Below are 54,335 nucleotides of genomic sequence, written 5' to 3' on the forward strand. Positions count from 1 at the left end.
GGCCAGCCCGTCATACGCTCCTTGATCGCTTATGACCACTGATCACATCGGAATGACTCGTCTAGGGCGTGTCCGATGGGTCTTCGGGCTGCGGGACGTCGTTGCCGCCTGCGGCGGCGGGCGTCCTGCGGGCGCGTCCTCAAGCGCCGGACGGGCTGATAGCAGCCCGCTGGGGCACCTCCCAGCGGTAGCTGGGGGAGATTGAGGACACCGCCGCACAGCGGTGATGCGTCCCTGTGATCCGCCGGACAGGCCCTGGCGTGGCGCTGAATTCGGCCGCTGAGGGCCCGGCGTGCGCCATGCCGCTCGCACGCGTTTTCGTGGCAGGGTGTTCCGGGCAACGTCACAGTCCGGGCACTTCGCAGGGGGCTACGGAGAAGGGGGAACCGTGATCGTCTGGCTGAACGGTGCGTTCAGTGGGGGAAAGACCAGCACGGCCAGGGAGCTGACCGAGCTGATCCCGGGCAGCACCCTCTTCGACCCCGAGGTGATCGGCGGGGCACTGCACCATCTGCTCCCGCCGAAGCGGCTGGGCGAGGTCAGCGACTTCCAGGACCTCGCGATCTGGCGGCGGTTGGTCGTGGACACGGCGGCGGCACTGCTCGCGGAGGTCGGCGGGGTGCTCGTGGTGCCCATGACGCTGCTGAGGCAGGACTACCGGGACGAGATCTTCGGAGCGCTCGCCTCCCGGCGGATCCGGGTGCGCCATGTGCTGCTCACCGCCGACGAAACGATACTTCGGGCCCGGATAGCGGGCCGCGAGGAGTACGAGGGGGACCCGGAGCGCAGCGAGTCCGTCCGTCAGTGGGCACGGGAGAACATCGCCCCCTACCGCGAGGCGCTGTCCTGGCTGGAAGCCGACGCGTTCGCCGTCGACACGGGCGCACTGACCCCGCGCGAGGTGGCCGAACGGATCGCGGAGGCCGTCCGCACCGGTGCCGCGGCCACCTGCCCGATCGTTCAGACCCCGCGGCCCAAGGCCGAGACGCTGGCCGCCGGGGTGCTGCTCTTCGACGAGGAGGACCGGGTCCTGCTCGTCGACCCCACATACAAGCCCGGCTGGGAGTTCCCCGGCGGGGTCGTCGAACCGGGGGAGGCGCCCGCCCGCGCGGGCATGCGCGAGGTCGCCGAGGAGATCGGCATCGAACTCACCACAGTGCCAGGGCTGCTGGTCGTCGACTGGGAGCCGCCGAAACCGCCCGGCTTCGGCGGGCTGCGGTTCCTCTTCGACGGCGGCCGGCTGACCGGGGCCGACGCCCACCGGCTGCTGCTGCCCGGCGCGGAACTGCGCGGCTGGCGCTTCGTCACCGAGGACGAGGCGGCGTCCCTGCTGCCGCCGGTCCGGCTGAGCCGGCTGCGCTGGGCGCTGCGCGCCCGCGAGCAGGGACGCCCGCTCAACCTCGAAGCGGGTGTCCCTGTCGGGTGACGGTCGCCCGCTGACGGGTGCCCGGTACGGGTGACGGCCGCCGGGCCGCAGCGGTGAACGGCCGGGCCGGGCGGCGCCGGTGAGCCGCCCGCGAAGGGCGGGTGACGGCGTCGACGGGTCTGTGGCCGCCCCGAGGGAACGGGCCGGGACACCTGGACGGACGTCGGCCTCCCGGCGGTTCCCCCCGGCGGAGGCCGTCAGCGCTTGCTGTCGGCGTAGTCGACGAGGAACAGGGCCTCGGCGAGGGAGAGCCGCTCCAACTCCTCGGGCGAGACGCTCTCGTTGACCGCGTGGATCTGGGCCTCCGGCTCGCTCAGACCGATCAGCAGGATCTCCGCCTCCGGGTAGAGGGCGGCCAGGGTGTTGCACAGCGGGATCGAGCCGCCCATGCCGGAGGTCTGCATCTCCTCGCCCGGGTACGCGACGCGCATCGCCGCCGCCATCGAGGTGTAGGCCGGGCTGGTGGTGTCGGCGCGGAACGGCTGTCCCTGGCCGACCTGCTCCACCGAGATCCGGGCGCCCCACGGCGCCGCCGACTCCAGATGGGCGCTCAACAGCTTCGTCGCCTCGGCCGCGTTCGTGCCCGGCGGCACCCGCAGGCTCACCAGGGCACGCGCGCCGGCGTGCACGGACGGGGTGGCGCCCACGACCGGCGGGCAGTCGATGCCGAGCACCGTCACGGCGGGGCGGGCCCAGATGCGGTCGGCCACCGTGCCGGAACCGATCAGGGAGACGCCGTCGAGCACCTTGGCGTCCTTGCGGAACTCCTCCTCCGGGTACTGCAGGCCGTCCCAGCTCGCCGCGGCCTCCGTCTCCAGCCCGGCGACCGTCGTGGACCCGTCCGCCGCGCGCAGTGAGTCGAGCACCCGGATCAGCGCGGCCAGCGCGTCGGGCGCGGCTCCCCCGAACTGGCCGGAGTGCAGATTGCCTTCCAGAGTGTCCACCTGGACGCGGACGAGCGTCATACCGCGCAGCGTCGCGGTCACCGTCGGCAGCCCGACGCGGAAGTTCCCGGTGTCACCGATGACGATGGTGTCGGCGGTGAGCAGCTCCGGGTGCGCCTGCGCGTACTGCTCCAGACCACCGGTGCCCTGCTCCTCCGAGCCCTCGACGATCACCTTCACATGGACCGGTACGCCGCCGTTCGCCTTGAGCGCCCGCAGCGCGGTCAGGTGCATGATCAGACCGCCCTTGCAGTCGGCGGCGCCGCGGCCGTACCAGCGCCCGTTCCGCTCGGTCAGCTCGAACGGCGGCGAGACCCACGAGGCCTCGTCCAGCGGCGGCTGTACGTCGTAGTGGGCGTAGAGCAGCACGGTCGGGGCACCGGCCGGGCCGGGGAGGTAGCCGTAGACGGACTGGGTGCCGTCCGGGGTGTCGAGCAGGGCGACATCCTCGAAGCCGTCGGTCCGCAGCGCCTCGGCCACCCAGTTCGCGGCCGCCTCGCATTCGCTCCTGGGGAACTGCGCCTCGTCCGCGACGGACTTGAAGGCCACCAGCTCGGCCAGCTCGGTCCGGGCGCGGGGCTGCAGCGAGGCGACGGTCGCCGCGAGCGCGGCCTGGGCCTGCTGGCGGGTCGAGGACGATTCCATGGAACGCTCCTTGTGGGCGCGGCGTTAAGTCCGTACATACGGGCGATGGTGATCCTGATCCTCCCATGTCCTACCGGGCCGCCCCCGGGCCCCTTCCCGCAGAGGGTGGGCCGGGCGGCTGCCCGTAGGATGCGGGCGGTAGCGGTAGCCGGTGATCGAGCGGGAGTAGAACCACAGGTGAGCAGCGACAACGCGGCCCAGGAAGCGGGCCGGGACGTACCCGGGGACGGGGAGCCGGTATGGGACGTCGTGGTGGTGGGAGCGGGTCCCGCCGGAGCCTCGGCCGCCTACGCGGCGGCATCGACGGGCCGTAAGGTCCTGCTTCTGGAGAAGGCCGAACTCCCGCGCTACAAGACGTGCGGCGGTGGCATCATCGGCCCCTCGCGCGACGCGCTTCCCCCCGGCTTCGAACTTCCCTTGCGTGACCGGGTGCACGCCGTCACCTTCTCCCTCAACGGGAAGCTGACGCGCACCCGGCGCTCCAAGCGGATGCTCTTCGGTCTCATCAACCGTCCCGAGTTCGACGCGGGTCTCGTCGAGGTCGCCAAGAAGGCGGGCGCCGAGGTGCGCACCGGCGTGACCGTCTCGCGGGTCGAGCAGCACGGCTCGGCCGTGCCCGACCGACGGACCGTCGCCCTGGTGCTCGGCGACGGCCGGACCGTCCTGGCCCGCGCGGTCGTCGGCGCCGACGGCAGCGCCGGCCGGATAGGGGCACACGTCGGGGTGAAGCTCGACCAGGTGGACCTGGGCCTGGAGGCCGAGATCCCGGTGCCCGCGACGGTCGCCGAGGACTGGGCGGGCCGGGTGCTCCTCGACTGGGGCCCCATCCCCGGCAGTTACGGCTGGGTCTTCCCCAAGGGAGACACCCTGACCGTCGGCGTGATCTCGGCGCGCGGCGAGGGCGCCGGCACCAAGCGCTATCTGGAGGACTTCATCGCGCGGCTCGGCCTCGCGGGCTTCGAGCCGAGCGTCTCCTCCGGCCATCTGACCCGCTGCCGGTCCGACGACTCCCCGCTCTCCCGGGGCCGGGTGCTCGTCTGCGGCGACGCGGCGGGACTGCTGGAGCCCTGGACCCGTGAAGGCATCTCCTTCGCCCTGCGCTCGGGGCGCCTGGCGGGGGAGTGGGCCGTCCGGATCGCCGAGGCGCAGGACGCGGTGGACGCCCGCCGCCAGGCCCTGAACTACGCCTTCGCCATCAAGGCCGGACTCGGCGTGGAGATGGGCGTCGGGCGCCGCATGCTGACCCTCTTCGAGCGCCGCCCCGGGCTGATCCACGCAGCGGTCACCGGCTTCCGCCCGGCCTGGCACGCGTTCGCGAGGATCACCCGCGGTACGACGACCCTGGCCGAGATCGTACGGACGCACCCGGTGGCGCGGCGGGTGCTGTCCGCGATGGACAAGCATTAGCCCGTCCGGCGGATCAGGGGGTGGCGCGGCGCGCACCACCGCCGCGCGGCGGTGTCCTCGAGCGCCGGACGGGCTCGACAGCAGCCCGTCCGGCGCTTGAGGACGCGCCCGCAGGGCGCTCGCCGCCGGTCAGAACAGCGCCTCGGGGCCCGCCACTTCCGGCGGGCGTACGGTCGCTGTCGTCTCCGCCTCCGGCGCGGCCGCCGCGAGGGGCCAGCCGGCCAACTGCCGCGTGTCGACCAGCAGCAGGCGCCCGTCCGTCGCGTCGAGGTACAGGTCCGGCCCGGCCACGGCCGTCACCCGGCCCGATATCGTGCGGCCGGGGGAGAGCCCGACAAGGCCGTGGCCCGGGCGGAGCCGGTCGAGATGGAAGGCTTCGTCGTGGTGGACCGGCGCGAAGTCCCGCACGGCCAGCGAGTCGGGCAGCCCGTCGAGCCCCCGGGCCCGTTCGTGCAAGGCGGCGAGTTCGGCGGTCCGCGGCGCCTTGGGCGGCAGCGGGTGCCGGGCGGCGCGCTTGGCCGCGTACGGGAAGCGGTCGGGGACGTCGAGGGCCGCGCCCAGCACGGCCTCCGCGCGGCGTGCCGCCATCAGCGGGCCCCGCCCGAGCAGCGCGTACGACAGCGCGGCCTGCTCGAGCAACCGGACACCCTCGCGCTCCGCGGCCGTGATGCCGACCTTGATCACTCCCGGTCCGAACCAGGCCAGATAGACATCGTAGGGGCGCGGGTCGTCCATGGCGGTGTCGGCGGCCACGGAGTGCGAGCGGTCCAGCCGGGCGCACTCCGGGCACTGGGCGGAGACGGCCGTGCCCGGCACCTCCGCGCCCAGCGGGCACGCGGTGTGCCGACCGCCTCTGCGCACCCCGACGCAAGCCCGCCGTGACCCCGTCGTGAAGGCCAGCGCCCGCCCCAGGGGCAAGGGCGAGGTGCGGGCGCCGTGAACCGGATGCAACCAGGCCAGCGCCGGCCCGGAGGGGCTCCACCGCAGCCCGGCGCACTGCCAGCCGTCACCCGTCAGGCTCACTCGTCCCGTCCTTTCGAACCGTCCTTGCGCGGTCGCTCCCGTCGCGCGCGACCGTCTGGGGCCTGCCCGCCCGGGGCCGCCCCGTCTCACCCGATGGCTGAACGCTCCCGCCACAGCTGTGCGAGTGACGCGTCGCCCGAGCCGACCAACGCGTCGAGGGGCAGCCGGTTCCACAGGGCCAGATACAGGTCGGACACCGGCCCCGCAAGCTCGCAGTCCGCCGGGCCCTCGGCCGTGCGCTCCGTGTGCGGCGGCCCGTCCGACAGACGCACCGTCCATACCGCGCCGGAGTCCGTGGCCCGCACGCGCAGCGTACGGGGGATGTCCGTGCGCACCCGGCTCCGCTCTCCGCCGTGGAACCCCATGAGCAGCTCCTCCACACCGTCGGCGGCGAACGCGGGGTCGAGGGAGGAGAAACGGGTGGAGGAGGAACCACCACCGAGCGCGGACTCGGCGTCGACACGGTGCACCGCGGTCTCGTGGGCCTGGCGGCGGATCCAGAAGGCGAGGGAGGAGGGGGCCGGCAGGAAGGTCCAGCACCGGAGATCCGGCTCCGCGGTGGTCAGCGTCTTGACCAGCAGCTGGTGGCCTTCCCGGAACCATTCGAGGAGCTCCGGCCCGTCCGCCTCGGGGGCCGGCGGTATCCCGGTCGGTTCGGTGAGCGATTCCTTGACCATCCGCGCCGCCCATCGGTGCACGGCGCCGGTATGAGTCACCAGATCGCGCACCCGCCACTCCGGGCAGGCCGGCACGGGGGCGTCGAGCCCGGCCCGCGCGGCGGCATCCGCGAGCAGTCGTCCGTCGCGGTCGAGAGCGGCGAGAAGATCAGAAGTATCCATGCCCCGAAGTGTGGCAGCCACCACTGACAACGCGGCTGAACGGACGACGACTTCGGCCCCGCGCGGGCCGGGGACCGGGCCCGCGTCCAGCGCGCCCCGTCGGCATGATCGGTGAGGCGGGACCCGGGCACCGCCCCGACGCGCGGGTCGTCTCAGTCACCCGAGAGCGCTATGCGGGGCGGTAGCGCGCGACAAGGGGGCGCCGGGATGCGAGCGGATCCGTCAGCGGGGCCGTCATGCCCGCATACGGCCCCCCGCTCGTAGCGGTACGTGACGCCGACCGGGCGGAAGGCGCCGAGGGGCCGTCGGCGACCGGCGCGGCGCCGCGGACCGGCCGGAAGCGGGTACTGTTCCCGGAATTGACCGATCCCGTTTTGTTCAGCATCGGCACAAAGTCAGAATAGGCATGTGACCCAGACTCGGACTACACGCCTGGAGCGGGGCCGGAGCGCCCTCGGCCCGGCCCTGTCGCTCGTACACACCGGCCGCGCCCCCACCCGTGCCGTGCTCACCGCCGAACTCGGGGTGACCCGTGCGACCGCCGGCGCCGTGGCCGCCGAGCTCGAGGCGCTCGGGCTGATCCAGGTCGACGCGCGCCCCGCGGCGCCCGCCGGCTCCCAGGGGCGCCCCTCGCACCGGCTCGCCATCGCCCCCGAAGGCCCCGTCGTCCTCGCCGCGCAGATCCACGCCGACGGATTCCGGGCCGCCCTCGTCGGGCTCGGCGGCCGGATGGTCGCCACCGCGCCCGGCTGCATGACGGTGCCCGCCGACCCCGCCCACATCATCGACGCCGTCGTGGCGGCCGGGGCCGGCCTGCTGCGCGAGACCGGCCGTCGCTGCCTCGGCGCGGGTCTCGCCGTTCCCTCGGCCGTGGCCGAGCCGGACGGTACGGCCCTGAATCCGCTGCACCTGTCCTGGCCCGCGGGCGCGCCGGTCCGCGCGCTCTTCGTCGAAGCCCTCGCCAAGTCGGGTGTCCACGGCCCGGACGGCCGCCCCGTCGGCGGGGTGGCCGGCAACGACGTCAACCTCGCCGCCCTCGCCGAACACCGGCACGGCGCCGGCCGCGGTGCCCAGCACCTGCTCTGCGTCGCCACCGGCCACCGTGGTGTCGGCGGCGCGCTCGTCCTCGACGGCCGGCTGCACACCGGCAGCTCCGGGCTCGCCCTGGAGGTCGGTCATCTCACCGTCAACCCGGCGGGCCTGCCCTGTCACTGCGGCAGCCGCGGCTGCCTGGACGTCGAGACCGATCCGCTCGCCTTCCTCACCGCCGCCGGCCGCGAACCGGGACCGGAGGTCTCCCTCCTTCAGCAGTCCCGGGATCTGCTCCGCTCGGAGTACGCGGATCCGACCGTCCGCGCCGCCGCCGATCTGATCGCGGGCCGGCTCGGCCTCGGCCTCGCCGGCCTGGTCAACATCCTCAATCCGGACCGGGTCGTCCTGGGCGGGCTCCACCGCGAGCTGCTGGACGCCGATCCGGAGCGGCTGCGGGCCGTCGTCGCCGACCGCAGCCTCTGGGGCCGCAGCGGCAGTGTGCCGATCCTGGCCGCGAGCCTCGACCACAACAGCCTCATCGGGGCGGCCGAAGCGGCCTGGCAGCCGGTCCTCGACGACCCGCTGGCCGCACTCGGCTGACCGCCGCGCCCCGCCCGCCGCGTACGCTTCGCGCCGCATTCGGACGCCGCCGGACGGAGGACGCCCTGCGGCGTCGCGACGACGAGGCCCGGTGGCGACCGGCATGCACCGTCACCAGTCACCGTCCTGTGCCGCGCCGTGTGACGCCACGCCGCACCCCGCGTGGCAGGCGCGCGCGGAGCGCGGCGGGCACTCACCGCTGACGCTCGTCGGCCGCCGGTCGCGGCCGGCGAGATCGATGAGGACCCGTACCGGCGGTGCCTGTCCGTCCCGGAGGACGCTCGGCGCCGGCGGCAAGGGCGCGATGACATGACAAGGGGTCACCAGCGGTCGTGACAAGCGGTCGTGGCGAGCGGCCTCCTCAGGCCGGCCGTCCGGCCCGGGGCGGCGGTGCGGGCCGGATATCCGGCACCTCCCGCACCGCCGCACCGTCCCGGGCGCGCCCGGGACGGTCAGCCGAGGACGGCGGACCGGGCCGGGGCGGGCTCGCGCAGCACGGCCGGCCGCCGGGGCAGATGGGATCCGCCGAAGAGGGGGTCCTTCTCCAGCGCCGACAGTTCGAGAACGGACTGTTCGAAGACCGCGGTGGTTTCCGAGGCCTTTACAAGCCGAGGAGGGGCAGCGGGGGCGCACGGGGGCACAGGGAGCGTAAACCAGACGACTTTTCCGCCGTCGTGACGCTCCTCGACGCCCCAGCTCGTGCTGACGGCGGCGACGAGGGCGAGACCGCGCCCGTGGGTGCTGGCGACGTCGGGTTCGAGAACGCGCGGCAGGCGCGGATCGTGGTCCCGCACCGAGACCGTGAGCCGGTCCACCATGAGGTCGATCTCGACGGTGCAGCGTTTGTCGGGTTCCGCGTGTTGATGCACGTTGGTCAGGAGCTCGGTGACGCCGAGCGCCGCGGGATCGATAAGAGGGTCGAGATGCCAGTAGCGCAGTTGCGCAGATACGATTCTGCGGACCTGGCCTATGCGCGGGGGAAGCGCGTGGAGCTCTACGGTGCAGTGCTTGTTCATTCGGCTGATCACGGCTGCGACTCCCTGAAGAAGTAGGGCTAGCCTGATGCAGATACGCGTCTCGATACGCGTCTGTTCCGGTCCAGCGACGGTGGCTGCTCGAGCCGGCCGGCGGATACAGGATCAGTGCGTAACCGCCGATGAACCCTCAGTGAAGCTGGTACGAGTCCAGGGTCGACTCCTGCGGCCGAATGTGCAACTCCTGTACCTTCAGCCCCTTGCGCCGCTGCCGTGCGCGGACCGCACCGCGTCCAGGAAGCGGCGGACGGCGGCTGCTCCCGAGTCCCGGGTGGCGGGGTCGCGCTGGCCCAGGGTGAGCAGATAGCGGGTGCCGTTCACGGTCGCCAGGGCCCGGTCCCGGGCGGCGAACCACGGCTTGCTGGCCTGGACCGAATCGACGGGCGCACTGTCGATCTCCCGGCCGTAGCTGGTCAGCAGCTCGAACCTGCCGTCCTTGATCTTCACCTGGCCGGCCCGGGTGAGCGACCGCAGGAAACGCTCGATCCGCACCCCTGTCGCGTTGAACTCCGGTTCCGCCACGACGCACCGCCTTCCCAGGTCGAATTGTCTGCCTGGTGCGCAGTCTGCCGCTGAGGCGGCCCCGGCACCAGTGCCCATTTATGATCGAAACGTCCGAGTGCTCCGCATCGGCCCGATGGACATCGTGAGGAGCGGCGTGAACAGCACATCGAACACGGGGGCGATGGACGCGGGGGACAGACCGGAGGGGCGGGCAACGCCGGGCGCCGCCGTCCCGACCGTCGACATGGACCGCAGTGACCCGCCCTACCGCGCCTGGCTCAAGGAGGCGGTCCGCAAGGTCCAGGCCGACGCGAACCGCTCCGCGGACACCCATCTGCTCCGGTTCCCGCTGCCGGACGAGTGGGGCATCGACCTCTATCTGAAGGACGAGTCCACCCATCCGACGGGAAGCCTCAAGCACCGTCTCGCCCGCTCGCTGTTCCTCTACGGGCTGTGCAACGGCTGGGTCCGCCCCGAAGCCCCCGTCGTCGAGGCGTCCAGCGGCTCCACGGCCGTCTCCGAGGCGTACTTCGCCAAGCTCGTCGGTGTGCCGTTCATCGCCGTCATGCCGCGCACGACCAGTCGCGAGAAGTGCCGGCTCATCGAGTTCCACGGCGGGCAGTGCCACTTCGTGGACGACCCGCGGACGATGTACGAGGAGGCGGCAGCCCTCGCCGCGCGGTCCGGCGGCCACTACATGGACCAGTTCACCTACGCCGAGCGGGCCACGGACTGGCGGGGCAACAACAACATCGCCGAATCGATCCACCACCAGCTCCGCCTCGAACGGCACCCGGAGCCTGCCTGGATCGTCGCCACCGCCGGTACGGGCGGCACCTCGGCGACCATCGCCCGCTATGTGCGCTACATGCAGCAGGACACCCGGGTCTGCGTCGCCGACCCCGAGAACTCCTGTTTCTTCGACGGCTGGCGGGACCGCGACCCGGCCGCGAGCAGTGAGCGGGGTTCGCGCATCGAGGGCATCGGGCGGCCGCGGATGGAACCGAGCTTCGTGACGGGTGCGATCGACCGCATGATGAAGGTTCCGGACGCGGCGAGCGTCGCGGCCGTCCGCGCCCTGGAGGCGGCGATCGGCCGCAAGGCGGGCGGCTCCACCGGCACCGGTCTGTGGGCCGCGCTCAAGATCGTCGCGGAGATGGCCGACCAGGGACGCGCGGGCAGTGTCGTCACCCTCATCTGCGACCCGGGCGACCGCTACCTCGACAAGTACTACTCCGACGCGTGGCTCGTCGAGCAGGGCCTGGACATCACCCCCTACGCCATGGCGATCAACCGCTTCCTGGCGACCGGCCGATGGCCTGCCTGATACGGGATCCCCCACGCCCCCGGGCGTCCCGGACGCCGGTCCGGTGACCGCACGCCCTCAGATGTCGGTGACCTCGCCGGCGGAGCCCGCGACCACCAGCTCCGGCAGCCGTTCGGATATCTCCGCGCGTGCCGTGGCCGACAGCCCCGCGTCCGTCACCAACGCGTCGACCTCCTCGAGGGTGGCGAAGGAACTCAGACCCACCGTCCCCCACTTGGTGTGGTCCGCGAGCACCACGACCCGCCGGGCGGACCGCACGAAGTGCCGGTTGGTCTCGGACTCCGCGAGATTGGGCGTCGACAGACCCGCGTCCGGCGATATCCCGTGCACCCCGATGAACAGCACATCGAAGTGCAGCGAGCGGATGGCCGCGTCCGCCACCGGGCCCACCAGCGTGTCCGAGGGCGTCCGCACCCCGCCCGTCAGCACCACCGTCGCCGCGCCCGGACGGGCCGCCGGGCCCACGGCCGTCATCGACCGCTGGGCGCTGTGGAAGACGTCGGCGACCCGCACCGAGTTGGTCACCACCGTCAGATCCGGGACCTCGACCAGCTGCTGCGCCAGCGCGAACACCGCCGTCCCACCGGCCAGGGCGATCGCACTGCCCGGCGCGGCCATCCTCGCCGCCGCCCGCGCGATGTCCTCCTTGGCACTCAGCTCCAGGGTCGACTTCGCCTCGAAACCGGGCTCGTGCGTGGTCGCCTCCGCGACCGGCACCGCGCCGCCGTGCACCTTCTCCACGGCACCCTGCCGGGCCAGCGCGTCCAGATCACGACGGACCGTCATGTCCGAGACGTTGAGCTTGCGCGTCAGCTCATTGACCCGCACACCGCCACGCCGCCTGACCTCGTCGAGGATCAGAGCGCGCCGCTGTTCCGCCAGGAGATTCTGGTTGTCGCCCACCCGGCCCGTCCTTTCGATCAGCCGCCGCCGACTGTGCGCGCACATCTTCCCACGCGTATACGACACCGACAGGTTCGCTGCGCTCGATCACGATTGCGCTTCGCTCACCGCGGACGGGGTGTCGTCCGCGCCCACCGGGACAATCCTTGGAGCGTGACACCACACCGGGATCGGGGGACACGGTGGCATCGACCGAACAACCGGACGCGAGAGAACAGACGGGCGGCCCGCTCGGCCGGACCGCCGGGGCGGACCGCCCCGCCGCGGCGGCCCCGCGCGGTCCCGCGGCAGAGGCCGTGGACGTGGATACGGAGGCCGATCCCTGCGCGGACGCGCGGCTCGCGCTGGAGCTCCTCGTGCACGGCGTCGGCGGCGCCACCGCGCAGGGCATGCTGACCGACCCCCGCACCGACCGTGTCGCGGGCGACGGCATCGCCGGCATCCACCGCCGCGTCGAGGACCGCGACGCGGAGGACCGGCCGCACGACTACCGCGACCAGCCGATCCGCGAGGCGTACGTCTGGTCCAACCTCACCTCCGGGAACGGCACCCGGGCCCTGTGGCTGCTGCTCCTGCCCTTCATGGTCGTCAACCTCGCGCACTGGATGCGGCCCACGACACGGGACCGCGGCAGGACCGTGCGGGCGTACGGCGTGCTGGTACGCCTGATCGCGCTCAGCCTCACCGTGCTGCTCACCGCCGCCGTCTGCGAAGTCGCCCTCGACCTGACGGCGTGGCAGTGCGCGGGCACGCGCGCGTGCTCCGAGCAGAAGTCGTGGCTCGGCTTCATGTCGGCCGGACACGGCGGCTGGTGGAGCGAGCCGGGCCGTCGGCTCGCGCTCGCCGCCGTCGCCCCCACCCTCCTGATCGCGTCGCTGTGGCTGCTCTCCCACCGCACCTGGAGCGCCTACGAGTCCCAGCAGCCCACCGGCCGCACCGTCGTCGAGGGCGACCGGCGGGCGGCCGGTCGCCCCGCCCTGTGCCTGCCGGGCTTCTGGTACGGGCGGCGGATCGTGGCCCGGCTGCGCGCCGCCCACACCGCGGCCGGGTTCCTGACCATCGCCGCCGTCCTCTGCCAGGCCTCCGGCCGCTACGACCGCCGCCCCGGCGGCAGCGCCGCGCTGGACACTGCGGGCTGGGCGCTCGACGCGGCGCTGGCCGCCACCGCGGGATTCGCGGTCCTCGTCGTCTGCCGCCGGGGCCGCAGCGAGAACACAGCCGACCACACCCGCGACCGCTTCATCACGCGGGTGCTGCCGACCTCCGCCCTCGTCCTCCTGCTGCTCGCCGCCCTGCACACGGCATGGAACCGGCCCGGCTGGACGTCCGACGGCATGCTGTCCGGAAACAGGGCCTTCGGTCTGATCGCCCTCACCCAGGGCGCCCTCGTCGTCCTGCTGTCGCTCGCCGCCCTGCGCCTGCACCGCGCCGCCCCCGTCGAGCGGACCCCGCTGCGCGGCCTCGCCGGTCCCGCCGTCGCGATGCTCGCCTGCGCGCTCGGCGGCGTCATGGCCGGCGGCGCGGCCCAGCGCATCGCCGACTGGCTCGACGGCGACGCGACCCCCGGCATGGGGGAGGGCCCGATGCCGGGGCCGCCGGTGGTGCTCTCCTGGCAGGCGTCCGTCATCCCGGTACTGCTCGCCGCGCTGCTCGTGCTGCTGCTCTACTTCGCCGTACAGACCCTCGTGGTGCGCCGCCGACTGCTCCGCACCGTCCCCGACGGCTACCCCGGCGAGCGCCCCGACAACGCCCGTACGCGCACCATCGCGGGCGTCATCGCCCGCGCGGGACTCACCGACTCCGCCCCCTGGGTTCTCGGCGCGGTCTCCGCGCTGACGCTCCTGCTCGGCAGCTGCGCCGTGGCCGGCGCCTGGCTCACCAGCGATGTGCCCGGCCGGGCCGCCGAGGGCAGCCCCGGGGTCGTCGAGGACGGGGCGCAGGCCGTACAGGCCCTCGGTTCGTGGTTCGTGGGGGTGGGCTTCGTCCTGCTGCTCACCTGGGGCCGGCGCGCCTACCGCGACCCCGCCGCCCGGCGCACCATCGGCATCCTCTGGGACGTCGGCACGTTCTGGCCGCGCGCCGCCCACCCCTTCGCGCCCCCGTGCTACGCGGAGCGCGCCGTTCCCGACCTCACCTGGCGCATGCAGAGCTGGACCGAGCGCACCGGAGGCCGACTCGTCATCTCCGGGCATTCCCAGGGCAGCGTCCTCGCGGCCGCCGCCGTCTGGCAACTCGACCCCGAGACCCGCCGGTGCGTGGCGCTGCTCACCTACGGCTCACCCATCGAGCGGCTGTACGGGCGCTGGTTCCCGGCGTACTTCGGGCCTGCCCAACTCACCGCGCTGCACGGCGAAATACACTGCTGGCGCAATCTGTGGCGGCTCACCGACCCCATCGGCGGCCCGATCCGGCTTCCGGAGGGCACGGGCACCGAGGTCGACTGCGGCCCGCTCAAGGACCCCCTGGCCTACGGGCGCACGGTCGAACACCCGCTGCCCGCGCCGATCCTCGGCCATTCCGAGTACCAGACGGACCCCGCCTTCACCCAGGAACGCACCATGCTGCTGGCCCGGCTGTCGATGTGGATGCCGGCACAGCATGCTCAGGGCAGCTCCGGCAGATCCTCCGGGTAGAGCAGGGTGAGGTCGTCGGTGCTCGGGTCGCGCAGCTGCGCGACCCGGCCCGCGTGCCGTTCGACCATCGCCTCGAAGGTCTGACGGGCGGTACGGCCGTTGCCGAACGCCGGTCCCTTCGGGATGGCCGTGAAGTACGCGAGCAGCGCCTCGGCGGCACCCTCGCCGATGCGGTACTCGTGCTCGTCCGCCTGCTGCTCCACGATCCGCAGCAGCTCCTCGGGCGCGTAGTCACCGAAGGTGATGGTTCGTGAGAAGCGCGAGGCGACCCCGGGGTTGACCGTCAGGAAGCGCCGCATCTCGGCGGTGTACCCGGCGACGATCACCACGACCGCCTCCCGGTGGTCCTCCATCAGCTTCACCAGGGTGTCGATGGCCTCCCGGCCGAAGTCCCGGCCCGAGTCCTCCGGCGACAGCGCGTATGCCTCGTCGATGAACAGCACCCCGCCGCGCGCCCGGTCGAAGGCCTCCTGGGTGCGGATGGCGGTCGAGCCGATGTGCTCGCCGACCAGGTCCACCCGCGACACCTCCACCAGATGGCCGCGCTCCAGCACGCCCAGGGAGGCGAGGATCTCGCCGTACAGGCGGGCCACCGTGGTCTTGCCGGTGCCGGGGGAGCCGGTGAAGACCAGATGCCGGCGCACGGAGGCCGCCTTGAGCCCCGCCTGCTGACGGCGCCGCCCGACCTCGATCATGTCGGTGAGCGCGCGGACCTCACGCTTGACGCTCTCCAGGCCCACCAGCGCGTCGAGTTCGCCGAGCACGGTCGTGGAGCCGCGTACGGACTCGGAGCCGGTGCCCGCGGGCCCGGACGCCTCGGCAGAGCGCTGCGTCGGCACCGCGACCCGCGGCGCCGACGGGCGGACGGCCGGGACGGTGGTCGCGGTCCCCGGCGTCGCCCGCGCGACACCCGCCAGCAGGACCGCGCTCTCGTCACTCGTGCAGCCCTCGCTGACCGGGCCGTCCTCGGCGAACTGGTATCCACCCCGCGCGCACCGCTCCGAACGGCACCGGGTCAGGGTCGTACGGCAACCGTCGATGACGTGGAAGCCGTAGCCGGCGCTGTCCGTCACCCGGCAGTCGTCGAACGTGCCCCGGCCGCCCGCCGACACATAGAACCCCGCCTCCACCGGTGAACTCACCGCGCAGTCACGGACGGTGGGGTCGGCGCCCTTGGTGACGATGACACCGGTCGCCGTCGCGTCGAAGGTGCAGCCCGTCAGCGTGCCGCCACTGCCGTGGTCACGGAACCAGGCACCGGTCGCCGCCTCCCGGACGCGGCAGTCGTCGAGCTGCGCCGTCGCCCCGTCCCGCACCGAGACGGCGGTGTTGCGGACCTGGGAGAGGTCGCTGTCGACGACGTCGACCCGCGAGCCGCGGTCCAGGACGAACAATGCGTCCGGGACCTCCCGGACCCGGCAGGAGCCGAGTGAGGCGGTGGCGCCGTCACTCACCCACACGGCCGGGTAGTCGCCCGTGCTGTCGCGGATCTCGCAGTCCTCCGCCTCCGCCCGCGTGCCCGGATCCCACACCGACAGGCCGTTGCGCCCGAACCGGCGCACCGTCGAGCGCGTCAGCGTCAGCACGGACCGCGAGCGCAGATCGACCCCGTTCTCCGGGACGTCGTGGATGTCGCAGCCGTCGAGGGCGAGCACCGCGTCGGTGTCGAGGACCACGCCGTCCCCGGACGTACGGTGCACTCGGCAGCCCGTGAGCCGGCCGGCCGCGCGCGCCGCCACCCGCACCCCGGCACCCCTGATCTCGTACACCTCGCAGTCGACCGCGTCCAGGGTGCTTCCCTCGCCGGTCAGCGACAGGCCCGCGCCCGAGGTGTGATGGACCCGGCACCGCTCCAGCCGCGGATGACCACCGCCGTGCACGGCGATCCCCGACTGCCCCGCGGCCACCACCTCGCAGTCCTCGAACACGCCGCCCGCGCCGTCCAGGACGCTGATGCCCACCCCGCCCGGATTGTCGACCGCACAGCGGCGCACCGTCGGCCGGGAGCCCCCGCCGCGCACCTCGATGCCCACCGAGGAACGGGTCGTGATCCGCAGATCGGCCAGGTCCGGCGCCCCGTCCTCGACGAGGAGGGCGGGCGCGGCCGAGTCCTGGCCCTCGATGTGCAGATCGATCACCGTCGCGGAGGCCCGGACGGTCAGGGCGACGCCCTCGGCGGGGGCGATCCGCACCGGCCCGACGGCCCCCTCGGCGCCGCGCAGGGTCACGTCCCGCGCGACGACCACGTTCTCCCGGTAGGTGCCCGGCGCGATGAACAGCACGTCCCCGTCGGCGGCGGCCTCCAGTGCCGAGGCGAGACAGTCGTACTCTCCCGCACGCCGCCGCCACCGCGCCGTGCCGGTGTGCGTGACCTGGACCGACCCCTGTGCCATGGCGCTGCCGTGCCCCCACCTCGTACGTCGCGTGCGTTCCCCCGGAACGGATGCGTACCGGCCGCACCCACCGTAGCGTGCGCGGACCAAGGGAGTTGGCCCCTCAGCCCCTCGTCCACCCCTCGTCCCCCAAGGTGCTCCCTTGGTGGCTCCCCGTCAGCTCCCCGCGTCCGCCCGCCCCCAGGTGTGGGCGGCCCGCTCCCACGCGCGGTCCCACTGGGCGTACCTCCGCCGCATGAGCCGCCATACGATCAGCCGCCGGGCGGTCTCCACCAGGCCACCGGTGCCGAGGGCGGCGCCGAAGCCGGCGAGCACCGCGTGGACGGCGGCGGTGCGGGGGGCCATCGGCCGGGTCGAGACCCGCCCCCGGTCGTCGGTCCACAGCGGGAAGCGGTCGCCGGGGCCGGTGGCCCGAAGGACGGAGACCGTGCCGGAGCGCGCCGTGCCGTCCGGGCCCCGCCAGTGGGCGACGATCCGGTGGTACCCCTCACGGTCGGCGGCCGCGTCCTGACCGGTCCTGGTGGACGACCTGTCGTCCGGCACGGACCGCACGGCGGTCGCGCTCACCGGATGCCGGTGCCGGTGCTGTTCACGGACGGTCTGCCGCAGCGCCTCGTGGGCGAGCGAGCCCGCGCCCCACCCCACGGCCGGTCCCGCGAGCAACGTCACCAGCACCGCGACAACCCCCACCCAGGCCTCGAAGACATCGCTCCGGCGGCGCAGCGGGCTGCGCCGCCAGTGCCATGACCAGGACGTCGCACGCACCATGCCCACCCCCTCACCCGTCCGTAGATACCTCACACAGGGCATCGCATGCGGAGGAAGGCGGCGAGGGGCTCAAAATCACCCCCGGTGGACCACGATCGGGGCGGCGCGTTGACGTGCGGCGGGGGTGAAGGGCGGCTCAGTCGCGAACTCCGGGGGTGGAGCCGCTCAGTCGAGGACCTCGACACTGTCGCCGACCCGCAGCACTCCGGTGTGCTCCGGGACGAGGTTCTGCCCGAACACGAGCTTGTCGCCTATCCGGTGGTGCCGGGCGAGCGTGCGCAGCGGCTCCTTGCCGCGCTCGGCGGTGCTCTGGTCGGTCGTCGTGACGACGCACCGGCCGCAGGGCTTGACCACCCGGAAGGTCACCTCCCCGATCCGCACCCGCCGCCACTCGTCCTCGGCCCGGGGTGCGGTGCCGTCGACCACGACATTGGGCCGGAAGCGGTTCATGGGCAGCGGCGCCTCGGCCGCGTGGCCGCCCTGGGCGATCAGGGAATTGAGGGCGTCGAGCGAGGCGACGGTGGTGAGCAGCAGCGGATAGCCGTCGGCGAAACTCACGGTCTCGCCCGGCCGGGAATAGCGGGGATCGATGGGGCGGCGCACCGCCGGCTCGTCCATGTGCACGAGCCGGGCCTCGCTCCCGAGGTGCGCGCTGACCCACGCGTCGGCCGCGGCCCCCGCGGGCACCGCCTCGACCTTGTCCCCGAACACCTCGACGGTGACCAGCTCGCCGGGGACGCCCACGGTCGGCACGTCCACGTCGAGCGGCTCGGCCCCGGCGGCGCTGAGCCGGACCCCGCCGCCCGGCAACGGGCGCGCGGCGGCCAGCGCGAGTCGCGGCTGCTGCCGCTGGGTGATCATCCGACCGCCGGGGTCGGCGAGCATCCACCTCCGGTCCCCGGCGAGCCCCCACGGCTCCACGGCCGCCTCGCCGGGGCTGTACCCCGCCATCGACTTGACCGGATAGCAATGAACCGCATGCAGTACAGACTTGGACATACGGTCATTTTGCCAGCCGGGGTCGGCCAGTTGGCCGATCGGGCCGACAAGCGGCACGATCTGTGCGGAGCAGGTCAGTATCCGCCCTGGTTCGGGTACGGACGGTTGTACGGGTCCTCGTACGGCGCGGGGGCCGGACGGGGCGTGACCGGGCGCATCGCCTCGTACCCCGCCGGTCCCGTGACGCCGCCCGGACGCTGCTGTTGCGCTTGCGGACCCGGGTAGCCGCGCGGCGCCGAGGCCTGCTGCGGGATGTACGGCGCGGGAGCCTGCTGCAGCCCCGCCGGCTGCGGCGCGGACATCTGCTGGCCGTACTGCGGGGCCTGCGCGGCGTAACCGCCCTGCTGGCCCTGCGGCACCTGCTGTGCGGAGGGCCCGGACGGCAGTGCCGGCAGGGCGGGCAGCGCCGGCTGCTGGCTGCCCATGTCGTACGGGGAGGACACCCGGATCGGCGCGATCTGCGGGGTGCCCCGCTCGGCGACGAGGCTGTCGTAGATGGGGGTGTCCGGGAACGACGACGCGGCGTAGTAGCCGCCGCCGTAGGTGCTGCGGGGGGAGGTCATAGCCCATAAGTTAAGCCCACGACCTGACCCCGGTCTACGGCAAGGTGCCCGCGGTGCGCCTCTGACCTGCAAAGACGCAGATCGGCCCAGAAGCGACAACATGGGGCACAAGTGAGCGATTAGTCACCTGTGGCTGCTGATGCCGACGCCCATATCGCCGCGATACGGACGCTGCTGACGGGATGTCAGCCGGTGTCGGCGAAAAACGACCTCAGGGTACGTTGGAACGATCCAGAGACTCAGCTCGTTCGTGAGGGGTGGAGCATGGGGATGCTCAAAGGAACCAACGTCCGGATTCCGGCACCCGCGGTGCGGGTCGAGCTGGGCTGGCGGGCGGGTCCCGGCGTGCCGGACGTCGACGCGTCCGCCCTGCTGCTGGCGGCCGGCAAGGTCCGCTCGGACGCGGACTTCGTCTTCTACAACCAGGCGGTGCACTCCTCCGGCGCGGTGCGGCACGAAGGCAAGCGCCCCGCCGGTGACACGATGACCGACACCCTCGGCGTCGATCTCGCGTCCGTCGAGCCCGCGATCGAGACGGTGGTCCTCGCGGCCTCCGCCGACGGCGGCTCGTTCGGCCAGGTGCCGGGGCTGTACATCCGGGTGTTCGACGCCGCGGGCGGCGCGGAGCTGGCCCGCTTCGACAGCACGGACGCCACGGTCGAGACCGCCTTCGTACTGGGCGAGCTCTACCGCCGGCAGGGCGAGTGGAAGTTCCGGGCCGTGGGCCAGGGCTACGGCAGCGGTCTCGCGGGCCTGGCCACCGACTACGGCATCAGCGTCGACGAGCCGCGGCCCGTCTCCGAGCGGCCCGTGCCCGCCCCGCAGGCCCCGCCCGTGCGGCAGCAACCCGCCGCCCCCGCCCCGCAGGCCGCGCCGCCGCCCCCGGCCCGGCCCGTGCGGCTGACCAAGGTCACGCTCACCAAGGAGGCCCCGGCCGTCTCCCTCACCAAGCAGGGCGGCACCTCCGGCGCGCTGCGGGTCAACCTCAACTGGCAGGTGCACAAGCAGTTCAAGAGCTGGGGCCAGAAGCTCGGCAAAGCCATGGCCCTCCACACCGACCTGGACCTCGACCTCGGCGCGCTGTTCGAGCTGAGAGACGGCAGCAAGGGCGTGGTGCAGGCGCTCGGCAACTCCTTCGGCTCGCTGCACCAGCCGCCCTTCATCCACCTCGACGGGGACGACCGGACCGGAGCGTCGGCGTCCGGCGAGAACCTGACCGTCAACCTCGACCACATCGCCGACTTCCGGCGCATCCTGGTCTTCGTGACGATCTACGAGGGCGCCCGCAGCTTCGCCAACCTCAACGCCACCGTCACCCTCCAGCCGCAGCACGGCGCGCCCATCGACTTCTCCCTCGACGAGTGCACCGTGCCGTCCCCCGTCTGCGCCCTCGCCCTCATCACCAACAACGGCGGCGACCTCGTCGTCCAGCGCGAGGCCCGCTATCTGGTCCCGGACCGCGGCGTCAGCCCGCAGCGCACCCTCGACCGTGCGTACGGCTGGGGCATGAACTGGACGCCGGGCCGTAAGTGATCCACCGAGGGCTCAGGGCGCGGCCTCGGGGCGGGCGTACGTCCGCCCCTTCCAGGCCGCGCCCCGGCCCCGGTAGTGCCGCACCGCCGAGTCCACGGTCATCAGCGTGTACAGCACCGCCGTGAACGGCAGCAGCACCGCCGACCACCACGGCCGACGGTAGTAGCGCAGCATCGGCACGTACGTCCCCGTCATCACCGCCCACGCCGCCGCACCGGCCACCAGCGGCACGACCTCGCCCGTCAGCGCGCCCGCCACCAGCGCCACCGGCGGGGCGAGGTAGACCACCGCCAGTCCGACGACCGTGCCCGCCAGCACCAAGGGCTGGTGCCGCAGCTGGGCGTACGCGCTGCGCGCGACCATGCGCCACAGCCCGCCGAGGCCCTCGTACGGGCGGACGCTGTCCACCCGGTCCGCGAGCCCCAGCCAGATCCGGCCCCCCGACCGCTGGACCGCCCGTGCCAGGGACACATCGTCGATCACCGCCTGCCGGATGGCGTCCGGCACGCCCGCCCGCAGTGCCGCCTCGGTCCGCAGGAGCACACACCCGCCCGCGGCCGCCGCCGTCCGCGCCCCCGGACGGTTGACCCAACGGAACGGGAAGAGCTGCGCGAAGAAGTACACGAACGCCGGAACGATCAGCCGCTCCCAGAAGGCCGCCACCCGCAGCCGCGCCATCTGCGACACCAGGTCCAGCCCGCCCGAGTGCGCCGCCGCGACCAACTCCCGAAGGCTGTCCGGCGCGTGCGCGATGTCCGCGTCCGTCAGCAGCAGATACTCGGCGTCGGTGCGGGAGCGGGCGAGCGCCATGCCCTGCCGCACCGCCCACAGCTTGCCCGTCCAGCCCGGCCCGGGCTCCCCGGGGCGGTCCACCGTCAGCGGCAGCCCGCCGCGCGCGGCCGCCAGGGCGCGGGCCAGCTCGCCCGTGCCGTCCGTGCTGCCGTCGTCGACGAGGAAGATCTCGGCCCGCCCCGGATAGTCCTGCGCGAGCAGCGACGGCAGGCTCGCCGGGAGCACCTCGGCCTCGTCCCGGGCCGGCACCACGATCGCGACCGACGGCCACCGCGCGGGCGGCGTGCGCTCCGGCAGCCTGATGTCCGTGCGCCAGAAGAAGCCCTGCCCCAGCAGCAGCCACACCCACGCGGCCAGGGAACCGACGGAGATCCAAGTCAGCGCGCTCACCCGCCGCAGTCTGCCGCACCGACGGCACCCGCGCGGGCACCTCGGCGCATCCCGGCCGACCGTGTCCCGGACACGGGACGACCCGGCTCCGGCGGGCCCCGGGCGTACGGGCCCCGCGAGGGCGCCGGGCCGCATCGATTAAAGTGACCGGGTGAAGATCGCGCTCATGGACTCCGGCAACGGCCTACTCGCGGCGGCCGCCGCCGTGCACCGGCTGCGGCCCGACGCCGATCTCGTCCTGTCCTCCGACCCCGACGGCATGCCGTGGGGACCGCGGACCCCCGAGGACGTCATCGAGCACGCCCTGGCCTGCGCCCGCGCCGCCGCCGCACACCGTCCGGACGCGCTCATCGTCGCCTGCAACACCGCCTCCGTGCACGCCCTCGTCGCGATACGGGCCGAACTGGAACCGCACCTGCCGGTCATCGGGACCGTGCCCGCGATCAAGCCCGCCGCGGTGGGCGGCGGCCCCGTCGCCATCTGGGCCACCCCGGCCACCACGGGCAGCCCCTACCAGCGCGGCCTGATCCGCGATTTCGCGTCAGGCGTCGACGTGACCGAGGTGCCCTGCCCGGGGCTCGCGGACGCCGTACAGCGGGCCGACATGGAGGCCGTCGACGCCGCGATCGCGGCCGCCGCCGCCCGCACGCCCCGCGAAGCACGAGCCGTCGTCCTGGGCTGCACCCATTACGAACTCGTCGCCGAGCGTATTTGCGCGGCCGTCCGGCCCCCGTCGGCGCCCAGCGGTCCTCCCCTCACCCTCTACGGCTCCGCCGTGGCCGTCGCCACCCAGGCGCTGCGTCGCATCGGCGCTCCGCCCGCCCCCGAGGCCGAGCCGACGGGCGAGCTGACCGTGCTGCTCAGCGGCCGCGAGGGAGCCCTGGAGCCCGCGTCGCTGACCTACCCGGAGGGGCGGTCGCTGACGACGGCCGGTTCCGTACGTCGTCCCGTACGTCCCTGAACGACCGATCACGTCCCGTCCGCGCATGACCCCTGCCGCGGTGGCGGAACGTGAGTAGGCTGCCACCTATGAGGGACCACTCCGAGGGCCCACAGGGTCAGGGGAGCTCATCGAGCCCCGAGGACGACAAACAGCCGGGCGGGATCCCGCCCCTCATCCCGGAGACCGACGGCGGCACCGACATCGCCATCTGGACCGGGCGGGCGACCAACCGCGTCCAATGGCTGATGGCCGCCGCCGGCGCCGCCTGTCTGGCGCTGGGCATCGAGCTGGCCGTCGACAGCGCGTGGACGTCCGGTCTCGCTCCCCTGGTGATGGCGGTGGTCGGCTGCGTCGCCGCCGGGCTGCTGATGCTCTACGGCACCATCGCCTTCGTCCATGTGGCCGTACGGGTCGACACGGAATCGCTGGAAGTGCGCTGTGGTCACATCGGCGTCCCGCGCACCCGCATCCCTCTCTCCCATGTCGTCGGCGCGGACTTCGCACCCCGCGTCACTCCCCGCCAGTGGGGCGGCTGGGGCTACCGCTGGCGCCCGGAGAAGGGCACCGCCGTCGTCGTGCGGCGAGGGGAGGGCTTCGTGCTCCGCCTCGGCGACGGCCGTACGTTCACCGTCACGGTGGACGACGCCGAAACCGCCGTGCGGGTGATCCGGGCCCGGCTGGGTCTCGCCGCCGGCCGCAAAGCCACTGCCTGAGTCACTCCGGCGGGCGCGGGGTGCTCCGGCGCTCACCGCTCCCACTACCCTCGACGCATGGCGACCCCCGACTTCATCCGAGAAATCCGTGCCACGGCAGGCCACCAGCTGCTCTGGATGCCCGGCGTGAGCACCATCGTCCTCGACGACGAGGGTCGCGTCCTGCTCGGCAGGCGTTCCGACAGCGGTGAGTGGTCGATCATCGGCGGCATCCCCGAGCCCGGCGAGCAGCCCGCCGCCGCGGTGGTCCGCGAGGTGTACGAGGAGACGGCGGTCCACGTCGTGCCGGAGCGGGTCCTGCTCGTACAGGCGCTGGAGCGGATCACCTACCCGAACGGCGACGTCTGCCAGTTCATGGACATCTGCTTCCTCTGCCGCTATGTGAGCGGTGAAGCGCGAGTGAACGATGACGAGTCGCTGGAGGTGGGGTGGTTCGAGCTGGACGCCCTGCCGCCCATGGAGGACTTCGCGGTGTCGCGGATCAAGCAGGCCACGCAGGGCGGGCCCACGTGGTTCGAGGGCATCGGACAGGGGTGAGACGGGCGACGGGCCGACGCCCGTGCCCCGGAGGGCGGGTGGCACCGGCGGTGACCGCCGGTGCCACCCGCGTGCGTCACCGCGCCCCGGTCAGCACCTGTTGTCGGGGTCCTTGGAGCCGCCGTCGTCCAGGCGGGCGTTGTAGACCCAGCCGTTGACCTCGGTCCCCCCGATGCGGACGTGGGTCCACTTGTGGCCGGCCGAGTTGGTCACCCAGCAGTGGTAGTACAGCGTCACGGCGGTGCCGACCTCGGCGGTCACGGCACAGTCCTCGCTGGGCCCGGTGCGTATCAGCGCGCTGCCACCGGCGGCGGTGCCCTTGCCGCCGGACTTGTTGGACCAGGCGGGGTGGGTGCACGCGTCGGCCCCGGTGGGCGCGGCACCGGCCGGAGGCGCGCTGACGGCGAGCGCGGCCGACGCGGCCAGCAGCGGGACCACGGCCGCCGTGAGAAGCCGTGCCTTCGTTCTGATCGTGCCCATGGGTCGCCCCTTTGCTCGACGGGCAGCCGGTGCGGCTGCCTTGATTGCTCCGAGGATGTGACATGAAGGCACGGGAAAACCGGGTGCACGACACATCTGACCGAAAGGGTCCACCGGCACTCACCAGGGGCAATTACCCTGCGTGCACGGCGAGTTCGGTACGGTCGCGGCGGTTGTGACCTGCGGCTTCGCGGCCGTGCGGGGCTGCCGTTGCGAACGGACCCAGGTGTGGCGCAGGATTTGGCCGCTTTCTGTTCCCGGCTCAGTGCGGGCCGGCCCGGCCGATCACGCCGACAGCGGCGTTCCTTCCGCACCGGAGGAACGCTGTCGGAGGTCCGCGGAGTCAGAACCGGCGGGCGATCGTGTCGAGGTGCGCCTCGAGTGCGACCAGGTCGGGTCGGTCGAACACCGCCTGCGTCCGGGCCCACTCGGTGTTGTCGGCCTTGTAGGCCGCGACGACCTCGCCGATGCCGGTGCCGGTCATGGCCGCGACGACGTGGGCCACGTCTTCGGTGAGGCCGTGCGCACGGGCGAGAACACCGAAGACCTCGATGCTGTCGTCCCGGTCCTCGGGGGCGATTCGCTGTTCGATCCAGCGGGTGAAACCGCTGTGGAACCCGCTGCCGTGGCACTCCATGGCTCTGCCCTTCTGCGCAACGGACAGCAATCCCCGCGAAGATCCGCCGGACAGGCCCTAGCCCACCCGCTCGGCCAGGAAGTCCTCCCAGGTCCGCTTGCCCACGGTGGTGCCCTCGAACGAGAGGTTCTCACCGGCCCGGTACGCGCGCCCCACCTTTCCGGGCATCCGCACCGGCATCATCAAACGGCTCTTGCCGCGCGCCCGCAGGTAGCCGCGGGCCAGCTCGGCCATCCCGTACACCGTCGGCCCGGCCAGGTCGGGCACCAGACCGGACGGTTCGCCGAGCGTCAGCTCCACGAGCCGGCCCGCCACGTCACGCGAGTCGACCGGCTGGAAGCGCAGCCCGCCCGGGCAGGGCACCACCGGCAGCTTCCCCATCTTCCGCACCACGGTCAGAACGAGGTCGTGGAACTGCGCGGCACGCAGCGTCGTCCAGGGCATGCCGGAGTCGGCGACGGCCCGCTCGGCGCCCAGCTTGGACCTGAAGTAGCCCAGCGGCATCGTGTCCGCGCCGATCACGGAGATGTACACCATGTGCTGCACACCGGCTCGTGACGCGGCCCGCACCAGGTTCGAGGTCGCCTCGTCGTCGCCCTTGGGGCCGCCCGCGAGGTGCAGGACGATCTCGGCACCGTCCACCGCGGCCTCGATGCCCTCGTCCCCCAGCAGATCACCGGTGACGTACTCGATGCCGTTCCCCGACTCGTGGCCGTGCCGGCTGAGGACCCGTACCGTGCGGCCGGCGTCCCGCAGGAGGGGGACGACGTGGCTTCCCAGCGTGCCCGTACCGCCGGTGACCAGGATCGATGACGTCATGACTGCTCCAAACTCATTCGGTCCGGGAGCCTGTCTCCCGGTACCTTCGGCTGGGTTTTGTGTATCTGCTGCTATGACCCCTGGCGACGAAGGAATGTGACACGGTGGACGAACGCGATTGGCTGACCGACCGTTTCGAGGAGTACCGGCCTCGTCTGACAGCGGTGGCCTACCGCATGCTCGGCTCGCTCGGCGAAGCCGATGACGCCGTCCAGGAGGCCTGGCTGCGGGCCGCTCGCGCCGACACCGGCAAGGTCGAGAACCTCGCCGGGTGGCTGACCACGGTGGTGGCTCGCGTGTGTCTGAACATGCTGCGCTCGCGCGAGCACCGGCGCGAGGACCCTCTCGAGATACGGCTGTCGGACCCGGTCGTCGCCCCCGAGGACGGGGGCGACCCCGAGCGGGAAGCGCTGATGGCCGACTCGGTCGGGCCGGCACTGCTGGTGGTGCTCGACATGCTGACGCCGGCCGAGCGCCTCGCCTTCGTGCTGCACGACATGTTCGCCGTGCCGTTCGACGAGATCGCCCCGATGATCGAAAAGACCTCGGCCGCGACAAGGCAACTCGCGAGCCGCGCGCGCCGCCGGGTCAAGGGAAGTACCCCGGCGCCCGGCGCCGACCTGGCCCGTCAGCGTCTCGTGGTCGACGCCTTCCTGGCCGCCACCCGCGGCGGGGACTTCGACGCGCTGATCGGCCTGCTCCATCCCGGTGTGGTGCTCCGTGCCGACAAGGCGGTCGTTCCCACTCCCGAACCCATCGTCGTCGAGGGCGGCCACACCGTGGCCAAGGGCGCGATGGCCGCCATGGGCCGGGCCCGGTTCACCGGCACGGCGCTGGTCGACGGAGCGGTCGGACTCGCGATGGCCCCGCTCGGACGGCTGTCGCTGGTGCTCTGCTTCACGATCACGGATGACAGGATCACCGAAATCGAGGTGATCGCGGAGCCGGAGCGGCTCAGCCGCGTCGAGATCGCCGTTCTCGACGCCTGACCCTCCACCTGCCCCTCACCTGCGTCAGCCGGGCGACGCGGTGGGGGGCAGGGACTGTTCGGTCCAGACGGTCTTCCCCTCGCGTCCGTAGCGGGTGCCCCACCGCTCGGTGAGCTGGGCGACCAGGAACAGTCCGCGGCCGCCCTCGTCGGTGCTCCGGGCGCGGCGCAGATGGGGGGCGGTGCTGCTGGTGTCGGAGACCTCGCAGATGAGACAGGGCCCGAGAATCAGCCGCAGTGTCACCGGTCCACCGCCGTAGCGGTAGGCATTGGTGACCAGTTCACTGACGATCAGTTCGGTCGCGAAGGCCATGTCGTCGAGCTGCCAGACGCTCAACTGCTCGGTCATCAGGGCGCGGGCCTGTCCGGCGGCCTGTGCCTCGGCGGGCAGGGTCCACGTGGCGACCCGGTCCGCCGGCAGGACGCGCGTACGGGCGAGGAGCAGGGCCACGTCGTCGGTGGGCTGGGCGGGCAGCAGCGCTTCCACGACGGCCTTGGACATCTCCTGCACGGACCGGGCGGAGCCGGACAGCTCCTGTGACAGGCGGGCCAGCGCGGCGTCGATGTCGGCTCCGCGCGTGTGGATCAGCCCGTTGGTGTAGAGGGCGAGGACGCTTCCCTCCGGCAGTTCGAGTTCCGTGCCCTCGAAGGGCAGACCGCCCAGACCGAGGGGCGGCCCGGCGGGGAGGTCGGGAAAGCTCACCCGCCCCTCCGGGGTGACGAGCGCGGGCGGCGGGTGACCGGCGCGCGCCAGGGAGCAGCACCCCGACACCGGGTCGTACACGGCGTACAGACAGCTGGCCCCGGTCACCTGGTCGTTGGGGAAGTCCCGGCTGTTGACCTCCTGTTCGGCGGCCAGCCGGTGCACGAGGTCGTCCAGGTGGGAGAGGACCTCCTCGGGGTCGAGGTCGAGCTCGGCCAGGGTGTGCACGGCGGTACGCAGACGGCCCATGGTGGCCGCCGCGTCGAGGCCGTGCCCGATGACGTCGCCCACGACGAGGGCGACACGGGCCCCGGAGAGCGGGATGACATCGAACCAGTCACCGCCGACGCCCTCCACCGCGCCCGCCGGAATGTACTGGTGCGCCACGTCGACGGCCGACAGTTCGGGCAGTTCTCCCGGCAGCAGGCGGCATTGCAGGGACAGCGCGGCCTGGTGCTGGCGGGTGTAGCGGCGGGCGTTGTCGATGCAGACGGCGGCGCGGGCGGCGAACTCGTCGGCGAGGGTGAGGTCGTCGCTCTCGAACGGTTCGGGGTTGTGGGCCCGCCACAGGGTCACGAAGCCGAGTACGAGGCCCCGGGCGGCCAAGGGCACCATCATGACCGAGTGGACGCCGAGGGCCGCGGCGCCCGCGGCGCGTTCCTGGGCCACGGCGGACAGGCCGAGGGCGCCCTGGACCTGGGCCACCAGGATGGGGCGATTCTCGGCCAGACACCTGCCCTGTGGCGTGTCCGGCGCGAAGCGGATGAGGCCGCCCACCGGATTGAGGACCTGCTCCGCACGGGGGACGACCGACTTGGCGGCTTCCCTGCGGACCGGCCCGAAGCCGTCCTGGGACGGTTCCTCGCCGCGGCTCACGGGTTCGAGGAGATCGACGGTGGCGCAGTCGGCCAGTTCGGGGACGAGGACCTCGACCAGTTCACGGGCGGTCGTGCCCACGTCCAAGGTGGTGCCGATACGGGCGCCGGCTTCGTTGATCAGGGCGAGCCGGAGCCTGGCGCGGTGTCCTTCGGTGACGTCTTCCACCAGTTGGGTGACGCCCAGGACCTCTCCCGTGGAATCCTCCAGCCGGAACGCCGAAACGGAGACGAACCGCTCCCGGCACGGGTCGGTGAGCAGCCGACAGGACTGCTCGGTGAAGATCATCGGGTGACCGGTCTCGAGGACCTGCCGCAGCCGGGCGTCGATCGTCTCCGCGTCCTCGGCCACGAGGAAGTCGCCGATGCGATGTCCCCGGGTGTCTTCGGGCTCGACACCGCCGATGCCGGCTATGGCCCGGTTGACCCGTAGGACCCGCAGGTCCGGGGCGTGGACGGCGAGGCCGATGGGGGACCGCCGGAAGAGCGCCTCCAGGACCGCCCGGTCGGTTTCCCACTGGACCACGTCCTCGGCGGGCGCGCCGACCAGGAACCATTCGGCGAACGGCCCCTCCCGCGAGACACAGCGGCCACGGACCCCCATCCGCACCCGGTGACCGTCCCGATGGAGCACGGGCACGACGCCGAACCAGCCCGGGGCCCGCAGACAAGCCGCTGCCGCCTCCCTGACACGGTCCCGGTCGCCGGGGTCCACCAGGACCTCGATCGCGGGGCGGCCCAGCACCTCGTCGGCCCGGTGGCCCAGCAGCGCCTCGGCGCGCTGCCCCCAGCCCATGACCGCTCCCCGGTGGTCGACTACCGCGGAGGCCGCCCGGTCGATCGAGAACGGATCCTCCGGGCTCTCGCTGAACAGCCTCATCGCCTCGCCCGTCACACCGCCCTCCTTCCGTGGCGTCGGCTCCAGCCGGGTGTGCTTCTTCTTCCACAGTGACGGGTGTCCGAGCTCGGCGCTTCTCACGTACCGCCCGGCGAGGTCCCCGCGCGGTTCCTGAGGGCCCCGGTGGCACGCCACCGGGGCCCTCAGGAACCGCGCGGGCTCAGGCGGCGTGCCGGCCCCGGCCCGCGCCGGTGCGACGGTCCGTCCGGGTCTCCTCGATGGTCCGGGTTTCTTCGAGTGGCGGCGCGGACGGCTCATGGGCGGGAAGGTCGGGCACGGCCCGCAGATGGCGCCCGGACGGTGCGTGCGGCGGTGGCGCCAGCCCGCGCAGCAGACGCTCCTCGTAGCGCCCCAGGGCGAGGACCCCGCAGAGCAGGAGCGGGGGGAGGAGGAGGGCTACTGCAAGCATGTGGGGCTCCTTCAGAGAGTTCTCGGAGGATGAGCCTGTGGTGCGCGTTACCGCGCACGCCCATCGGAAACCCACCGGTTGCATATATCTGCTCACGGGGCGGGATCGGCCTCGGCGCTCGCCGTTTCACACGCCGGGGCGTGTGGAACGGCGAGTAGGGGGGACGGCCGGAGCCGGTTCAGGGGGCGTCGGGCGCGAGGACCGTCGCGAGCAGCGGCACGGGGGCGAGGCCGCCGATCGCCGCCGCGCCGTCGGCGTAGTGGCCGGGCACGGCGGACGGCAGCGCCCGGAGCGGAAGGGTGCACACCAGCCCCCCGCAGTCGGCGCTGACGGTGTTGAGGTGCGGGTTGGCGAGCACGACGAGCGTCCTGCCGCTGTTCTCCAGGCGGTACCCCACCCGTTTGGGGCGCGCGGCGTGCGGGGCGTGGGGGTAGCGGAAGAGCGGGCGACCCTCGAAGACGAATCCGGTGGGCGCGGTGAAGCGCTGGGGGATCCGCCCGGGGTTCACCGGCCGGTCGGCGGGCGCGGTGTACAGCACATTGAGTGCCGCGGCCCCGTCGGGAGCCACCTGCGGCACGTTCTCCTGAAGGACGGTGAACGCGTGCTCGTCGGTGACGGGGAGCGGTGCGGCCACCACCACGGACAGCGCGTGAACGGTCTCGCGCGTCGTCGCCCCACTGCCGTGACGGACGGTCAGGGCCGCCTCATAGCGGCCGGGCGGGGTGTTCTCGGGCGCCCTGACCCGGAAGACGCCGTCGAGCGAACCGCCCGTCGCCGACGTCGGGTGGCCGCCCGGGTAGGTGCGCCGGACCGGGCCCCGGGTCGCGTCCGCCGCGGTGACGAGCCCTTCCGGAAGGACGAGCTCCACGGTGACGTCCGCCCCGTCGAGGGGCGACGGGACGTGGGCCCTGATCCTCGCGCCCAGCGCGAACTCGTGTCCGCGCTGGACCGTGGGCGGGGCGACCGGTTCCACGGACACCCCGCCCGGCCCCGCTACGGGCGAGGAGAGCGAGGCGGCCCCCGTCGCCCCCGTGACGGTGGTGACCTTGCGGAGCCGGTGGCTGTCGCATTCGGCGACGACGAGATCGCCGCGCGCGTCGACGGCCAGGGCGCGCGGGAAGTAGAGCTCGGCGCCCAGGGCCGGGGCGCCGTCCTCGTCGTGGTCGGCGTCGGCGCCGCCCGCCACCGTCGTGATGACACCGGTGGGGGAGAGCAGGCGGATGCGCTGGTTCAAGGAGTCGGCCACGTACAGATTCCCGGAGCCGTCCAGGTCGACGCCGCGTGGCTGGTGGAGGCGGGTCGCGGTGGCGGGCCCGCCGTCGCCGTCGTAGCCGGGCAGGCCGGTACCGGCGACGGTGGTGATGACACCGTCCGGGGCGACCTTGCGGACCCGGTGGGTCCAGCAGTCGGCGATGTAGAGATGGCCCGCTCCGTCGACCGCGACGTCGATGGGGTTGCGCAGCGCACTGGTGGTGGCCGGGACGCCGTCGGCGCCGGATCCGGGCTCGCCGGTGCCCGCCACGGTGGTGATGACCCCGTCGGGGTCGATGCGCCGGACCCGGTGACCCTTCCACTCCGCGACGTACAGGTTGCCCCGGCCGTCGAGGGCCAGCCCGCGGGGCTCGTTGAACAGCGCCAGGCCGGCCGGACCGCCGTCACCGCCGTGGCCCGGCTCGCCGGTACCGGCGACGGTGGTGATGATCCCGTCGGGGGAGACCTTACGGATTCGGTGATTCCAGTAGTCCGCGAGGTAGAGGTTCCCCTCCTCGTCGAGTACGAGGCCGCCCGGCTCGTTCAACTGGGCCTCGACGGCCGGGCCGCCGTCGCCGCCGAAGCCGGGCTTCCCGGTGCCGGCGACGGTGGTGATGCGACCGTCCGGGGAGATGCGGCGGATCCGGTGGCCCTTCCACTCCGCCACGTACACGGCGCCCGTGCGGTCCGTCGCGACGGCCCGGGGCTGGTCGAGGCCCGCGTGGGCCGAGGGACCGCCGTCACCGCCGGAGCCGGCCACGCCCGTACCCGCGAGGGTGGTGATGACGCGTTCCGCAGCGGAAGCGGCGTGCTTGCCCGAACCGTTGAGGGCCATCATGATCGACTCTCCTCTCCCCTGGGGGCGGGTGCTGTCTCACGAGGCTTTCGGGGTCGGCGAACACGCCCTCACGGCCGCTTGGCGCGTCCGGATCCGGCCGCGGACGTAACGGTAGGCACCCCGGGCAGGCGCCGACAGACCGTCGTCCCGGCCCGTGCCGCATTCGGCCACCGCCGGGGCGCGCGCCCCGCGCATCCGGCGGCGGCGACGCGAGCGCCGGGCCGCGGCCCCAGGTGGCTGTGACGGGCGGCCGCGTGCCCCGACGCCGCGGCAGCGTGGCCCGGAATCCCGCCGAACCGGCCCCGCAACGTGGCGTATTCGCGCTCCTGCCCGGCCTCTGACGCCCTGTCACCATGTCGGGCGGAGGCCCGGCGCCGTGCACGCACGACCGCACCGGACGGCACCGCGGCTCCCGCCGGCCCGCAGGCCGTGGGTCACCGTCGACACCGCGGCCCGCGGGCCGTACGCCCGATACCGCGCGGCCGCCCCGGGCGGTGAACCCGGGAAACCCGTCGGCGGCTGCCGTCGGCCGCGACCGACCCGTCGGATCCGCCCGCGCCGAGCCGACCCGACCGATCCGACCAACACGTCCGGTACGTCCGGCCGGGCCCGGGCCGGCCCCGGCCCGAGCCATGGACCCGTGAGCCCGGCCCCGTATCGCGCATCCGAGACCGCATCCGAGACCGCATCCGAGGACGAGGAGCTGACCATGGCCGCATCCGACAAGCGCGATCCGCTGACGGAGAAGCTTCCCTGGCAGTGGGAGGAGCACGAGTGGCGGGGACACGTCGAGCGGGTCCGTGCGGGGCGGAGCCTGAAGCCCGACACCTGGCCGCAGGGAGCGAAGGCCGCCGTCGCCATCTCGTTCGACCCCGACCACGAGTCGATACCGCTGCGGGACGGCGAGACCCAGCCGGGCAAGCTGTCGCAGGGCGAGTTCGGTGCCCGTGTGGGCGTTCCGAGGATCCTGGCGCTGCTGGAGCGGCGTTCCCTTCCCGCCACTTTCTTCATGCCCGCGGTGTGCGCCCTGCTCCGCCCCGACGAGGCGCGGGGATACACCGACCGGGGCCACGAGGTGGGCATCCACGGCTGGATCCACGAACGCAACATGGAGCTGGACCCCAAGAGCGAGCGCGACTTGATGTTCCGCTGCGCCGACACCCTGGAGCGGCTCAGTGGACAGCGCCCGGTCGGGATCCGTACCCCGTCGTGGGACTTCAGCGACTCGACTCTGGCGATCAGCCGTGAACTCGGTCTGTTGTACGACTCCTCGCTGATGGCCGACGACGACCCGTACGAGATCGTCGCCGACGGGGAGCCCACGTGCATGGTGGAGCTCCCGCCGGAGTGGATCCGCGACGACGCGATCTACTTCCCGATGGACCGGTACACCGCTCTGCGGCCGTACGCGATGCCGCGTCACGTGCTCGGCATCTGGCGGGACGAGTTCGACGCCGCGTACGCCGAGGGCGGGCTGTTCCAGATGACCATGCACCCGCATGTGATCGGCCACCGGTCCCGCATGGTGGTGCTGGAGGAGTTGCTGGAGCACATCGCCGGTCACGAGGGCATCTGGTACGCGACGCACGCGGAAGTCGCCGCGTATGTGAAGAGCCGGTCGGAGGCCAGTTCGTAGGTACGCGGGTTCCCGTGCTCGAAGGAAAATCCGGGATCGAATTCAGACGGCACCGAAAAAGCAGATCGGTGCCGTCCGCCGTGCAGCAACCCCGGAACGCGCTCTATCGAGCAAGCGGTTGCTTTGCTAAAGTGTCCGTCGGGTATTCTTCCGAGCGCAGCGGGGAGTCGTTGAATGCACTGCAAAAGCATATGATCCACCGCCGACTCAGGCCACGAGTGCGGCCGTTTCCCTGAAACGGGAAAGCGAGCTGACGAGCCAGACGCCGGGGCGCTCCGACCCTTGAAAGGGCGGTATCTGCAGCCGCCCCGGCCGCCGTCCTTGCCGCTGCACGCACCGTCACACCCGCTGGGCGCAATGCCGCCCACTCGGCCCGGGTGTTCTTCTCTCCCGTTCGGGTCGAATAGGGAAAATCATGAGGACTCTACAGGCGGTCCGCGGGTTTCCGCTCGCATTGCGATTGCTATTGCTCAACCAGTTTGGGGTGGACGTCGGCTTCTACCTCCTGATTCCCTTTCTGGCGGAATATCTGGGGCAGGGACTCGGGATGTCGGCCGCCCTGGTCGGGCTGGTGCTCGGCACCCGGAACCTCAGCCAGGAGGGGCTGTTCCTCTTCGGCGGTTCGGCGGCCGACCGCATCGGCCCCCGTGCGGTGATCATCTGCGGCTGCGCCCTGCGGACCGTGGGTTTCGCCCTCTTCGCGGTCGGGGACTCCCTGCCCCTGCTGCTCGGCGCGTCCGCGCTCAGCGGTCTCGCCGGGGCGATGTTCTACCCGGCGATGCGTGCCTACGTCGCACTCGAGGCGGGGGAGCGCAAGGCCGAGGCGTTCTCGCTCCTGACCGTCTCCTCGACGGCCGCCTCACTGGTCGGGCTGCTCCTGGGCAGCTTGCTGGTCACCATCGACTTCCGGCTCTGCGCGCTGTCGGCGGCCGTGGTCTTCGCCCTGCTCACGGGCGCCCAGGTGTTCCTGCTGCCGACGTACCGGGTGCCGGGCAACCGGGGCACGGTCCTGGCGGACTGGCGCGAGGTCTTCGGCGACCGCCGGTTCGTGGTGTTCGCGTTCGCCATGACCGGCATGTTCGCGATGGAGAACCAGCTCTATCTGCTGCTCCCCGAGGGTGCGCGGCAGGCGTCCGGCTGGCAGGGCGCGGCGAGCATGCTGCTCGCCACCGGCGCGGTGGCCAACATGCTCTTCCAGCTCCGGATCACCCGGCTGCTGGCACAGCGCGGCGGCGGTGCGCGGTGGGTGGGGGCCGGGCTCGCCGTGATAGGGCTCGGCTTCACACCACCGCTGCTGATCTGCGGTGCGGCGCCACCGCACGGCTTCGCCGAGTCCGCTTCCCGGATAGTCGTCATGATCACGGGTTCGCTGCTGCTCTATCTGGGGCTCATGATCGCCCAGCCGGCGGTCATGGACCTCATCCCGAGGTTCGGGCGTGAACGGCTGACCGGCACCTACTACGGCCTGTTCTATGTGTTCTCCGGGTTGGTGGCGACCGGCGGCAACGCCGCGGTCGGCTGGGCCATGGACGTGGCCGGGGCCACCGGGCACACGTGGCTGCCCTGGATGTGCTGCCTGGGCTACGGGATGATCTCCGCGTCGGCGGCGGTATGGCTGTACCGCACCCGGGCGTTGCCCAGCCGCCCCGTGCCGACGCAGCCGGGCCTCCCCGTGGGTGCGGCCGAATCCCCGGTCCCGGGGGCAGAGGTGGGCGACGGCATCGGGCCGTCGGCCGCGAGACGGCTGCGGGGCCCGGCCCGGCCCTTCGACGACACGGCGGACCAGAGCCCTCGGTGAGCGCGACGCTCCCTTGACGGGATACATGCCGGACGGATGACAGGCAGGTGACCGACGGATGACGGACCGACAAGTGGGGATTTCGGCCATGGTACGCATGGCGACTCGCGCGGCCGCCGCGGGTGCGGGGTGTCGTCAGCAAGCCCTGACGACACATCAAGGCCAGACGATTATGCGGCTGTCATGGCCTGCACCTCAATAAAGGTGGCGTGTTCACCATCTTGCAGCGCGCGTCACCCGGAAATAGATTCGATGATCCGGGGGTATCGTTTCCCGGATTACGGACCGGCGGATCCGGCAGTATCGAGGAGGAGTTTTGGCGGGCTTGGCCGACGGTCACGCGAATCCGCCGAGGGACAGTGGATCTCCGGCGCCCATCACCCCGGTTGTCGATTTGCGGCTTTCCGTGGACGGTATTCCCGGAACGTTGTGGCTGAAGTTGGAGTCGCATAATCCGCACGGTTCCATCAAAGGGCGTACCGCGCTCGCCCTGTGGCAGGACGTCGAGAGCCGGGTGGACCCCGAAATCGGCATCGTCGAGTCCACCTCGGGCAATCTCGGCCTCGCCCTCGCGGCCGTCGCGGCGGCGCACGGCGTGCCGTTCACAGCCGTGGTGGACCCCCGCAGCAGCGCGTCCGTCGTGGAGGCCGTGCGGGCGCTCGGGGGGCGCGTGGTCACCGTCGACAAGCCGGACGGCGCGGGCGGCTATCTGCTCAGCCGGATCGCGTACATACGCGAACGACTGCGTGTCCAGCCCCGCCTGGTCTGGCCCAATCAGTACATCAATCCGGCCAACCCCCGCGCCCACACCCGGGGGACGGCCCCCGAGCTCTGGGCGCAGACCGGCGGGCGGCCCATGACCGTCCTCGTGGCGGTGTCCACCGGGGGCACCCTGGCGGGCATCCGCGACTACGTGACCGCCTTCCGGCCCCCATGGGAGCTGATCGGCGTGGACGTGGTCGGCTCGGCCGCCCTCGGCGGTGTCTCCGGGCGGCGGGTGCTGTCGGGCATCGGTGCGAGCCGGCCGTCCACCTTCCTGCCCGACGGCTACCGGCCCGCCCTGTGGATCACCCCGCAGGAGGCGGTGAGCGCCTGCCTGTGGCTGTCGGAGAGCACCGGCATGGGAGTGGGCGGGAGTTCGGGGGCGCTGCTCGCGGCGGCGCTCAAGCTGCTGCGCACCTCACCCCGGCGCGACAGCGTGGCCTGTCTGTGCCCGGACGGCGCCGACCGCTACTTCGACACCGTCTATTCGGCCCTCTGGCGGGAGCGGAAGGGGCTGGAGCCGGTGGACGTCGCCCGGGGTGTGGAGATCGTCGCCACCCGCGACCACGCCCCGCCCGCCCCACCGCCACCGCGGTCCCCACGAGAGGAGTCGACGCCGTGAGCGCGGCGGATCCCAAACGCGAATGGTACGACCGGGCCGGGGTGCGCTCCGGGCCGCGCCGCCGGCTGGGCGGCGAACTGGCGACCGGCCGGCTCTTCTTCCCGCCCGGCCTGGTCCCCTATTGGGACCACCCACGGGTCCGGACGCTGTCCGAAGGCCGCCGCGCGGCGCTGCTCGCCCGTCATCTCTTCCAATACCTCGGCTTCACCGCCCAGTTCGAGACGCGGGTGGTCAACCGGGCCACGGAACGCATCGCGGGAGGCCGCAGCGGGGTCGACATGGGCACCCCGGTCCGGCTGGATGCCTACCGCATCTATGTCGACGAGGGCTATCACTCCCTCTACAGCCTCGACATCATCGACCAGATTTCCGCCGCGTCCGGAATCGCCCCGGCCCCCTATGACTTCGAGCCCTTCCTCAGCCGGCTCGACCACGTCGGCGAGCAGGCCCTGCCGGACGAGCCCGTGCTCGCCCAATTGCTCCAGGTCGTCGTATTCGAAATGCTGATCACGGCGATCCTCAACGACGTGCCGAAGGACCGTCGGGTCCTCACCGTCGTCCGAGACGTCGTCCGGGACCACGCGCGGGACGAGGGCTGGCACCATGTCTTCTTCTCCCGGTTCTTCCGCGAGCTGTGGGCCCAGCAGCCCGCCGCGTCGCGCGGGCGCGTCGCCCGCTGCCTGCCCGAGCTGATCCGCTCCAGCCTGCTGCCGGACCTGCGTCCGGTACGGGCCTCGCTTGCCGCCGCCGGACTGGCACCGGCGGCCGTGGAGGAGGTCGTCCACGATGCCTATCCGGCGGATCAGGTGAACGCGGGCATCAGGTCCGCCGCCCGGCACGCGGTACGGCTGTTCGAAGAGGTGGGCGCGCTGAGCGTGCCCGGCGGCCGGGAGGCCTTCGAGGCGGCGGAGCTGCTCCACGACCCGAGCTGAACCGTGCCGAACCCACACCGACCCCCATCGGATCCGCGCAGAGCCACACCGACCCGCACCGACCCACACCGATACCGACCCCTGCCCCTCCATGCCGACAGAAACCGATCGAGAGCGACCGAGTCGTAGGGAAGTTGACGAACCAGCGCGGCGGTGACCGCAGAGGTCGGGCCGCGCTCTGTCGAGAGGTGACGGATGACGGAAGAGCTGCTCTTTCTGGACCGGAGCGCGGTGCTGGCCTGCATGACGGACGTCGACCCCTGCGCGGTCGTCGAACGGGTGCTGCGGCGGCAGGCCGAGGGGCGCACCACGCTGCCGCCCGAGGGCTACCTCCCGTGGACCAACGGCGAAGGGGCGTACTGCCGCTCCCTCGCCATGCTCGGCGCGGTGGAGCGGGACGACGGGCCGCCTGTGCTGGGGGTGAAGCTGATCAACGCGGCCACCAGCAACCCGGGGCACGGCCGGGAGCGGGCCGGTGGGGTCGGCATGGTCTTCGACCCCGAGACCGCGCGCCCCCTGATGCTGGCCGAGGCGGGATGGCTCAGCGCCGCCCGCACCGCCGCGTACACCATGGTGAGCCTCACGCACCTCGGGCCGAGCCGATGGGAGGCGATGACCGTCATCGGCTGCGGCACCCTGGCCCGCGCGCACATCGATCTCCTCGCCCGTACGTTCCCGCACGTCGGGTCCGTCCATCTGCACGACATGGCGGCGTCGCGCGCCGAAGCCCTGGCGCAGTGGACGCGCGAGCACCACCCGCGGCTCAAGGTCCACGTCCAGGACCGTGCGCGGGCGGCCGTGGGCGCGGCGCCCGTCGTCGTGACCACGACCACCACCGACCGCGGCTATCTGCCGGCGGGGTGGCTCGTCCCGGGCACCTTCGTCGCCCACGTCTCCCTGGACGACCTGCTGCCGGATGTCTTCCTGACGGCACAGGGCCTGTTCGTGGACGACGTGGATCTCGTGGCCGACAACCCGCGCCGGATCCTCGGCAGGATGCTGCGCGACGGCCATGTCGTCGCGCGGGCCGGTGCCGACGTGCGGAACGGGGCACGGGCCCTGGACGGCACGCTCGGTCAGGTGCTCACCGGCGAGCGGCCCGCGATCCGCCCGACCACGGGCCATGTGATCAGCAACCCGTTCGGCATGTCGGTGCTGGACGTCGGTCTGCTGGGCGAGATCCACCGCGTGGCCGTGGAACGGGGCTACGGGCAGGTGTTGAACCTCTACTGACGTTCCGCACGGCTCTGCCGTACCCGACTTCCCCACTCCTCCCCCCATCCGTTGATCCGTCTGCGACGAGCGAGGTTTCATGGGCGACACCCACGACCGGCAGGGCCCCGGGCACGCGCGGGGCCTGTTCTCGCTGGCCGAGCTGCCACCAGAGCTGATCACGAGTCTGATCGGGCGATCGGTCGAGCTGTTCCGCGACCGTCACGCCCACGACCGCCCGCTGGACGGCCAGGCGGTCGGCGTGCTGTTCACCAAGACCTCGACCCGTACCCGTACCGCCTTCACCGTCGGTGCCATCCGGCTCGGCGCCACCCCGGTGACCTTCGGGCCGGGCGATCTGCAGCTGAACACCGGGGAATCGGTGGGGGACACCGGCCGGGTGCTGGGCTCGATGCTCGACGCCCTGGTCGCCCGCACCGCCGGCCCCCTCGACGAGCTGCGCGAGCTGTCACGGGAGGGCCGGCTGCCGGTCGTCAACGCCATGGCGGCCCAGGAGCACCCGAGCCAGGGTGTGACCGACCTCGCGACGCTCGCGCTGACCTTCGGCGACCTCGCGGGGATCCGCGTGCTCTACGTCGGCGAAGGCAACAACACGGCGGTCGCGCTCGCCCACGGGCTCGCGGCCGTGCCCCGTGCGCGGCTCACCCTCGCCACCCCCACCGGGTACGGCCTCCCCGAGGAGGAACTGGCAGCGGCGGTGCGACGGGCCGACGGCGCGGGCGCCCGGGTCCGGCAGATCCACGACCTCGCCCTCGCCCCCGACGAGGTGGACGTCGTCTACACGACCCGTTGGCAGACGACGGGCACCGCCAAGCCCGACGCGTCCTGGCGGGAGACGTTCCGCCCCTTCCACGTCGACGAGAGGCTGCTGAGCCGCTGGCCCCAGGCGTCGTTCATGCACGACCTGCCCGCCCACCGGGGCGACGAGGTCGCGGGAGACGTCCTCGACGGCCCCCGCTCCCTGGCCTGGACGCAGGCGGCGATGAAGCTGTCCGGTGCGATGGCGATCCTCGAATGGGCGGCAGGCCCGCACGGCTGACCGCACACACCCGCACCCGCTCCCCGCCCGCACACTCCCGGATCGAGGCCCCATGCCGAACGTCTCCCGCGTCCATGACTACAAGCACCTCTTGGCCGACGACTTCGTCCCGCCCACCTCTCCGCAGGTGTTCTTCGAGCCCGCCGACACCGAGATCGGCGTGTGGGTGGCCCACGACCTCATCACCCAGGGCTGTTCCGTGCTGGACCTGGGCTCGGGCAGCGGGGCGGCCGCGGCCGCGATGGCCCGCGCCGGGGCGGCGCGGGTCCACGGCGTGGACGCGGGAGCGGAGACGGTCGCCTGGGCGACCGACCACTACGCCTCGCGCGACGGAGGCCAAGTCACCATCGCCCAGGGCGACTTCTCCGAGCTGTCCACCGAGGAACTGCTGGCCACCGCGCCCGACCCGCTGCCCCGGCCGCTGGTCGTCACCAGCAACCCGCCCTACGTTCCGCTCGCCGCGCACGCCGACGACCGGCGCCGGTCCATCGGCGGCGGCACGGACGGGCTCAAATGGGCCCCGGCGATCATCGGCCACGGAAGCGCGCTCCGCGCCGACCTGGGCTTCACCATCGGCAGTTACTCCACCCCGCGCAAGGCGGTCCGGCTGCTGGAAGCGGCCGGATACCGCGTCGAATCCGTCACGCTGTGCCCGCTGCCCCTGGGGGAGTTCACCCTGAGCCACCCGGACCAGGTGCTGGCCCTGGAGGAGCAGGGCGAAGCCGTGCTGTGGCGGACGGAGCACGAGCCGCCGGCCTACTTCATCGTCGGCCTGGCCTGCCGGTGGGCGGGGGCGGACGCGACCCGGGCGCCCGGCCGGCTCACCGCGGACGGGCTGCTGGAACTGCTGCGGACCGCGGCCCGCTCACGCACCTCCCGGCTGGAAACCCTGGACGGGCCGCTCCCGGAGGGCCGCCCGGGACAGCTGCGGGTCCTGGACCTGCCACCGGCCGCCGTACGCCACCACTGGTGATGGGGCCAGGGGCAGACGAGGGCCGGGGCGTGTCTTGCGGATCGTGCCGGGCTCACGGGCTCCGGCAGGCCCGCTCGCCGCGTTGCCGTCAGTCGCCGATGCTCCGCAGCGGCTCCTTCCTCCGCCTTGCGTGTACGCACCGGATCCCGCTCCCTGATCCGGCCTGATCCACAGGACAGGCCCAGTACAGCCGCGCACGAGAGGCAACGCGCAAGAGAGGCAACGCGCACGAGAGAAAGGCGGAGAGTCCGTCGTGAACGCACCAGGCCCCGTACCCGTCTCGCCGGTCAGTGTCACCGCCCACGCGGTGCTGCACAGCGCCGACTTCATCCACGCCCAGCTGAGAGCCGCCCGCCGTGACCGCGTGGTCCTGCACGCGGGAGTGCAGATCAACGGCGCCCCCCACCTGGGGACCAACGTCATGCAGACCGCCGCGTTCCAACTCGCCGCGGCAGCGCAGGAACGTTTCGGCGTCGAGCCGTGCCTGCGCTTCGGGGCCCTCGACAACTCCCCCTGCGAGACCCGCGTGTGTCCCGAGACGGGCTCCGTCTACGAGCGCTCGTTCCGGCACGCGCTCGGGGAGTCCCGCGTCCGGGAGCTGGTGCGGCTCTACTACGGTGCCCTCTTCGACGAACTGTCCGCCGCCACGGGTGTTCCGTACGAGGTCGAGACCTATACGAGCCAGCAGTCACAGGTTGCGTTCCGGGAGGAGTTCCTGGCCTCGCTGGCCATCATGGACACCTTGCGGTGGATACTCGCACCCTCCACCGGCATGGTGCCGGTGAGCTTCCCCTGCCCACGTTGTGGCTGGTCGCAGAAGCACGGCGAGGACACCGAACTGCTGTCGGCCGACGCGGGGGAGGCCCGGTTCGCCGCGGTCTGCCTCGACCACGGGAAGTACTTGGTGGACGTCACGCCCGAGACGGACGCCTACATAGGCCTGACGACCCTGCACCGCAACCTGGTCAAGGAGCGCGTCGCGGCCCGCGATCCCGACGCCCTCCCGGTGATCGTCAAAGGAGCGGACTGGGCGCCGGGCTGCCGGCTCCTGGACGAGGCGTTCCTGTGCTACCCCGGTGCCGTCCCACCGGCACGCCTCTTCACACCGGTGGTGATCTCCGACTCCGGGGCGAAGCTGTCCAAGACGCTCCTGCGTGAGGGCACGGCCGATCTGTCGGCGGAGACCGAGCCGTGGATGCTCGACGCCACGGCCTGGAGGGGCACGATGGCGGAGTACGCGCACACCCTCCTCGGGCTCGGCGCCCTCATGCTGTCCGAGCCCCGGCACTTCGAGCGCGGTTACACCACGCGGGAGGTGGCCCGGCTCATCGCCCCGGGCTTCGGCCCTGCCGCGGGACCGGGGTGACGTCACGGTTGGCCAGGTACTCGGGACGCGGCCTGGGCGCCGCGTAGGGGGTCCCGAGGGGGTTCTCGACACTGTTGTAGACCACGAAGAGGTTGGTGCGGGGGAAGGGCGAGGTGTTACCGCTGGAGGCGTGCAGACAGTTGCAGTCGAACATGACGGCCGAGCCCGGGGCGCCGGTGAACTGCCGGATGCCGTGCCGCTCGGCCAGCGCGGTCACCCCGGTCCGGTCCGCGGACCCGGCCGGCAGGTTCTTCCCCAGGAGCGAGAGCTTGTGGTAGTCGTCGGGGGTCTCGCCGACCGACGGCACGAAGGTCCGGTGCGATCCGGGGATGATCATCAACGGTCCGTTGTACGGCATGTTCTCGGTGAGGGCGATCGACATGCTGAGGGCCCGGGGCGCGGGCATTCCGTCCTCCGAGTGCCAGGTCTCGAAGTCGGAGTGCCAGCCGAACCGCGAACCGTCGAAGGCCGCCTTGTAGTTCACCCGGCTCTGGTGGATGTACACCTCGGAGCCGAGGATCTGCCGGGCGATGCCCGCCAGGGCGTCCGAGTGGACGACGGCGGCGAACACCTCGGACAGCGCGTGGACCTCGAAGACCGACCGGATCTCCGCGGAGTCCGGCTCCAGTACCACCCGCTCGGTGCCGCGCAGCTCTCTGTCGGCTCCTATGCGACGTATCTCCTCGGAGCAGGCAGCGACTTGATTGGGCGTCAGTAAGGTCTCGAAGGCGAGAAAGCCGTCGCGGTCGTACGAAGCCAGCTCGTCCGCGCGCAACGGACCGCCCTCGCCCGGTGCGCCGCTCCAGACGACGGGGTGGCTCCGGGCGAAGGGCACCGACTCGGTCACATAGCGCGTGGGATACGGGTCGGGCCCCGAACCGGAGGAGACAGAAGGACCGGACGAACCGGAAGGACCGAAGGAACCGGAAGAACCGGAAGAGCCGGTTGAGGGTACGGATGAGGACATCGCCGAATCTCCTTGGGCCTCGGGGATACCGGGACGGACCCTTGCCACAGCCTCGGGTCGAATTCCGCTGGATGGCTGCCCGGGGCCTCGAAACCGAAACCTCGCCCCTGTTCCGGCGCGCTTTACCCGGAGGGTTTTCGGTCATGGTCCGCGGGGGACCGGAAACGGTGCCCGGACCGGCGTTGCTGCCGTCCCCGGTGCGCGAGCCATTTGGCGAAGGTACTGAGCGCCAGGCACATGCCGATGTATATCGGGCCGACCACGAGCAGGACGGGTATGTAGGGATAGCCCGCGGGGGTCGCCGTGTTCTGTGCCAGGAGTTTTCCCGCGTAAAGGAGCTCCTCGTACGTGATGATGAAACCCAGCGAGGTGTCCTTCAGCGTCACCACGATCTGGCCCACGATGCTGGGCAGCATGGCCCGTACCGCCTGTGGCAGCACGACCGTCGTGGTGACCTGTGTCTTGCGCATGCCCAGGGCGTACGCCGCCTCGGTCTGCCCGCGGGGGACCGCGCGGGCACCGGCGCGCAGGATCTCCGCCTGCACCGAACCGTTGTACAGGGCGATCCCGATGACCAGCGCCCAGAGCGTGGGGCTCGCGAAGTTGTCCGCGAGCCAGACGCCGGTCCGGCCCAGGTGTTCCCGCAGGAGGCGGGCGACGGCCGCGACCCACGAACGCAAGCCAGCCCATGTTGTACAGCGCGAAGATCATGATGAGCAGAGGCATCGCGCGGAAGAACTCCACCAGCGCGGTGGCCGGCCAGCGCAGCACACGGTGCCGGGAGAGCCGGCCCGTGGCCAGCAGCACCCCGAGCAGCAGGGAGAACACCACCGCCAGCGCGAAGGCCTTGAGGGTGTCCAGGGCGCCGATCAGTATGCGCCGCTGCACCCCCTGGTAGGTGAACGCCTCCCACATGGCCCAGGTGAACTGGCCCGCGTCGTGCAGCCGCGCGATCACATAGGCGGCCACGGCGGCGATGCCCACGACCGCCAGCACGCTGCATATCCGGTTGCGGCGGCGGCCGCGCGGCCCCGGCGCCTCGAAGAGGATCGACTCACCGGAGGTCACCGGACCACCGCCAGCCGGTGTTCGAGCAGCCGGAACACCCCGCTGATCATCATGATCAGCGCGAGATAGGCGAGGGCGACCCACAGGAAGACGGTGAGGATGGCGTAACCCTCCTCGGCGAGGGTCTTCTCCACGCTGAACAGCTCGTACACGCTGAAGCCGCCCGCCAGTGCCGAGTTCTTGGTCAGGGTGATCAGCAGGCTGCCGACCGGCGGGACCACGGCCCGCCCGGCCTGGGGCAGCACGATCAGCAGCGTGGTCTGGGCGAAGGACATGCCGAGACTGCGGGCCGCCTCCGCCTGTCCCGCGTCGACGGTGTTGATGCCCGATCTGAGGGCCTCGCAGACGAACGCGGAGGTGTAGCCGCCCAGGGTCAGCACGGCGAGCGTGAAGTAACTGAGCCCGGACAGGCCGAGCATCGGCAGTCCGAGGGTGACGCCGAAGAACAGCAGGGTGAGCGGGGTGTTGCACAGGACGGTCACCCTGGCGGCGCCGATGACGCGCAGCGGTGGGACGGGACAGACCCGGAAGACGGTCAGAGCGGTGCCCAGGACCAGGGCGAGCAGAGTGCTCAGGCCGGTGAGCGCCACGGTGCCGACGAACCCTCTGCGGAAGAGGTCGAGGTTGTCCAGCAGTACGTGCACGTTCGCCTCCGTGGCCTCGTGGGCGGGGCAGCGGGCCGCCTGGTGTGCGTCGTCAGTACCGGATCACCTCCGGCGGCTTCGGGGCGCGTGCTCCGGAGAGGCCGAGCGTGGCGTCGTAGGCCCGCTGCCAGTCGCCGTTGTCCCGGTGGCGTTCCAGCGCGTCGTCGATGGCGCCGCGCAGGGCCTTGTCACCCTTGGCCAGCCCGACGCCGTAGGGCTCCTGCGAGAAGGGCCGGCCGACGACCCGCAGCCGTCCGCCGTTCTGCGCCGCATAGCCCTTGAGGATCGTGTCGTCGGCGGTCACGGCGTCGGCCTCGCCGCTGATCAGGTCCTGGACGCACTGGGCGTAGCTGTCGTGCGAGCTGACCTCGGCGCCGTACTCCGGCTTCTCGATGCGTTGGAAGGGCGTGGAGCCGGTGACCGAACAGACCCGCTTGCCCTTGAGGTCGCCCGGACCGTGGATGTCCCGGTTCCCCCGCTTGACCAGCAGGTCCTGTCCCGCGACGTAGTACGGCCCGGCGAAGGAGACGTGCTTCTTGCGTTCGTCGTTGATGGTGTACGCGGCCACGTAGAAGTCGACGTCCCCCTTGGAGATGGCCGTCTCCCGGCCCTGCGGCGGGACGGTCTTCCAGGAGATCCGACCGGGCCCGAACCCCAGGTCCGCGGCGACCATCCGCGCGATCTCGACGTCGAATCCGAAGCGCCGCCCGGTGACGGGGTCCTCGAACCCCAGGAAGGGGTGGTCCGACTTCACCCCGATGACGATCCGGCGGGCGGCCTCGGCGCGTGCGAGGGTCGGGGAGCCTTCGACCGTGACGCTCCGGTTCACCGGATAGGCCGAAGGGGTGATCCCGTTCTCCCCGGCGCCCATCAGAGCGGCGACGCTGCCCGGCGGCACGCCGCCCCGGCCGCAGGACACCACGGCGGCGAGCGTGAGCAGCAGGGTGGCCAGGGCGAGGGCGCTCCTCGATCTCGTTCGGCTCCTCAAGGGCTGCTCCTCAGGGGCGCGTGGCCGGGTGCGAGAGCGGTGCAAGGGACCTGCGCGAGGACCGATCAGTGGCGCGGCAACGGTCGTCGGCATGCCGACGCCGACGTGACAACACGGGGTGACGCAAGAGGATGAGCAGGAAAAGTGATGATCAGTGGATCACTCAAGACGAAATAAAGCATACCGGCGGGGCGGTGTTCCGCTACCCGCAGTGCAGCAGGGGGCACCGGTTCGGGTGATCGATCCCGTACCGGAATTGACGCCCGGCCGGCGTGGTCGGGCACGGAAGGGGTAGGGCCCTGTCGTGGTCCCCGGCCCGGTACGCCTTGCGCGGCCGGGCAGGGCATCGCAAGGTCGAGGCATCGAGCATGAGGAAGGACAGCCATGCCCATCGCAACGGTGAACCCCGCCAACGGCGAGACGCTCAAGACGTTCGACCCGCTGGGGGCCGAGGAGATCAAGCGACGGCTGGCCACCGCGGCCGCGACGTTCCGCACCTACCGCACGACCGAATTCGCCGAACGGGCGCGGCTGCTGAACCACGCGGCGGACCTCCTGGAGAGCGACCAGGACGACATCGCCCGCACCATGACGACCGAGATGGGCAAGCCGCTCGCCGCCGCCCGCGCGGAGGCCGCCAAGTGCGCGAAGGCCATGCGCTGGTACGCCGCGCACGCCGAGGAACTGCTGGCCGACGAGCACCCCGCCGATGCCGAGGTGAAGGACTCCGGCGCCTCGCACGCCCGCGTCCACTACCGGCCGCTGGGTGTGATCCTCGCCGTCATGCCGTGGAACTTCCCGCTGTGGCAGGTCGTGCGCTTCGCCGCCCCCGCCCTGATGGCGGGCAACGTGGGCCTGCTCAAACACGCCTCCAACGTGCCGCAGACCGCGCTCTACCTGGAGGACCTCTTCCGCCGCGCGGGATTCCCCGAGGGCTGCTTCCAGACGCTGCTCGTGGGGTCGGGTGCCGTCGAGGGCATCCTGCGCGACCCCAGGGTCGCCGCCGCGACGCTCACCGGCAGCGAGCCGGCGGGCCGCTCGGTCGCGGCGATCGCCGGCGACGAGATCAAGAGGACCGTCCTGGAGCTGGGCGGCAGCGACCCGTTCGTGGTGATGCCCTCGGCCGACGTGGACCGGGCCGCCCGCACCGCCGTCACCGCCCGCGTGCAGAACAACGGCCAGTCGTGCATCGCCGCCAAGCGCTTCATCGTCCACACGGACGTCTACGACGCGTTCGCCGCGCGCTTCACCGCCCGCATGGCGGAACTGACCGTCGGCGACCCGATGGCGGAGTCCACCGACGTCGGCCCGCTCGCCAGCGAGCAGGGGCGCGCCGACCTGGAGGAACTGGTCGACGACGCCATGCGCCGGGGCGCCACCGCGCTGTGCGGCGGGGCCCGGCCGAAGACCCCCGGACCGCTGGCCGCCGGCTGGTTCTACGAGCCGACGATCCTCGCCGACATCACCCCCGAGATGCGCATCCACCGGGAGGAGACCTTCGGTCCGGTGGCCACGCTGTACCGGGTGCGGGATCTGGACGAGGCGGTGCATCTCGCCAACGACACCCCGTTCGGCCTGAGTTCGAACGTGTGGACCCGTGACGAGGAAGAGCAGCTCCGCTTCGTCCGCGACATGGAGGCCGGTGGCGTCTTCTTCAACGGCATGACGGCCTCCCACCCGGCGCTCCCCTTCGGCGGAGTGAAGCGCTCCGGCTACGGCCGGGAGCTGTCGGGGCACGGCATCCGCGAGTTCTGCAACGTCACGACGGTGTGGCACGGCAAGGAGCCCGAAGCGGGGTAGCAACGGGTCCGGGTGACCTTCCCTTTCGCGCCCCTTCGGGGTGACGGCGTAGGGTACGTGCGCTCGACGCCACCGGGAAGGACACCGCACCATGCCGCGCTCCACCGACCGCCGTCCGCCGGCGCCGCGCCGGACCCGGGACGGGTTCGCCGACGCCCTGTGGGCGCTGGACGGCGCGTCGTACGGCCGCTACAAGTCCCTCGTCGGCCGCTGGGCCATGGACGGGTTCGACCTGGAGATCGTCCGGGGCCAGGCCGACCCGTACGCGCCTCCCGCGCGGGTCGCCCTGCACGTCCCCGCGGCCGTCGCCGGGTTCCCCGCCGACCTGTGGCGGACGCCCGTACGCCGCCGGGCCCTCGCGAGCTTCCTCGCCCGGCGGGCGGCCGAGGAGACCGGGGACGGGATCCGGGTGGACGCGGGCGGCCAGGAGATCCTCGACCGCGGCTCCTGCCAGGTGGTGCCGCCCGGTCCGACGGCACCGGAGGACGAACCCGGGTCGGTCGTCCTCCGGCTTAACGTCCCGCTCCCCGGCCGCGGCCGCCGGATCGACGCGCGCGCCGCCGAGCACGTCCTGTGCCGACGGCTGCCCCGACTGGTCGACCGCGCCCTGCGGTACGCGGCGGTCGACACCGAGGCACTCATCCGCTTCGCCGACACGGCCGAGGACTCCCACGCGCTCCGCGAGGCACTGCCACGGCTCGGCCTCATCGCGTTCGTCGCCGACGGCGCGGTCCTGCCCCGGCGCAGCGGCGTGGACGACCGCCCGCTGACCGGGCCGGCCGCGGTCCCGTTCCGCTCCCCGGAGGAACTGCGGGTCGCCGTCGACCTCCCGCACGCGGGCCGGGTGACCGGCATGGGCGTGCCCGAGGGCGTCACCCTGATCGTCGGAGGCGGCTTCCACGGCAAGTCGACGCTGCTGCGCGCGCTGGAGACCGGCATCTGGGACGACGTCCCGGGCGACGGCCGGGAACAAGTCGTCTCCCGCTCCGACACCGTCAAGGTCCGCGCCGAGGACGGCCGCCGGATCGAGGGCGTGGACCTCCACGCCTTCGTCGACCACCTGCCGAGCGGGGACGACACGGCGGACTTCCGCACCGACAACGCCTCCGGTTCCACCTCCCAGGCCGCGGCGATCGTCGAGTCCGTCGAGGCCGGTGCCAAGGTGCTGCTCATCGACGAGGACACCGCGGCGACCAACCTGATGATCCGCGACGCGCGCATGCAGGCCCTGGTCGCCAAGGACCGCGAACCCCTCACCCCGTTCGTGGATCTCGTCCGCTCCCTCCACCGGGACCAGGGGGTCTCGACGGTGCTCGTCATGGGCGGCTCCGGCGACTACATGGAGGTGGCGGACCGGGTGGTCATGATGGACGCCTACCGGCCGTCCGACGTCACGGCCCGCGCGAAGGAACTCGCCGCGGTACCGACCGGGCGCCGGGCGGAGGCCGACACCTACCCCGGCACCGTCCACCGCCGGCCCGACCCCGCCACCGTCGACAGCTCCGTGCGCGGCCGACCCCGGATCCAGGCCCGGGGGAGGGACGGGCTGGTCTTCGGGGAGGAGACCGTGGACCTGCGCGCGGTGGCACAACTGGCCGACGCACCCCATGTGGTCGGTGTGGGGCTGGCATTGGAGACCATGGTCCGCCGCGGGCACCTCGGCGGCGGGCGCACCCTCGCCGAGGCACTCGACCTGCTCGACCGCGACCTCGCGGAAGGCGCCGAGTGCCTCCTGGCTGTACGGGACGAGGACTTCGCGCTGCCGCGCCGCTTCGAGGTCGCGGCGGCACTGAACCGGCTGCGCACGCTGTCGGTGGCCCGCTGACCGACGCACCTCGGGCGGGTGCGCGGCCGGTCGCTCAGCGGCCCCAGCGGAGCCCGGCCGTCTGCACCGGCGCGTCCCACAGCCGCAGCAGCTCGTCGTCGACCTGGCACAGCGTCACCGACGCCCCGGCCATGTCGAGGGAGGTGACGTAATTGCCGACGAGCGTCCGCGCGACCGGCACCCCCCGCTCGTGCAGCACCCGGTGCACCTCCGCGTTGAAGCCGTACAGCTCCAGCAGCGGCGTCGCGCCCATGCCGTTGACCAGCACCAGCACCGGACCGCTCGGCCGCAGGTCGGACAGCACCGCGTCCACGGCGAAGTCCGCGATCTCGCCCGAGGTCATCATCGCGCGACGCTCGCGCCCCGGCTCACCGTGGATTCCGACGCCCAACTCCAGCTCACCGGCCGGAAGGTCGAAGGTGGGGCCGCCCTTGGCGGGCGTCGTACAGGAGGCCAGGGCGACACCGAAGCTCCGGCACGACTCGTTCACCCGGCGGGCGATCGCCTCCACCCGCTCCAACGGCGTACCCTCCTCGGCCGCCGCGCCTGCGATCTTCTCCACGAAGACCGTGGCACCGGTGCCACGCCGGCCCGCAGTGTAGAGACTGTCGGTCACCGCGACGTCGTCGTTGACGAGCACGCTGGCGACCTGGATGCCCTCGTCCTCGGCGAGCTCGGCGGCCATGTTGAAGTTGAGGACGTCGCCCGTGTAGTTCTTCACGATGAACAGCACGCCCTTGCCGCTGTCCACGGCCGCTGCCGCCCGCACCATCTGATCGGGCACGGGCGAGGTGAACACCTCCCCGGGGCACGCCGCGTCCAGCATCCCGTACCCCACGAAGCCCCCGTGCAACGGCTCATGCCCCGAACCGCCGCCGGACACCAGCGCCACCTTGCCCGCAATCGGCGCGTCACGCCGGACCACGACCCGCCGCTCCACATCGACCGCCAGCTCGGGATGCGCCGCGGCCATCCCGCGCAGGGCATCGGCGACGACGGTCTCCGCCACGTTGATGAGCATTTTCATGTGGGTCTCCTTCAGTAACAGGCGGTCAGGTCGCTGACCTGCGTTTCCGCAGGTCAGCCGCAGCGAGGGAGTGGTTGGCCCTGACGGGCTCCAGCGTTCGGTGGCGGTCTGTGACGGTACTGATGCTGACCTCATGCCGACTTTGCTGATGTTCCATCAGCTGAATCGTGGGCTACTCGGCGTGATGGTCCTAGCGTACTGAGACCAGGCTGCCACCCCGCCCGGCGAGGCGGGGACGAGCCGGCTACTGGTCCTGCACGCCAGGCCGGCGCGGCGCTGCTCGGTCTGCCCGGATGCAGGTCCACAGGGCGCGGTCGTCGTCGGCGCGTTGATCGTTGCAGGTCTCGACGAAGGATTGCCGGGCCGTGCCACCGGGCGGGGAACGGCTCAGACGACGATGACCCGGCGCCCGCGCGTGTGACCGGCCTGGCTGTCGGTGTGCGCCGCCGCGGCCTCGGCGAGCGGGTAGGACTTCTCGACCGGGACCCTGCCGGGCGATCGCGAGGTTCGTGATCGACGCCTATTCGCTGGCCCGCGAGGCGGCCGACCCGCAGGCCGCCGTGGACGAGATCTTCCAGATGATCGACGCGGCCTGGGAAGTCACCTGACGTTCTGCTGACGTTCTGCGAGCAGTCGCCAGGGGCGCGGTTGGCCGCGGCCGAGGGCGGGTGAATCGCGTCGGCCACCGCGGCGGCGCACGAAGCCGGCGTCGCCGAGGCAGCCGACGACGGACCGCTCGAACTCGCTGTGGGTATGCGGCCGGACGGGGGCTCAGCACGAACTCTGGTTCCGCACGAGCCAACTCGTCTGGGAATGGCATCCGATTCCGTCCCCAAACCACTCACCACGTACAGCGGATGCCCCCACTGTCGCGGGACCTTCTTCCCGCAGTCCTGTTCGTACACCGTGCACATCACCGGCCACGGGTCTTCGAACACGCCCTGCGGGAAGTCGTCCGAGTGCACCAGCTACGGCGTCCCGCATGAGTGGTGCAGCAGGTCGTGGGCCCGGGAACGGGTGGGTGACGGTAGCCTCTGCCGCCCGGGCGATCCGCTACTGGATGACCTCGTAGATCTCCTTGTAGCCGGATACCGCGTTGCTGTTGAACGCATCGATCAATGACTGGGCGTTCTCATCTGGATTCACGAAGAACGCTCGCTCCGTGGTGAAGTACTGGTCGAGGCTGTCGAATTCCCATTGGCAGACGACCGTATCCATGGGCCCGGCGTAATCGACGTAGATTCGCCGGTTCGCGTACCCGGCCTCTTCGAATACCTTGGTGAGGGTCTTGAACGCCGCTACGATCTCCGGCGCCTTCCCGCGTTCTGCTTGGTAGACCTCGCGCATCATGTACATGACGTGATCCTGCTTTCCTGCTCGAGCAGTAATCGACTAGCAGGCGCTATTTTCATGTTAAGTCATCAAAATGCCGCCCGCATGCCGAGCGAGTAGCGTTCGGCTGGGCGCCATGTCGATCAGCGGCACCGCGGCCGGCTCTGCAGGGCGTCACACCCCACCGTGCCTCGGGACGGTGGCGGCGCTCCGGTTCCGCCAAGGGGGCCGGGGACGGGTTGGGGGGGGGTGGGGGGCGTCCCGTCGTGTGACCCACATCATGGGAACCCGTACCTCCTACCGGACATATCAAGACGTGACGTCAATACACACCCGCATCAGGGACGGCGACCCGGACTCGTTCCGGCATCTCTTCCGCTCACACGCCCAGCTCGTCCACCGCTACGCCATCCGCGCCACCGGCGACCGGTCCACCGCCGAGGACATCGTCTCGCTCACGTTCCTGGAGGCCTGGCGCCTCCGCGCCAAGCTTCCCGAGGAGCCGGACGGCGCGAAGGCCTGGCTGATGGGCATAGCGGTGAACGTCCAGCGCAACACCAGCCGTGCCGCCCGTCGCCACGAGAAGGCCCTGGCCCGCATGCCCGCCAAGGAAGCCGTGCCGGACATCGCGGGTGAAGTGGTGGGCAGGATGGCGGACGCCGAACAGCTCACCGCCGCGAAGAACGCCCTGGAGAAGCTGCGCCGGTCGGAGCGCGAGGTCGTCACCCTCTGCGTCTGGTCCGGCCTGAGCTATGCGGAAGCGGCCGAGGCCCTGGGCGTGGCCGTCGGCACCGTACGGTCGCGGCTGTTCCGGGCCCGCGAGCGCCTGCGCAAGCTCACCGCACAGGAGCTCCGGCAACACGCTGACAAGACGGCGGCCCGGCGGCCCGAGCACCTGCATCTGCACCTGAACCTGAACCGGCCGAACGAGAAGTGGAACCGATGATGCGTATCTCCCGGCGGCCCCAAGAGCCGCTCGACCACGGTGACTTCGACCTCCTGCTCCCCCGACAGGACGAGACCGCCCTGCCCAGGGCCCGGCAGGACCTGCTTGAAGAGGCCCTGTGGGCCGAGGCGCACCGGACCGCCCGGTGCGCACCGCGCTCCCGTGCGCACCGCACGGCCTGGATCGCGCTGCCGGCCGCCACAGCCGTGATAGCGGGTGCCGTGATCCTTGCCCCGGGCAGCTCGGGTACCTCGGGTACGGACACCCGCCCGCCGAAGGCCGGTGCGAAGCTGCAACCCGGCACCACCAAAGGACTGTCGGCGACCGTCGACCGCATCTCGCTCGCGGCGGCACGGCAGCCGGCTCTGGAGCCCCGGCAGGACCAGTACATCTACGTGGAGAGCAAGGTGACGGGCGGGCGGGTCGACAGGGCGGGCGGCAAGGAGAAGCTCGTGGTGACTCCGCTGCGCTCGCGCCAGGTCTGGCACTCGCCCGACGGCCTCAAGAGCTTCATCTATGAGCCCGGCCATGAATTCATGGACAAGAACGGCGAGGACCTCGACCTCGAGCGTGCCGATGAGGTCACCGACCGGGGCTCCTACAACAGCGTCAAGGCGCTCCCCACCGACCCCGACGTCCTGCTCAAGCGCCTCTACCAGGGGGGCAGGATGGGTAACCCGCAAGCCGACTGGACGGCGTTCGGGGAGATTGGCCAGCTGTTGGAGGAGCAGATCGCGGCGCCGAAGATCAGCGCTGCACTGTTCAAGGCGGCTGCCAAGATCCCGGGCGTCACGCTCGTGGACAAGGCTGCCGACGCGACCGGGCGGCCCGGTATCGCAATCACTTGCACCGGCCCCCGCAGCCGTCAGGAGTGGATCTTCGACAGGAACACCTATGCGTACCTCGGCCAGCGTGACGTGCTGGTCAAGCCGTATCGGGGGCTCGAACCCGGCGCCGTCACCTACGAGACCGTGGTCATCAAGCGAGCCGTGGTCGACGCGAAGAAGGAACTTCCCGACGGCACGACGCTCTGAGCCGATCCGGACCTCGAGCATCCGGATCAGCAGCCGCACCTGCCCGAGAGGCCTCGCCCGCCGCGGCGGTTCCGGGCCGGCCACCGGTCAGCGATCCCCCCTTTTGGTGCGAACGGAGGCGGACCTCGACGATCGTCGAGGTCCAGCCCACCTCGCCGCGGGCCCCGGGTTCGTCCAGCACCGCCCGGTGTAGCCGACGTCACAGGTCCTCGGTCCATGCCACTGCCGTGAACACGGCCCGCTCGTCACACGGAGCGGTCCGACCACCTTGCGGAAGAGCGGCGAGCGACGGCAGCAACAGGGCGGCCGGCTCTCGGAGTTCGTCAGGAACCAGACGCTTCGACGGATCAGCATCCTCGACCGGCAGCATGCCGCACGAACATCACGTCACGTGGGACTACCTCTAGACGAGTCATTCCGAATGCTGACGGTGTGTCCGGGAACGCAGACAGGGCGTCCAAGATCGTTGTGTGACGAACAACCTGGACGCCCTGCTG

45 protein-coding genes and 3 pseudogenes are annotated in these 54,335 nt (G+C 72.1%); 23 read left to right on the forward strand and 25 right to left on the reverse strand.

Annotated elements, in window-relative coordinates; genetic code table 11:
* Nucleotides 1-388: 388 nt before the first annotated feature.
* Nucleotides 389-1,426: an NUDIX hydrolase gene (locus ACZ53N_RS29430; protein WP_469143841.1), complete on the forward strand. Its 1,038-nt coding sequence runs from the start codon at nt 389-391 to the stop codon at nt 1,424-1,426.
* 197 nt (nt 1,427-1,623) lie between these two features.
* On the opposite strand, the gene ACZ53N_RS29435 is transcribed toward ACZ53N_RS29430, so the two are convergent.
* A complete protein-coding gene (locus ACZ53N_RS29435; protein ID WP_469143842.1) occupies nt 1,624-3,015 on the reverse strand; it encodes a M20/M25/M40 family metallo-hydrolase in 1,392 nt (463 codons plus the stop codon).
* A gap of 177 nt (nt 3,016-3,192) precedes the next feature.
* Here ACZ53N_RS29435 and ACZ53N_RS29440 point away from each other — a divergent pair, with 177 nt between their 5' ends.
* The gene (locus ACZ53N_RS29440; protein ID WP_469143843.1) at nt 3,193-4,422 is read left to right on the forward strand and encodes a geranylgeranyl reductase family protein; all 1,230 of its coding nucleotides are present in this window, start codon (nt 3,193-3,195) and stop codon (nt 4,420-4,422) included.
* Nucleotides 4,423-4,551: 129 nt separating this feature from the next.
* Here the strand turns inward: ACZ53N_RS29440 and ACZ53N_RS29445 are convergent, their stop codons facing one another.
* Together ACZ53N_RS29445 and ACZ53N_RS29450 are read right to left on the reverse strand one after the other, a co-directional pair.
* Nucleotides 4,552-5,439, reverse strand: coding sequence for a DUF2797 domain-containing protein (locus ACZ53N_RS29445; protein ID WP_469143880.1), 888 nt, complete (start codon nt 5,437-5,439; stop codon nt 4,552-4,554).
* Between the two features lie 92 nt (nt 5,440-5,531).
* Nucleotides 5,532-6,284, reverse strand: coding sequence for a maleylpyruvate isomerase family mycothiol-dependent enzyme (locus ACZ53N_RS29450; RefSeq protein ID WP_469143844.1), 753 nt, complete (start codon nt 6,282-6,284; stop codon nt 5,532-5,534).
* A gap of 408 nt (nt 6,285-6,692) precedes the next feature.
* Between ACZ53N_RS29450 and ACZ53N_RS29455 the strand changes: the two genes are divergently transcribed.
* Nucleotides 6,693-7,916 (forward strand): ROK family protein, encoded by a 1,224-nt coding sequence (locus ACZ53N_RS29455; RefSeq protein WP_469143845.1) that lies wholly within the window; start codon nt 6,693-6,695, stop codon nt 7,914-7,916.
* A gap of 452 nt (nt 7,917-8,368) precedes the next feature.
* On the opposite strand, the gene ACZ53N_RS29460 is transcribed toward ACZ53N_RS29455, so the two are convergent.
* Complete coding sequence (locus tag ACZ53N_RS29460; protein ID WP_469143846.1) at nt 8,369-8,944, reverse strand: ATP-binding protein; 576 nt, start codon at nt 8,942-8,944, stop codon at nt 8,369-8,371.
* Nucleotides 8,945-9,142: 198 nt separating this feature from the next.
* On the reverse strand, nt 9,143-9,472 hold the full coding sequence (locus tag ACZ53N_RS29465; RefSeq protein WP_469143847.1) for a hypothetical protein: 330 nt from the start codon (nt 9,470-9,472) through the stop codon (nt 9,143-9,145).
* 163 nt (nt 9,473-9,635) lie between these two features.
* Between ACZ53N_RS29465 and ACZ53N_RS29470 the strand changes: the two genes are divergently transcribed.
* A complete protein-coding gene (locus ACZ53N_RS29470) occupies nt 9,636-10,781 on the forward strand; it encodes a PLP-dependent cysteine synthase family protein (protein WP_469143881.1) in 1,146 nt (381 codons plus the stop codon).
* Between the two features lie 57 nt (nt 10,782-10,838).
* Here the strand turns inward: ACZ53N_RS29470 and ACZ53N_RS29475 are convergent, their stop codons facing one another.
* Complete coding sequence (locus ACZ53N_RS29475) at nt 10,839-11,684, reverse strand: DeoR/GlpR family DNA-binding transcription regulator (RefSeq protein WP_469143848.1); 846 nt, start codon at nt 11,682-11,684, stop codon at nt 10,839-10,841.
* A 296-nt stretch (nt 11,685-11,980) separates the two neighbouring features.
* On the opposite strand from ACZ53N_RS29475, the gene ACZ53N_RS29480 reads away from it, so the two are divergent.
* Nucleotides 11,981-14,317: a hypothetical protein gene (locus tag ACZ53N_RS29480; protein ID WP_469143882.1), complete on the forward strand. Its 2,337-nt coding sequence runs from the start codon at nt 11,981-11,983 to the stop codon at nt 14,315-14,317.
* On the opposite strand, the gene ACZ53N_RS29485 is transcribed toward ACZ53N_RS29480, so the two are convergent.
* The 4 genes from ACZ53N_RS29485 to ACZ53N_RS29500 all read right to left on the reverse strand — a co-directional run bounded on the left by ACZ53N_RS29485 (nt 14,287) and on the right by ACZ53N_RS29500 (nt 19,040).
* Complete coding sequence (locus ACZ53N_RS29485; protein ID WP_469143849.1) at nt 14,287-16,710, reverse strand: right-handed parallel beta-helix repeat-containing protein; 2,424 nt, start codon at nt 16,708-16,710, stop codon at nt 14,287-14,289. The two genes, ACZ53N_RS29480 and ACZ53N_RS29485, sit on opposite strands and share 31 nt — an antisense overlap.
* A 156-nt stretch (nt 16,711-16,866) precedes the next feature.
* Nucleotides 16,867-17,478, reverse strand: coding sequence for an Rv1733c family protein (locus tag ACZ53N_RS29490; RefSeq protein WP_469143850.1), 612 nt, complete (start codon nt 17,476-17,478; stop codon nt 16,867-16,869).
* Between the two features lie 165 nt (nt 17,479-17,643).
* Nucleotides 17,644-18,477 (reverse strand): MOSC domain-containing protein, encoded by an 834-nt coding sequence (locus ACZ53N_RS29495; protein WP_469143851.1) that lies wholly within the window; start codon nt 18,475-18,477, stop codon nt 17,644-17,646.
* A 74-nt stretch (nt 18,478-18,551) separates the two neighbouring features.
* Nucleotides 18,552-19,040: a DUF6643 family protein gene (locus ACZ53N_RS29500; protein ID WP_469143852.1), complete on the reverse strand. Its 489-nt coding sequence runs from the start codon at nt 19,038-19,040 to the stop codon at nt 18,552-18,554.
* A 264-nt stretch (nt 19,041-19,304) separates the two neighbouring features.
* On the opposite strand from ACZ53N_RS29500, the gene ACZ53N_RS29505 reads away from it, so the two are divergent.
* Nucleotides 19,305-20,573, forward strand: coding sequence for a TerD family protein (locus ACZ53N_RS29505; RefSeq protein WP_469143853.1), 1,269 nt, complete (start codon nt 19,305-19,307; stop codon nt 20,571-20,573).
* Nucleotides 20,574-20,585: 12 nt separating this feature from the next.
* Here the strand turns inward: ACZ53N_RS29505 and ACZ53N_RS29510 are convergent, their stop codons facing one another.
* Nucleotides 20,586-21,746 carry a glycosyltransferase gene (locus ACZ53N_RS29510; protein WP_469143883.1) on the reverse strand — a complete coding sequence of 387 codons (1,161 nt, stop codon included), beginning with the start codon at nt 21,744-21,746 and terminating at the stop codon, nt 20,586-20,588.
* Nucleotides 21,747-21,906: 160 nt separating this feature from the next.
* Here ACZ53N_RS29510 and ACZ53N_RS29515 point away from each other — a divergent pair, with 160 nt between their 5' ends.
* The 3 genes from ACZ53N_RS29515 (at nt 21,907) to ACZ53N_RS29525 (ending at nt 23,948) form a co-directional block, all read left to right on the forward strand.
* Nucleotides 21,907-22,716, forward strand: a complete 810-nt coding sequence (locus ACZ53N_RS29515; RefSeq protein ID WP_469143854.1) for a glutamate racemase — start codon at nt 21,907-21,909, stop codon at nt 22,714-22,716.
* A gap of 68 nt (nt 22,717-22,784) precedes the next feature.
* On the forward strand, nt 22,785-23,411 hold the full coding sequence (locus tag ACZ53N_RS29520) for a hypothetical protein (protein ID WP_469143855.1): 627 nt from the start codon (nt 22,785-22,787) through the stop codon (nt 23,409-23,411).
* A gap of 57 nt (nt 23,412-23,468) precedes the next feature.
* Nucleotides 23,469-23,948: an NUDIX hydrolase gene (locus tag ACZ53N_RS29525; RefSeq protein ID WP_385963774.1), complete on the forward strand. Its 480-nt coding sequence runs from the start codon at nt 23,469-23,471 to the stop codon at nt 23,946-23,948.
* Nucleotides 23,949-24,038: 90 nt separating this feature from the next.
* Here ACZ53N_RS29525 and ACZ53N_RS29530 read toward each other — a convergent pair whose 3' ends face one another.
* The 3 genes from ACZ53N_RS29530 to ACZ53N_RS29540 form a co-directional block, all read right to left on the reverse strand.
* On the reverse strand, nt 24,039-24,428 hold the full coding sequence (locus ACZ53N_RS29530) for an SH3 domain-containing protein (protein ID WP_469143856.1): 390 nt from the start codon (nt 24,426-24,428) through the stop codon (nt 24,039-24,041).
* 343 nt (nt 24,429-24,771) lie between these two features.
* A complete protein-coding gene (locus tag ACZ53N_RS29535; protein WP_469143857.1) occupies nt 24,772-25,065 on the reverse strand; it encodes a hypothetical protein in 294 nt (97 codons plus the stop codon).
* A 57-nt stretch (nt 25,066-25,122) separates the two neighbouring features.
* Nucleotides 25,123-25,884, reverse strand: coding sequence for an SDR family oxidoreductase (locus ACZ53N_RS29540; protein WP_469143858.1), 762 nt, complete (start codon nt 25,882-25,884; stop codon nt 25,123-25,125).
* 104 nt (nt 25,885-25,988) lie between these two features.
* On the opposite strand from ACZ53N_RS29540, the gene ACZ53N_RS29545 reads away from it, so the two are divergent.
* Entirely contained in the window at nt 25,989-26,873 is an 885-nt protein-coding gene (locus ACZ53N_RS29545) for a sigma-70 family RNA polymerase sigma factor (RefSeq protein WP_469143859.1), read from the forward strand.
* A 24-nt stretch (nt 26,874-26,897) separates the two neighbouring features.
* On the opposite strand, the gene ACZ53N_RS29550 is transcribed toward ACZ53N_RS29545, so the two are convergent.
* From ACZ53N_RS29550 to ACZ53N_RS29560, 3 genes are all read right to left on the reverse strand, one after another.
* Complete coding sequence (locus tag ACZ53N_RS29550; protein ID WP_469143884.1) at nt 26,898-29,330, reverse strand: SpoIIE family protein phosphatase; 2,433 nt, start codon at nt 29,328-29,330, stop codon at nt 26,898-26,900.
* Between the two features lie 178 nt (nt 29,331-29,508).
* Complete coding sequence (locus ACZ53N_RS29555) at nt 29,509-29,757, reverse strand: hypothetical protein (RefSeq protein ID WP_469143860.1); 249 nt, start codon at nt 29,755-29,757, stop codon at nt 29,509-29,511.
* 178 nt (nt 29,758-29,935) lie between these two features.
* On the reverse strand, nt 29,936-31,846 hold the full coding sequence (locus ACZ53N_RS29560; protein WP_469143861.1) for an NHL repeat-containing protein: 1,911 nt from the start codon (nt 31,844-31,846) through the stop codon (nt 29,936-29,938).
* A gap of 709 nt (nt 31,847-32,555) precedes the next feature.
* Here ACZ53N_RS29560 and ACZ53N_RS29565 point away from each other — a divergent pair.
* The 8 genes from ACZ53N_RS29565 (at nt 32,556) to ACZ53N_RS29600 (ending at nt 42,207) form a co-directional block, all read left to right on the forward strand.
* Nucleotides 32,556-33,482, forward strand: a complete 927-nt coding sequence (locus ACZ53N_RS29565) for a polysaccharide deacetylase family protein (protein WP_469143862.1) — start codon at nt 32,556-32,558, stop codon at nt 33,480-33,482.
* 415 nt (nt 33,483-33,897) lie between these two features.
* Nucleotides 33,898-35,280, forward strand: coding sequence for an MFS transporter (locus ACZ53N_RS29570; protein WP_469143863.1), 1,383 nt, complete (start codon nt 33,898-33,900; stop codon nt 35,278-35,280).
* Nucleotides 35,281-35,605: 325 nt separating this feature from the next.
* Nucleotides 35,606-36,664: a pyridoxal-phosphate dependent enzyme gene (locus tag ACZ53N_RS29575; protein WP_469143864.1), complete on the forward strand. Its 1,059-nt coding sequence runs from the start codon at nt 35,606-35,608 to the stop codon at nt 36,662-36,664.
* Nucleotides 36,661-37,596, forward strand: a complete 936-nt coding sequence (locus ACZ53N_RS29580) for a diiron oxygenase (RefSeq protein WP_469143865.1) — start codon at nt 36,661-36,663, stop codon at nt 37,594-37,596. Before ACZ53N_RS29575 ends, ACZ53N_RS29580 begins: the two co-directional genes overlap by 4 nt.
* A 195-nt stretch (nt 37,597-37,791) precedes the next feature.
* Nucleotides 37,792-38,829 carry an ornithine cyclodeaminase family protein gene (locus ACZ53N_RS29585; RefSeq protein ID WP_469143866.1) on the forward strand — a complete coding sequence of 346 codons (1,038 nt, stop codon included), beginning with the start codon at nt 37,792-37,794 and terminating at the stop codon, nt 38,827-38,829.
* Nucleotides 38,830-38,908: 79 nt separating this feature from the next.
* A complete protein-coding gene (locus tag ACZ53N_RS29590) occupies nt 38,909-39,868 on the forward strand; it encodes an ornithine carbamoyltransferase (RefSeq protein WP_469143867.1) in 960 nt (319 codons plus the stop codon).
* A gap of 52 nt (nt 39,869-39,920) precedes the next feature.
* Entirely contained in the window at nt 39,921-40,841 is a 921-nt protein-coding gene (locus ACZ53N_RS29595) for a methyltransferase domain-containing protein (RefSeq protein ID WP_469143868.1), read from the forward strand.
* 253 nt (nt 40,842-41,094) lie between these two features.
* A complete protein-coding gene (locus ACZ53N_RS29600; RefSeq protein ID WP_469143869.1) occupies nt 41,095-42,207 on the forward strand; it encodes a hypothetical protein in 1,113 nt (370 codons plus the stop codon).
* On the opposite strand, the gene thpD is transcribed toward ACZ53N_RS29600, so the two are convergent.
* The 5 genes and pseudogenes from thpD to ACZ53N_RS29625 form a co-directional block, all read right to left on the reverse strand.
* Nucleotides 42,167-43,054, reverse strand: a complete 888-nt coding sequence (gene thpD / locus ACZ53N_RS29605; protein WP_469143870.1) for an ectoine hydroxylase — start codon at nt 43,052-43,054, stop codon at nt 42,167-42,169. The two genes, ACZ53N_RS29600 and thpD, sit on opposite strands and share 41 nt — an antisense overlap.
* A 242-nt stretch (nt 43,055-43,296) precedes the next feature.
* Complete coding sequence (locus ACZ53N_RS29610; RefSeq protein ID WP_469143871.1) at nt 43,297-43,854, reverse strand: amino acid ABC transporter permease; 558 nt, start codon at nt 43,852-43,854, stop codon at nt 43,297-43,299.
* A 67-nt stretch (nt 43,855-43,921) separates the two neighbouring features.
* Nucleotides 43,922-44,089, reverse strand: a pseudogene (locus ACZ53N_RS29615) (amino acid ABC transporter permease); the annotation flags it as partial.
* Nucleotides 44,090-44,238: 149 nt separating this feature from the next.
* Nucleotides 44,239-44,886 (reverse strand): amino acid ABC transporter permease, encoded by a 648-nt coding sequence (locus ACZ53N_RS29620; RefSeq protein ID WP_469143872.1) that lies wholly within the window; start codon nt 44,884-44,886, stop codon nt 44,239-44,241.
* Between the two features lie 52 nt (nt 44,887-44,938).
* Entirely contained in the window at nt 44,939-45,874 is a 936-nt protein-coding gene (locus ACZ53N_RS29625; RefSeq protein ID WP_469143873.1) for a glutamate ABC transporter substrate-binding protein, read from the reverse strand.
* A 384-nt stretch (nt 45,875-46,258) separates the two neighbouring features.
* Between ACZ53N_RS29625 and ACZ53N_RS29630 the strand changes: the two genes are divergently transcribed.
* Nucleotides 46,259-47,674 carry an NADP-dependent succinic semialdehyde dehydrogenase gene (locus tag ACZ53N_RS29630; protein WP_469143874.1) on the forward strand — a complete coding sequence of 472 codons (1,416 nt, stop codon included), beginning with the start codon at nt 46,259-46,261 and terminating at the stop codon, nt 47,672-47,674.
* 91 nt (nt 47,675-47,765) lie between these two features.
* Complete coding sequence (locus ACZ53N_RS29635; RefSeq protein ID WP_469143875.1) at nt 47,766-49,499, forward strand: ABC-ATPase domain-containing protein; 1,734 nt, start codon at nt 47,766-47,768, stop codon at nt 49,497-49,499.
* Nucleotides 49,500-49,533: 34 nt separating this feature from the next.
* Here the strand turns inward: ACZ53N_RS29635 and dhaK are convergent, their stop codons facing one another.
* Nucleotides 49,534-50,526 carry a dihydroxyacetone kinase subunit DhaK gene (dhaK, locus tag ACZ53N_RS29640; RefSeq protein ID WP_469143876.1) on the reverse strand — a complete coding sequence of 331 codons (993 nt, stop codon included), beginning with the start codon at nt 50,524-50,526 and terminating at the stop codon, nt 49,534-49,536.
* Between the two features lie 387 nt (nt 50,527-50,913).
* Nucleotides 50,914-51,012: pseudogene (locus ACZ53N_RS29645) on the reverse strand (zinc-binding dehydrogenase); the annotation flags it as partial.
* Nucleotides 51,013-51,014: 2 nt separating this feature from the next.
* Here ACZ53N_RS29645 and ACZ53N_RS29650 point away from each other — a divergent pair.
* Nucleotides 51,015-51,134: pseudogene (locus ACZ53N_RS29650) on the forward strand (TetR/AcrR family transcriptional regulator); the annotation flags it as partial.
* A gap of 445 nt (nt 51,135-51,579) precedes the next feature.
* Here ACZ53N_RS29650 and ACZ53N_RS29655 read toward each other — a convergent pair.
* Nucleotides 51,580-51,882 carry a hypothetical protein gene (locus tag ACZ53N_RS29655; RefSeq protein WP_469143877.1) on the reverse strand — a complete coding sequence of 101 codons (303 nt, stop codon included), beginning with the start codon at nt 51,880-51,882 and terminating at the stop codon, nt 51,580-51,582.
* A 256-nt stretch (nt 51,883-52,138) separates the two neighbouring features.
* Here ACZ53N_RS29655 and ACZ53N_RS29660 point away from each other — a divergent pair, with 256 nt between their 5' ends.
* Complete coding sequence (locus ACZ53N_RS29660) at nt 52,139-52,804, forward strand: RNA polymerase sigma factor (protein ID WP_469143878.1); 666 nt, start codon at nt 52,139-52,141, stop codon at nt 52,802-52,804.
* Complete coding sequence (locus ACZ53N_RS29665) at nt 52,801-53,838, forward strand: CU044_5270 family protein (protein WP_469143879.1); 1,038 nt, start codon at nt 52,801-52,803, stop codon at nt 53,836-53,838. Before ACZ53N_RS29660 ends, ACZ53N_RS29665 begins: the two co-directional genes overlap by 4 nt.
* The last annotated feature ends 497 nt before the right edge of the window (nt 53,839-54,335 follow it).

The organism is Streptomyces sp. NPDC033229 (assembly GCF_055576875.1).

What these genes read in the sequence shown, in the direction of transcription:
- ACZ53N_RS29435 (WP_469143842.1), bottom strand. Translation starts at nt 3,015, where the DNA reads ATGGAATCGTCCTCGACCCGCCAGCAGGCCCAGGCCGCGCTCGCGGCG.
- ACZ53N_RS29450 (WP_469143844.1), bottom strand. Translation starts at nt 6,284, where the DNA reads ATGGATACTTCTGATCTTCTCGCCGCTCTCGACCGCGACGGACGACTG.
- ACZ53N_RS29470 (WP_469143881.1), top strand. Translation starts at nt 9,636, where the DNA reads ATGGACGCGGGGGACAGACCGGAGGGGCGGGCAACGCCGGGCGCCGCC.
- ACZ53N_RS29485 (WP_469143849.1), bottom strand. Translation starts at nt 16,710, where the DNA reads ATGGCACAGGGGTCGGTCCAGGTCACGCACACCGGCACGGCGCGGTGG.
- ACZ53N_RS29490 (WP_469143850.1), bottom strand. Translation starts at nt 17,478, where the DNA reads ATGGTGCGTGCGACGTCCTGGTCATGGCACTGGCGGCGCAGCCCGCTG.
- ACZ53N_RS29495 (WP_469143851.1), bottom strand. Translation starts at nt 18,477, where the DNA reads ATGTCCAAGTCTGTACTGCATGCGGTTCATTGCTATCCGGTCAAGTCG.
- ACZ53N_RS29500 (WP_469143852.1), bottom strand. Translation starts at nt 19,040, where the DNA reads ATGACCTCCCCCCGCAGCACCTACGGCGGCGGCTACTACGCCGCGTCG.
- ACZ53N_RS29505 (WP_469143853.1), top strand. Translation starts at nt 19,305, where the DNA reads ATGGGGATGCTCAAAGGAACCAACGTCCGGATTCCGGCACCCGCGGTG.
- ACZ53N_RS29520 (WP_469143855.1), top strand. Translation starts at nt 22,785, where the DNA reads ATGAGGGACCACTCCGAGGGCCCACAGGGTCAGGGGAGCTCATCGAGC.
- ACZ53N_RS29525 (WP_385963774.1), top strand. Translation starts at nt 23,469, where the DNA reads ATGGCGACCCCCGACTTCATCCGAGAAATCCGTGCCACGGCAGGCCAC.
- ACZ53N_RS29530 (WP_469143856.1), bottom strand. Translation starts at nt 24,428, where the DNA reads ATGGGCACGATCAGAACGAAGGCACGGCTTCTCACGGCGGCCGTGGTC.
- ACZ53N_RS29535 (WP_469143857.1), bottom strand. Translation starts at nt 25,065, where the DNA reads ATGGAGTGCCACGGCAGCGGGTTCCACAGCGGTTTCACCCGCTGGATC.
- ACZ53N_RS29540 (WP_469143858.1), bottom strand. Translation starts at nt 25,884, where the DNA reads ATGACGTCATCGATCCTGGTCACCGGCGGTACGGGCACGCTGGGAAGC.
- ACZ53N_RS29550 (WP_469143884.1), bottom strand. Translation starts at nt 29,330, where the DNA reads ATGAGGCTGTTCAGCGAGAGCCCGGAGGATCCGTTCTCGATCGACCGG.
- ACZ53N_RS29555 (WP_469143860.1), bottom strand. Translation starts at nt 29,757, where the DNA reads ATGCTTGCAGTAGCCCTCCTCCTCCCCCCGCTCCTGCTCTGCGGGGTC.
- ACZ53N_RS29560 (WP_469143861.1), bottom strand. Translation starts at nt 31,846, where the DNA reads ATGATGGCCCTCAACGGTTCGGGCAAGCACGCCGCTTCCGCTGCGGAA.
- ACZ53N_RS29565 (WP_469143862.1), top strand. Translation starts at nt 32,556, where the DNA reads ATGGCCGCATCCGACAAGCGCGATCCGCTGACGGAGAAGCTTCCCTGG.
- ACZ53N_RS29570 (WP_469143863.1), top strand. Translation starts at nt 33,898, where the DNA reads ATGAGGACTCTACAGGCGGTCCGCGGGTTTCCGCTCGCATTGCGATTG.
- ACZ53N_RS29585 (WP_469143866.1), top strand. Translation starts at nt 37,792, where the DNA reads ATGACGGAAGAGCTGCTCTTTCTGGACCGGAGCGCGGTGCTGGCCTGC.
- ACZ53N_RS29590 (WP_469143867.1), top strand. Translation starts at nt 38,909, where the DNA reads ATGGGCGACACCCACGACCGGCAGGGCCCCGGGCACGCGCGGGGCCTG.
- ACZ53N_RS29595 (WP_469143868.1), top strand. Translation starts at nt 39,921, where the DNA reads ATGCCGAACGTCTCCCGCGTCCATGACTACAAGCACCTCTTGGCCGAC.
- ACZ53N_RS29630 (WP_469143874.1), top strand. Translation starts at nt 46,259, where the DNA reads ATGCCCATCGCAACGGTGAACCCCGCCAACGGCGAGACGCTCAAGACG.
- ACZ53N_RS29635 (WP_469143875.1), top strand. Translation starts at nt 47,766, where the DNA reads ATGCCGCGCTCCACCGACCGCCGTCCGCCGGCGCCGCGCCGGACCCGG.
- dhaK (WP_469143876.1), bottom strand. Translation starts at nt 50,526, where the DNA reads ATGAAAATGCTCATCAACGTGGCGGAGACCGTCGTCGCCGATGCCCTG.
- ACZ53N_RS29655 (WP_469143877.1), bottom strand. Translation starts at nt 51,882, where the DNA reads ATGTACATGATGCGCGAGGTCTACCAAGCAGAACGCGGGAAGGCGCCG.
- ACZ53N_RS29660 (WP_469143878.1), top strand. Translation starts at nt 52,139, where the DNA reads ATGGGAACCCGTACCTCCTACCGGACATATCAAGACGTGACGTCAATA.
- ACZ53N_RS29665 (WP_469143879.1), top strand. Translation starts at nt 52,801, where the DNA reads ATGATGCGTATCTCCCGGCGGCCCCAAGAGCCGCTCGACCACGGTGAC.